52 protein-coding genes (2 of these 52 running past the window's edge) are annotated in these 57468 nt (G+C 62.1%); 21 read left to right on the top strand and 31 right to left on the bottom strand.

The features are described from left to right. The 6 genes from EHW12_RS29535 to EHW12_RS29560 all read right to left on the bottom strand — a co-directional run. Window positions 1–338: the 5' portion of a YciI family protein gene (locus tag EHW12_RS29535; protein ID WP_003945999.1), read on the bottom strand. It extends 70 nt beyond the left edge of the window; only the first 338 of its 408 coding nucleotides appear in the window; its start codon is at window positions 336–338; the stop codon falls past the left edge of the window. A gap of 152 nt (window positions 339–490) precedes the next feature. Continuing rightward, complete coding sequence (locus EHW12_RS29540; RefSeq protein WP_003946002.1) at window positions 491–1105, bottom strand: response regulator transcription factor; 615 nt, start codon at window positions 1103–1105, stop codon at window positions 491–493. After that, complete coding sequence (locus tag EHW12_RS29545) at window positions 1102–2244, bottom strand: histidine kinase (RefSeq protein ID WP_007735262.1); 1143 nt, start codon at window positions 2242–2244, stop codon at window positions 1102–1104. Before EHW12_RS29545 ends, EHW12_RS29540 begins: the two co-directional genes overlap by 4 nt. Window positions 2245–2265: 21 nt before the next feature. Continuing rightward, window positions 2266–3057, bottom strand: coding sequence for an ABC transporter permease (locus EHW12_RS29550; RefSeq protein WP_003946064.1), 792 nt, complete (start codon window positions 3055–3057; stop codon window positions 2266–2268). Continuing rightward, window positions 3054–3992: an ABC transporter ATP-binding protein gene (locus EHW12_RS29555; RefSeq protein ID WP_003945975.1), complete on the bottom strand. Its 939-nt coding sequence runs from the start codon at window positions 3990–3992 to the stop codon at window positions 3054–3056. The genes EHW12_RS29550 and EHW12_RS29555 overlap by 4 nt, the downstream gene beginning before the upstream one ends. After that, window positions 3989–4225 carry a hypothetical protein gene (locus EHW12_RS29560; RefSeq protein WP_230793183.1) on the bottom strand — a complete coding sequence of 79 codons (237 nt, stop codon included), beginning with the start codon at window positions 4223–4225 and terminating at the stop codon, window positions 3989–3991. The genes EHW12_RS29555 and EHW12_RS29560 overlap by 4 nt, the downstream gene beginning before the upstream one ends. A 234-nt stretch (window positions 4226–4459) precedes the next feature. On the opposite strand from EHW12_RS29560, the gene EHW12_RS29565 reads away from it, so the two are divergent. Beyond that, window positions 4460–6541 (top strand): PhoX family phosphatase, encoded by a 2082-nt coding sequence (locus EHW12_RS29565; RefSeq protein WP_042450656.1) that lies wholly within the window; start codon window positions 4460–4462, stop codon window positions 6539–6541. Window positions 6542–6619: 78 nt separating this feature from the next. Here the strand turns inward: EHW12_RS29565 and EHW12_RS29570 are convergent, their stop codons facing one another. The 3 genes from EHW12_RS29570 to EHW12_RS29580 form a co-directional block, all read right to left on the bottom strand. Then, window positions 6620–12259 carry an isopeptide-forming domain-containing fimbrial protein gene (locus EHW12_RS29570; protein ID WP_241199077.1) on the bottom strand — a complete coding sequence of 1880 codons (5640 nt, stop codon included), beginning with the start codon at window positions 12257–12259 and terminating at the stop codon, window positions 6620–6622. Window positions 12260–13238: 979 nt separating this feature from the next. Beyond that, window positions 13239–13985: a glycoside hydrolase family 25 protein gene (locus EHW12_RS29575; RefSeq protein ID WP_003942452.1), complete on the bottom strand. Its 747-nt coding sequence runs from the start codon at window positions 13983–13985 to the stop codon at window positions 13239–13241. Between the two features lie 56 nt (window positions 13986–14041). After that, the gene (locus EHW12_RS29580) at window positions 14042–15379 is read right to left on the bottom strand and encodes a glycogen debranching protein (RefSeq protein ID WP_042449890.1); all 1338 of its coding nucleotides are present in this window, start codon (window positions 15377–15379) and stop codon (window positions 14042–14044) included. Between the two features lie 110 nt (window positions 15380–15489). Here EHW12_RS29580 and EHW12_RS29585 point away from each other — a divergent pair, with 110 nt between their 5' ends. The 3 genes from EHW12_RS29585 to EHW12_RS29595 all read left to right on the top strand — a co-directional run bounded on the left by EHW12_RS29585 (window position 15490) and on the right by EHW12_RS29595 (window position 18653). Beyond that, a complete protein-coding gene (locus EHW12_RS29585; protein WP_058228553.1) occupies window positions 15490–16188 on the top strand; it encodes a haloacid dehalogenase type II in 699 nt (232 codons plus the stop codon). A 72-nt stretch (window positions 16189–16260) separates the two neighbouring features. Beyond that, complete coding sequence (locus EHW12_RS29590) at window positions 16261–17172, top strand: cation transporter (protein ID WP_058228554.1); 912 nt, start codon at window positions 16261–16263, stop codon at window positions 17170–17172. Between the two features lie 119 nt (window positions 17173–17291). Continuing rightward, entirely contained in the window at window positions 17292–18653 is a 1362-nt protein-coding gene (locus EHW12_RS29595; protein ID WP_125052463.1) for an HNH endonuclease signature motif containing protein, read from the top strand. A gap of 49 nt (window positions 18654–18702) precedes the next feature. On the opposite strand, the gene EHW12_RS29600 is transcribed toward EHW12_RS29595, so the two are convergent. After that, entirely contained in the window at window positions 18703–19704 is a 1002-nt protein-coding gene (locus EHW12_RS29600; RefSeq protein ID WP_058227445.1) for a PHP domain-containing protein, read from the bottom strand. A gap of 54 nt (window positions 19705–19758) precedes the next feature. Here EHW12_RS29600 and EHW12_RS29605 point away from each other — a divergent pair, with 54 nt between their 5' ends. Both EHW12_RS29605 and EHW12_RS29610 read left to right on the top strand, forming a co-directional pair. Beyond that, window positions 19759–20175 carry a TIGR03668 family PPOX class F420-dependent oxidoreductase gene (locus EHW12_RS29605; protein ID WP_003942513.1) on the top strand — a complete coding sequence of 139 codons (417 nt, stop codon included), beginning with the start codon at window positions 19759–19761 and terminating at the stop codon, window positions 20173–20175. A 144-nt stretch (window positions 20176–20319) separates the two neighbouring features. Then, window positions 20320–21072 carry a cyclase family protein gene (locus tag EHW12_RS29610; protein ID WP_172403480.1) on the top strand — a complete coding sequence of 251 codons (753 nt, stop codon included), beginning with the start codon at window positions 20320–20322 and terminating at the stop codon, window positions 21070–21072. Here EHW12_RS29610 and EHW12_RS29615 read toward each other — a convergent pair. From EHW12_RS29615 to EHW12_RS29630, 4 genes are all read right to left on the bottom strand, one after another. Next, the gene (locus tag EHW12_RS29615) at window positions 21061–22617 is read right to left on the bottom strand and encodes a GGDEF domain-containing protein (RefSeq protein WP_063315366.1); all 1557 of its coding nucleotides are present in this window, start codon (window positions 22615–22617) and stop codon (window positions 21061–21063) included. The genes EHW12_RS29610 and EHW12_RS29615 overlap by 12 nt on opposite strands. Before the next feature lie 135 nt (window positions 22618–22752). Beyond that, window positions 22753–23643 (bottom strand): metal ABC transporter permease, encoded by an 891-nt coding sequence (locus EHW12_RS29620; RefSeq protein ID WP_042447191.1) that lies wholly within the window; start codon window positions 23641–23643, stop codon window positions 22753–22755. Between the two features lie 3 nt (window positions 23644–23646). Then, entirely contained in the window at window positions 23647–24378 is a 732-nt protein-coding gene (locus EHW12_RS29625; RefSeq protein ID WP_058227443.1) for a metal ABC transporter ATP-binding protein, read from the bottom strand. Continuing rightward, complete coding sequence (locus tag EHW12_RS29630; protein ID WP_047272640.1) at window positions 24375–25301, bottom strand: metal ABC transporter substrate-binding protein; 927 nt, start codon at window positions 25299–25301, stop codon at window positions 24375–24377. Before EHW12_RS29630 ends, EHW12_RS29625 begins: the two co-directional genes overlap by 4 nt. A gap of 77 nt (window positions 25302–25378) precedes the next feature. On the opposite strand from EHW12_RS29630, the gene EHW12_RS29635 reads away from it, so the two are divergent. The 3 genes from EHW12_RS29635 to EHW12_RS29645 all read left to right on the top strand — a co-directional run bounded on the left by EHW12_RS29635 (window position 25379) and on the right by EHW12_RS29645 (window position 28008). Next, entirely contained in the window at window positions 25379–26056 is a 678-nt protein-coding gene (locus tag EHW12_RS29635; protein ID WP_050655899.1) for an SDR family oxidoreductase, read from the top strand. A 138-nt stretch (window positions 26057–26194) separates the two neighbouring features. After that, entirely contained in the window at window positions 26195–27103 is a 909-nt protein-coding gene (locus tag EHW12_RS29640; protein WP_050655900.1) for a TIGR04222 domain-containing membrane protein, read from the top strand. Next, window positions 27100–28008, top strand: coding sequence for a TIGR04222 domain-containing membrane protein (locus EHW12_RS29645; protein ID WP_125052465.1), 909 nt, complete (start codon window positions 27100–27102; stop codon window positions 28006–28008). The genes EHW12_RS29640 and EHW12_RS29645 overlap by 4 nt, the downstream gene beginning before the upstream one ends. On the opposite strand, the gene EHW12_RS29650 is transcribed toward EHW12_RS29645, so the two are convergent. From EHW12_RS29650 to pdhA, 5 genes are read right to left on the bottom strand one after another with little or no spacing between them, the layout of a single operon-like run. After that, window positions 27937–29043 (bottom strand): Glu/Leu/Phe/Val dehydrogenase dimerization domain-containing protein, encoded by a 1107-nt coding sequence (locus tag EHW12_RS29650; protein ID WP_047272644.1) that lies wholly within the window; start codon window positions 29041–29043, stop codon window positions 27937–27939. The genes EHW12_RS29645 and EHW12_RS29650 overlap by 72 nt on opposite strands. A 24-nt stretch (window positions 29044–29067) precedes the next feature. After that, window positions 29068–30462 (bottom strand): dihydrolipoyl dehydrogenase, encoded by a 1395-nt coding sequence (gene lpdA / locus EHW12_RS29655; RefSeq protein WP_235808465.1) that lies wholly within the window; start codon window positions 30460–30462, stop codon window positions 29068–29070. Beyond that, window positions 30462–31685, bottom strand: coding sequence for a dihydrolipoamide acetyltransferase family protein (locus tag EHW12_RS29660; RefSeq protein ID WP_054186857.1), 1224 nt, complete (start codon window positions 31683–31685; stop codon window positions 30462–30464). The genes lpdA and EHW12_RS29660 overlap by 1 nt, the downstream gene beginning before the upstream one ends. Next, window positions 31682–32686: an alpha-ketoacid dehydrogenase subunit beta gene (locus EHW12_RS29665; protein WP_054186856.1), complete on the bottom strand. Its 1005-nt coding sequence runs from the start codon at window positions 32684–32686 to the stop codon at window positions 31682–31684. Before EHW12_RS29665 ends, EHW12_RS29660 begins: the two co-directional genes overlap by 4 nt. A 2-nt stretch (window positions 32687–32688) precedes the next feature. Continuing rightward, window positions 32689–33816, bottom strand: coding sequence for a pyruvate dehydrogenase (acetyl-transferring) E1 component subunit alpha (gene pdhA / locus EHW12_RS29670; protein ID WP_003942481.1), 1128 nt, complete (start codon window positions 33814–33816; stop codon window positions 32689–32691). 154 nt (window positions 33817–33970) lie between these two features. Here pdhA and EHW12_RS29675 point away from each other — a divergent pair, with 154 nt between their 5' ends. Genes EHW12_RS29675 through EHW12_RS29685 form a run of 3 tightly spaced genes read left to right on the top strand, consistent with a single transcriptional unit; the run spans window position 33971 to window position 35635 of the window. Beyond that, window positions 33971–34441: an Lrp/AsnC family transcriptional regulator gene (locus EHW12_RS29675; RefSeq protein WP_064113143.1), complete on the top strand. Its 471-nt coding sequence runs from the start codon at window positions 33971–33973 to the stop codon at window positions 34439–34441. Window positions 34442–34487: 46 nt separating this feature from the next. After that, complete coding sequence (locus EHW12_RS29680; protein WP_007729070.1) at window positions 34488–35312, top strand: DUF692 domain-containing protein; 825 nt, start codon at window positions 34488–34490, stop codon at window positions 35310–35312. Continuing rightward, a complete protein-coding gene (locus tag EHW12_RS29685; protein WP_007729071.1) occupies window positions 35309–35635 on the top strand; it encodes a hypothetical protein in 327 nt (108 codons plus the stop codon). The genes EHW12_RS29680 and EHW12_RS29685 overlap by 4 nt, the downstream gene beginning before the upstream one ends. Here the strand turns inward: EHW12_RS29685 and EHW12_RS29690 are convergent. The 8 genes from EHW12_RS29690 to EHW12_RS29725 all read right to left on the bottom strand — a co-directional run bounded on the left by EHW12_RS29690 (window position 35624) and on the right by EHW12_RS29725 (window position 42916). Next, window positions 35624–36418 carry a family 1 encapsulin nanocompartment shell protein gene (locus tag EHW12_RS29690; RefSeq protein WP_003942478.1) on the bottom strand — a complete coding sequence of 265 codons (795 nt, stop codon included), beginning with the start codon at window positions 36416–36418 and terminating at the stop codon, window positions 35624–35626. The genes EHW12_RS29685 and EHW12_RS29690 overlap by 12 nt on opposite strands. Next, window positions 36415–37473: a Dyp-type peroxidase gene (locus EHW12_RS29695; RefSeq protein ID WP_042447536.1), complete on the bottom strand. Its 1059-nt coding sequence runs from the start codon at window positions 37471–37473 to the stop codon at window positions 36415–36417. Before EHW12_RS29695 ends, EHW12_RS29690 begins: the two co-directional genes overlap by 4 nt. A 68-nt stretch (window positions 37474–37541) precedes the next feature. Continuing rightward, entirely contained in the window at window positions 37542–38498 is a 957-nt protein-coding gene (locus EHW12_RS29700; RefSeq protein WP_125052467.1) for an SMP-30/gluconolactonase/LRE family protein, read from the bottom strand. Between the two features lie 33 nt (window positions 38499–38531). Beyond that, window positions 38532–39488, bottom strand: coding sequence for an alpha/beta hydrolase (locus tag EHW12_RS29705; protein ID WP_125052469.1), 957 nt, complete (start codon window positions 39486–39488; stop codon window positions 38532–38534). A gap of 1 nt (window position 39489) precedes the next feature. Continuing rightward, window positions 39490–39864 carry a nuclear transport factor 2 family protein gene (locus EHW12_RS29710; protein ID WP_003942502.1) on the bottom strand — a complete coding sequence of 125 codons (375 nt, stop codon included), beginning with the start codon at window positions 39862–39864 and terminating at the stop codon, window positions 39490–39492. Between the two features lie 65 nt (window positions 39865–39929). After that, the gene (locus EHW12_RS29715) at window positions 39930–40610 is read right to left on the bottom strand and encodes a hypothetical protein (RefSeq protein WP_042924305.1); all 681 of its coding nucleotides are present in this window, start codon (window positions 40608–40610) and stop codon (window positions 39930–39932) included. 54 nt (window positions 40611–40664) lie between these two features. Further along, a complete protein-coding gene (locus EHW12_RS29720) occupies window positions 40665–42095 on the bottom strand; it encodes an APC family permease (protein ID WP_241199078.1) in 1431 nt (476 codons plus the stop codon). Window positions 42096–42193: 98 nt separating this feature from the next. Next, the gene (locus EHW12_RS29725; protein WP_021332595.1) at window positions 42194–42916 is read right to left on the bottom strand and encodes a FadR/GntR family transcriptional regulator; all 723 of its coding nucleotides are present in this window, start codon (window positions 42914–42916) and stop codon (window positions 42194–42196) included. 186 nt (window positions 42917–43102) lie between these two features. On the opposite strand from EHW12_RS29725, the gene EHW12_RS29730 reads away from it, so the two are divergent. From EHW12_RS29730 to EHW12_RS29750, 5 genes are read left to right on the top strand one after another with little or no spacing between them, the layout of a single operon-like run. Beyond that, complete coding sequence (locus EHW12_RS29730; protein ID WP_230691795.1) at window positions 43103–43909, top strand: gamma-glutamyl-gamma-aminobutyrate hydrolase family protein; 807 nt, start codon at window positions 43103–43105, stop codon at window positions 43907–43909. Continuing rightward, window positions 43893–44666: an SDR family NAD(P)-dependent oxidoreductase gene (locus EHW12_RS29735; RefSeq protein ID WP_021332597.1), complete on the top strand. Its 774-nt coding sequence runs from the start codon at window positions 43893–43895 to the stop codon at window positions 44664–44666. Before EHW12_RS29730 ends, EHW12_RS29735 begins: the two co-directional genes overlap by 17 nt. Further along, window positions 44663–46039: a glutamine synthetase family protein gene (locus EHW12_RS29740; RefSeq protein WP_099696898.1), complete on the top strand. Its 1377-nt coding sequence runs from the start codon at window positions 44663–44665 to the stop codon at window positions 46037–46039. Before EHW12_RS29735 ends, EHW12_RS29740 begins: the two co-directional genes overlap by 4 nt. Before the next feature lie 31 nt (window positions 46040–46070). Continuing rightward, complete coding sequence (locus EHW12_RS29745; RefSeq protein WP_164490606.1) at window positions 46071–47534, top strand: aldehyde dehydrogenase family protein; 1464 nt, start codon at window positions 46071–46073, stop codon at window positions 47532–47534. Window positions 47535–47552: 18 nt separating this feature from the next. Then, window positions 47553–48071, top strand: a complete 519-nt coding sequence (locus tag EHW12_RS29750) for a hypothetical protein (protein WP_125052471.1) — start codon at window positions 47553–47555, stop codon at window positions 48069–48071. A 66-nt stretch (window positions 48072–48137) separates the two neighbouring features. On the opposite strand, the gene EHW12_RS29755 is transcribed toward EHW12_RS29750, so the two are convergent. Both EHW12_RS29755 and leuS read right to left on the bottom strand, forming a co-directional pair. Next, entirely contained in the window at window positions 48138–49643 is a 1506-nt protein-coding gene (locus EHW12_RS29755; RefSeq protein ID WP_042451764.1) for an MFS transporter, read from the bottom strand. A 425-nt stretch (window positions 49644–50068) separates the two neighbouring features. Beyond that, window positions 50069–52915, bottom strand: coding sequence for a leucine--tRNA ligase (leuS, locus tag EHW12_RS29760; protein WP_125052473.1), 2847 nt, complete (start codon window positions 52913–52915; stop codon window positions 50069–50071). A 101-nt stretch (window positions 52916–53016) separates the two neighbouring features. Here leuS and EHW12_RS29765 point away from each other — a divergent pair, with 101 nt between their 5' ends. Further along, window positions 53017–53508 (top strand): SdpI family protein, encoded by a 492-nt coding sequence (locus tag EHW12_RS29765; RefSeq protein ID WP_125052475.1) that lies wholly within the window; start codon window positions 53017–53019, stop codon window positions 53506–53508. A 5-nt stretch (window positions 53509–53513) separates the two neighbouring features. Then, window positions 53514–54473, top strand: a complete 960-nt coding sequence (locus EHW12_RS29770; RefSeq protein ID WP_241199079.1) for a DUF1648 domain-containing protein — start codon at window positions 53514–53516, stop codon at window positions 54471–54473. Here the strand turns inward: EHW12_RS29770 and EHW12_RS29775 are convergent. Next, window positions 54442–55137: a FadR/GntR family transcriptional regulator gene (locus EHW12_RS29775; RefSeq protein ID WP_007729102.1), complete on the bottom strand. Its 696-nt coding sequence runs from the start codon at window positions 55135–55137 to the stop codon at window positions 54442–54444. The two genes, EHW12_RS29770 and EHW12_RS29775, sit on opposite strands and share 32 nt — an antisense overlap. A 162-nt stretch (window positions 55138–55299) precedes the next feature. Here EHW12_RS29775 and EHW12_RS29780 point away from each other — a divergent pair, with 162 nt between their 5' ends. Then, the gene (locus EHW12_RS29780) at window positions 55300–56469 is read left to right on the top strand and encodes an MFS transporter (protein WP_125052477.1); all 1170 of its coding nucleotides are present in this window, start codon (window positions 55300–55302) and stop codon (window positions 56467–56469) included. A 4-nt stretch (window positions 56470–56473) separates the two neighbouring features. After that, a complete protein-coding gene (locus tag EHW12_RS29785) occupies window positions 56474–57454 on the top strand; it encodes a bile acid:sodium symporter family protein (RefSeq protein WP_003942582.1) in 981 nt (326 codons plus the stop codon). Here the strand turns inward: EHW12_RS29785 and EHW12_RS29790 are convergent. Then, window positions 57447–57468, bottom strand: partial view of a hypothetical protein gene (locus EHW12_RS29790; protein ID WP_007729106.1) — the 3' end only. Its footprint extends 197 nt past the window's final position; the window shows 22 of its 219 coding nt (coding positions 198–219); its start codon lies off the right edge, out of view; the stop codon is at window positions 57447–57449. The genes EHW12_RS29785 and EHW12_RS29790 overlap by 8 nt on opposite strands.

Consider the following 57468-nt stretch of genomic DNA (forward strand, 5'->3'; position numbering starts at 1 on the left):
CCTGCGCCGGGCGCGGCCGAGAGCTCGCCGGCCAATTGGACGGCACGGTCGTAGTTGTCGACGTCGATCACCATCCAGCCGGCAATGAGGTCCTTGGTTTCCGCGAACGGACCGTCGGTGACCGGCGGGCGACCCTCACCGTCGTACCGGACAAAGGTGCCCTCAGGAGCGAGAGCCTGACCGTCGACGAACTCGCCCGCCTTCTCGAGCCGATCCGCGAAGTCCTGCATGTACTTCACGTGGGCAGTGATCTCGTCCGGCGTCCACTGGTCCATCGGCACGTCGTTGACTGCAGCCGGAGCGCCGCGGTAGTGCTTGAGCAGCAAGTACTTGGCCATCGTGAATCTCCTCTGTGTCGGTGCCACCCATTCTGGTCGCACTTCACTACAGGGACGAAGCAAGTCGGGGATTCTCGACATCGCGGGGCCTTCGGCCCTGTGCGCCTTTTTGGTAGTGCCCGCAACCAGAAAGGCGCACGGGGCCGAGGGCCCTAAATCCACCCCTGCCGGCGGGCGATCACCGCTGCTTCGTGCCGGTTGGCTGCACCGAGTTTGGTGACAGCTGACGACAGATAGTTCCGGGTGGTTCCTGCCGAGAGGTGTGCCCGGGAAGCGATCTGCTCGATGGATGCTCCGTCGGCCGCGTACTCGAGTACGTCCGCTTCGCGCGGAGTAAGCGGTGAGTCGCCGGCGCCGATCGCCTCGGCAGCCAACGACGGATCGACGTACCGCCCGCCCGCGTGGACGCTGCGGACCACCTCGGCGAGCGTCGCCGCAGGCGTCGTCTTCGGCAGAAATCCTCGGACGCCTGCTGACAGTGCCTTCTTCAGATACCCGGGACGCCCGTGGCTCGTCACGATGATCGAGACGCACCCCGAGACCGTCTGCGCAATCTGTTGCGCCGTCTCGATGCCGTCGATACCTGCCATTTGAAGGTCGAGCACGGCTACGTCAGGTTGATGTTTTGCAGCAGCGACCACGGCATCCTCGCCGGATTCGGCTTCCGCGACGACAACTATGTCGTCCTCGAGCGACAACATCATGGCCAGAGCCGAGCGGATCAGGTTCTCGTCGTCGGCCAGCAGTACCTTGATCGGCTCGGTCACCGAGACTCCTTCGTTCGGGACGGAAAGTGGGCGGTGAGGGTGAAGCGATCTTCGTCCTGCACGGTTTCGACAATTCCTCCGACGGCGCCGACGCGCTCGCGCAATCCGTTCAGGCCGGTTCCGTTGTTCGGCTCTGCGATCCGTGCGCCGTCGTTGGCGATCACGACGCCGTCCGCGAACACTTCGATGCTGCAATTCTCGGCACTGGAGTGCCGGAGAATGTTGGTGACGCCTTCACGGACGACCCAGGCGGCAGCTTCGGCCAGTTCCACCGGCAGCTGATCTGCCGATCCACGTATCGCAGTGGAGATTCCGGCGGCCTCGAGCAGAGACTGCGCACCGGCCAGCTCGGACGCCAAGGCGATGGACCGGTATCCCCGAACCAACTCGCGCGCTTCGTCGAGTGAATCTTGCGCAAGTTCGCGTACTTCGTCCATCTGCGCGGCGGCACGATCGTCGCCGCGTCGTGAAAGAGTAGCTGCAAGTTCACTTTTCACCGCAATTGCAGACAGTGCCCGCCCGACGACGTCATGGAGATCGCGTGAAAATCGCAACCGTTCCTCGGCGACGGACAGAGCGGCAGCGGCTCCGCGTGCCTCGTCCAATTCGGTGACCATCCGCAGCAGCCACACCGACATGTAGACGGTCAGCCCCATGAAGGCGGCGACGATTCCGACGGACACGCCGCTTTCCGGACCCGCAAGCAGTCCCAGTACAACCCCGGCGGCCACCGAGCCCACGATCAGCCAGCGCAACGACGTCAACCCCGCAAGGGGCACGACAAGGATTGCCGCCAGCCAGAAGTACGGGCCGTTCTCGCCATTGCTTCCCAAGGCAATTCCCGCCGAGCAGAACGCCGACAACGTCATCACGGCAAGAGGAATCTGGACGGGCTTGGCCACGACTCCGCCCAGATCAGGCATCCGAGACACGGCGATGACGCACGCAACGGCACTGATTCCGAGGAAGACACCCGACAGGTACCGATCCGCAACTATCTCGGTGACCGCACCGAAGCCACCGAAAACCACTGCGACCATGATGAACGATTGCCGCGTGTAGAGGCGAACCTTGTCGACGTTCGACGCGGTTCGCCACGTCCGTCTCGGATTCCAGCGTCCGAAGTTCTGCGCGATCATGCCCACTACCTTCTCAGAGTTCTACGAACGCGGTTCCCAGCGGAAGTGGACGTTCGCGATCAGAACCGAACCGACGATCCACGCCAGCATGACCAACAGCGGTTGCGCAGCCGAACCGAAGGTGTCGACAAATCCCGCTGCCGCACCGGGCGCATCGCCCAGATCAGCCAGTTCGCCAGTGGTCCGCCCCAGCCATCCGAGATTGAGAAGGTCCACTACTGCGGCCAGCGGAGTGAAATCGAGAATGCGAGCAACGTTGTCCGGCACGACATTCCTGATCGAGGACATACCTGCCGTCGCCAGAATCAGAATCGGCATGCAGGTGATCTGCGCCGCCTCTGCATTTCGCGTGACAGCCGAAGTGATCAACGCCAGCGCCGTGAAGAGCGCGGCGCCGCCGATCACCGCGACCAGCACCAGGACCGGATTGACCGGAGCACTACCGCCCAGAACCATCACGGCGATTCCGATCACCACCGTCAACAGGCCGGTGAGAACCCACGACGGCACTGCCGGGCCCGCGAGGATCTCGGCGTCGCTGCATTCCCCTGTCCGTAGTCGCTTGAGAACCAACTCGTCACGACGCGTCGCGTACACCGACAGGAGGTTGTAGAAGACCACGAACACGAGCAGGAAGAGTGCAAACACCTCGAGGCCTGCCGACACCGACTTGTCGGACAACCCGCCATCGCGCGACAGGTACAGCATCCCCACGGGAAAGATCAACGGGAGGACGATTGCGTTGAAGAGCAACAGTCGATTTCGTCCCAGGAGCGTGAACTCCGAACGAGACAGGGTTGCTATGCGGTTCATGCCGACGCTCCTTCGAGAGTTGCGTGATGATCGAATTGGTCTGCAATGGAGAGGAATACGGTCTCCAGGGATGCCGCGCGGGCATCCAGGCCGGTCAGCAGGATGTTGTTGTGCTGTGCCCACAGCAGCAGTTCCGTCAGCGTCTCCTGCACTGTGCGAGTGGTGATCACCACCAGATCGTTTTCGACGCGTACCTCGGCGCCGGCCAGGGCCGGGAGCGGAAGACCGGGACGGTGCAGTTTGATCTGGGCAGGATGATCCGCGACGACGTCCGCCACGGTTCCGCTGCGCACCACCGATCCTCGGTGCATGATCGCCAACTGGTCGCACAGGGACTCGGCTTCGTCCAGGTAATGCGTCGTCAACATGATGGTGACGCCCGACGCTTTCAAGTCAGCGATCAATTGCCAAGTGTTACGTCGACTTTCGGGATCCAAACCAGTAGTCGGCTCGTCGAGAAACAGGACGAGTGGCCGGCCGATGATCGCGCACGCCAGATCCAGTCGCCGCGCCTCACCTCCCGAGAGGAACTTCACGCGGGTATCACCACGGTCACGCATGTCCACGCGCTCGAGCACCTCGTCCACGGGCAGCGGATTCGAGCAGGTTCCGGCCCACATCGCCAAACTCTCACGAGCAGTCAGGTCTTGGGGCAAGCCACCCTTCTGGAGCATGATGCCAAGCGACGGGCGAATCTGCTTGCGGTTGCGCACCGGATCCATGCCCAGAACGCGCACCGTTCCGGCACTGGCTCGTGAAAGACCCTGAATCACTTCGAGGGTGGATGTCTTGCCGGCACCATTGGTTCCGAGGAGGCCGAACAGCTCGCCTTCCTGAACACTCAGATCCAGATTGCGAACAGCATCGAACGCCTCCTTACCGGAGCCGTAACGCCGCGACATTCCGACTACGTCGATCACGGGATCGCCCTTCATCGCTGCGCCTCCGCTTGGTTCCAGCCGCGCAGTCCGATCGCGAATCGAATACCCGCATAGACAGCGAGAGCGGCAACAAGGATCCAGAACACCGGATTGGAGCCGATGATCGCGAACACCACTCCGACGATCGCGATGTTCACCACGATCACTACAAGTTCGCGGCCCATCGTGGGTGCGGGTCCGATGTCCATCAGGTCCGTCAGGAGGCTTCCCTCATGTGGTTCTCTCATGCATCCAAGCTTCGCGGGAAGTCAGAGCCGAAAACAGTGCACAGCGTCATCACCTGCGGTGACACCGTCACGGATCAGCGATGACAAATGTCATGCGACGTCCCCGCGGGGACGCGTCGTAAACCGCGGGTAAGGGTCACCTCGTTGTTTTGCCGTTCATTTTTACGTTCCTTTACCCTTGCTTCGAGCTTCTACGGTTCCCGAAGTCCGTACATCGAATCTCGGGAGTTCACGGTGGCTATCAAGCCTTTGGCCTTGTTCGTCAAACACGACGGCGTGTCTGCACGCGCGTCGATCACCTGCCAGTACAAGTGCGGAAACGCGTGCTCTCACGAGGTCCCCAACACCTCGGGCGGCGAGTACTTCCGCGACATCGCACGCACAGCGCTGAGTCGTCGCGGCTTGCTCCGGGGCAGCGGCATGGCAGTGCTCGCGGTGGGAGCGGGCAGCGCCCTCGTCGCGTGTTCGGACGAATCCGCAAGTGCGGAACCGGGAACCGGTTCGACGAGCGGCAGCAGCAGCGGATCGACACCAGCGGGGACGAACTTCGGCGCCGTCGCGCCCAACAAGGAAGACAAGGTCACCGTCCCTGACGGATACGATCAAGCCGTCGTGATTCGCTGGGGTGACGCCGTTCTCGCCGGCGCCCCGGCTTTCGACTTCGACAAGCAGACTGCGGCAGCGCAGGAACTGCAGTTCGGATTCAACAACGACTTCGCCGGATTGCTCCCGGTCGACGGGCAGCCCAACACCTACCTACTCGTGGTCAATCACGAATACTCCACCGAGCCGGCGATGTTCCGCGGCTACGATGCGGAGAACCCGACCGAGGAGCAGTTCAAGATCGGCCTCGCCAGCCACGGACTGTCGGTCGTCCAGGTCAAGGGCGAATCCGACAACGGCAAGCTCGTACCGGAGATCGGATCGAACAACCGCCGCATCACCGGAACCACGGAATTTGTCGTGACCGGCCCCGCTGCAGGCAGCGACTTCCTCAAGACGAGTGCCGATCCCACGGGAACCAAAGTGCTCGGCACCCTCAACAATTGCGCCGGCGGCGTCACACCTTGGGGCACAGTGCTTTCCGGCGAAGAGAACTTCAACCAGTACTTCGCGAACGCCGAGGGTGTCACCGATCCCACGGTCGCAGCGCGACTGAAGCGCTACGGTCTTGCCGGCGCCGCTTCCGAGCGCAAGTGGGAACGCTTCGACAAGCGGTTCGATCTGGTCGCAGAACCCAACGAGGTCAACCGATTCGGATACGTCGTCGAGATCGATCCCTGGGATCCGTCGTCGACTCCGATCAAGCACACAGCGCTCGGACGTTTCAAGCACGAAGCCGCCACCATTTACATCACGGCGGACGGCACCGTCGTCGCCTACAGCGGCGACGACGAGCGCTTCGACTACATGTACAAGTTCGTCTCCAGCCGAAAGATGCAGGACGGCAAGAGTCAAGCAGCCATGCGCCACAACATGACTCTGCTCGACGCCGGAACACTGTACGTCGCAAAGCTCAGCGGAAACTCCGCCGGCGAGATCGACGGCAGCGGCAAACTTCCGTCGGACGGCAAGTTCGACGGAACCGGCGAGTGGGTAGCCATCCTGCGCACCGGCGAAGACGGCAAGGGCGAATCGCTGGTCGACGGCATGAGTGCCGAAGAGGTCGCCGTCTTCACCCGCCAAGCCGGTGACAAGGTCGGGGCAACGAAGATGGACCGCCCCGAGGACTTCGAGGCAAACCCGAAGAGCGGCAAGGTTTACGTCGCACTGACCAACAACACCAAGCGCGGAGTCGACGGTGGCGCCGCGGCCGACGAGGCGAACCCGCGCAACAACAACAAGAACGGCCAGGTCCTCGAAATCACCGACGACCACGCCGGCACCACCTTCGGCTGGAATCTTCTTCTCGTCTGCGGAGATCCGGCCACAGCCGATACTTACTTCGGCGGGTTCGACAAGAGCAAGGTCAGCCCCATCTCATGCCCGGACAACCTTGCCTTCGACCCGCACGGCAATCTGTGGATCTCCACCGACGGCAACGCACTCAAGTCCAACGACGGACTGTTCAGCGTTGTTCTCGAAGGCGAAAACCGCGGTGAGACAAAGCAGTTCCTCACCGTTCCCGTCGGCGCCGAAACCTGCGGCCCCATCGTGGACGAGAAGCGCGTCATCGTCTGCGTCCAGCACCCCGGCGAGACCGACGACGCCAGCATCGAAAGCCCCGCATCCCATTGGCCAGACGGTGGTTCTTCCCAGCCTCGCCCGTCGGTAGTTGCAGCCTGGAAGAAGGACGGATCTCGGCTCGGCTCGTAACACACATGAAAACGACGTGGGGCAGATCGCATACTCTGCGATCTGCCCCACGTCGTTTACCTCAGATTCTCAAGAGAATCAGTTGTCACCGTCCTCGCGACGCTTACGCGTCAGGAGAACAACACCCGTTCCCAGCGCCAGCAGCAGAACCAATCCACCTGCTGCGAGCAACCCGGTGTTCACGCCACTCTCACCAGCGCCACCACCCGAGTTGATCGTCCCGCCCTGAGGAGCAGACGGCTTCGGCTGACCCGGCTGACCCGGGTTTGCTGTCGGCGGCTTCGGCTGTCCCGGAACCGTGCTCGGAACCGGCTGACCCGGAACCGTAGGCGGTACAACGATCGGAGGCACAACGACGATCGGGGGAATGATGATCGTCGGTGTAACCGGCACCGTCGTGTTCGGAACCGTCGTGGTCGGCGGAACTGTCGTGACCGGCGGCGTTGTCGTCGGCGGCGTCGTTGTCGTCACGCCACACGGATCCACAATCTCCTCCGCGACAACTTCTTCTGTCGTGGTCTCCTCTGTGGTGGTCTCCTCCGTGGTGGTGGATTCCTCCGTACCGGTCACATCAGCGTCACCGGCAGTGATCGCGCTAGCCGTCGTCGTCGCAACCGTTGTCGTCGGAACCATCCGCGTGGTCGTCGTCGGAGGAACACAGGGCTCCGTCGTGACCGGCGGCGTCGTGGTGGTCGTCGGCGGCACCGTAGTGGTGGTCTCCGGCGGGTCTATCGGGTGTTCGGTGCAGAGAGCGTCGCCCGGGACACAGTCCACTGGCGGGTTCTCGCCACCAACCACCAGGTAGTTGTTCAGGACACCCGGAGTGAATCCGGGACCTGACAACGTTCCGATCTCAGGATTGACCTTGACGGTGTACGTCACTGTCGCGGTCTCGCCCTTGGCCAGCTTTCCGGTGACCGTGAAGACGTTGTCGACGACACCCGAAACAACCAGCGTGGAAGTGGTAGCCGGATCCTTCGTCATTACTGCATCGTCGAGAACGTCGGTGAGATCGTCGTAGAAGCTGACCTCACCATCCGCGGTGCCCACATTCTTGAACGTGAGCGTGTACGTGATCTCCTGGCCGCCAACCACACGGTTCGTGGTGGACGGAACAGAGGACTTCAGTACCTCGATCGCGGGTGTGCCATCCACCGGATGCTCGGTCGTCACCGGCGGAGGAGTGATCTCCGGACCGGTCGGCGGCTTCGCAGTACCGGTGACCTTGTTGTTGATCAGAACCCCGCCGGCAACACCATCGTTGATCTTCACCTGGTAGGTCAGGACAACCGACTTACCGGCTTCCAATGCACCGGTCCAGGTGAGCGTGGTGCCCGACAGGGTCGGAGCAGCACCGTCGACACCGTCGACAGTCGCCTTGAGCGAACCGTCCACCAACGTCGCGTTGTCGAGAACCTTCGACAGATCATCGGTCAACACCACCGGATCAAGAGTCGTGTTACCCGTATTCGCACCCGTCACCGTATACGTGATCGTCTGACCAGCATTGACGCCGGTACCCGACGCAGGATCCGCAGCCTTCGCGACAGTGAACCCCGGAACCTTCACCGGATGCGTCGTGCACAGCTGCGTCGCCGGATCACACACCTCCGGAGGATCAACCGGAGGAGTCGTCCCCGGAACAACGAAGTTGAGCACCGTGTTGTCGGCATTCGCCGCAACGCGATCGGCATCAGCCTTGACCGTGACGGTGTACGTCACCGTCTTGCTCTCACCGGCCGCAAGGGATCCCGTCACCGAGAAACCATCCGTGCCGACCATCGCAGCAGTCAACGGAGCATCAGCACTCAAGCTGCCCGCAACCAGATCAGCATCATCGAGCAGACCACGCAGATCATCGAAGTGCGCCACCTCACCCGCACCGTTACCGGTGTTCGTGAACGTGAGCGTGTACTTGATGTCCTGACCGGCAACAACATTCGAACCCGACACCGGATCAGAAGACTTCACCACAGCAATCTTCGGAGACAGAACCGGATGCTCCGTCGTCACCGGCGGAGGAGTGATCTCCGGACCCGTCGGCGGCTTCGCAGTACCGGTGACCTTGTTGTTGATCAACGTGCCACCGGCAACACCGGCATTGATCTTCACCTGGTAGGTCAGAACAACCGACTTACCAGCTTCCAATGCACCGGTCCAGGTGAGCGTGGTGCCCGACAGGGTCGGAGCAGCACCGTCGACACCGTCAACAGTCGCCTTGAGCGAACCGTCCACCAACGTCGCGTTGTCGAGAACCTTCGACAGATCATCGGTCAACACCACCGGATCAAGAGTCGTGTTACCCGTGTTCGCACCCGTCACGGTGTACGTGATCGTCTGACCAGCAGCAACATTGGTGCCCGACACCGGATCCGCAGCCTTCGCGACCGTGAACCCCGGAACCTTCACCGGATGCGTCGTGCACAGCTGCGTCACCGGATCACACACCTCCGGAGGATCAACCGGAGGAGTCGTCCCCGGAACAACGAAGTTGTTCACGAACACCCCACCGACCACATCGGCATTGACCTTCACCGAATACGTCACCGTCTTCGTTTCGCCGGCCGCCAAGGTCCCCGTCACCGAGAAACCATCACTGCCGACCATCGTCGCAACCAACGGAGCATCAGCAGCCAAACCACTCAATGCACCCTTGTCCACAACCTGACGCAAATCATCGAAGTACGCCACCTCACCCGCACCGTTACCGGTGTTCGAGAACGAAAGCGTGTACTTGATGTCCTGACCGGCAACAACATTCGAACCCGACACCGGATCAGAAGACTTCACCACAGCAATCTTCGGAGACAGAACCGGATGCTCCGTCGTCACCGGCGGAGGAGTGATCTCCGGACCCGTCGGCGGCTTCGCAGTACCGGTGACCTTGTTGTTGATCAACGTGCCACCGGCAACACCGGCATTGACCTTGACCTGGTAGGTCAGAACAACCGACTTACCGGCCTCGAGAACGCCAGTCCACGAGAGCGCCGTCCCCGAGAGCGTCGGAGCAGCGGCAGCAGCACCGTCGACTGTCGCCTTGAGCGAACCGTCCACCAACGTCGCGTTGTCGAGAACCTTCGATAAATCATCAGTCAACACAACAGGATTGAGCGTCGTCTTACCGGTGTTCGTACCGGTCACCGTATACGTGATCGTCTGACCAGCATTGACGCCGGTACCCGACGCAGGATCCGCAGTCTTCGCGACAGTGAAACCGGGAACCGAGTGATTCGTCTCAACCGGCGGCGGAGTGATATCCGGACCGGTCGGCGGCTTCGCAGTACCCGTGACCTTGTTGTTCAAGACCGTACCCGCAGCGACACCGTCGTTGACCTTCACCTCGTAGGTCAGGACAACCGACTTGCCGGCTTCGAGAACGCCAGTCCACGAGAGCGTCGTACCCGACAAAGTCGGAACAGCCACGGAAGCTCCGTCAATGGTCGCCTTCAGCGAACCAGGAACGACAGCAGCATTATTGAGGACCGCACCCAGATCGTCATTGATCTGTACCGGATCAAGCTTCGTCTTGCCGGTGTTGGTGCCGGTGACGGTGTACTTGATCGACTCGCCGGCCTGAACCGTCGAACCGGAGATCGGATCGGCAGTCTTCGCCAGCGTAAAACCTGGAACCGAGTGATTCGTTTCCACCGGAGGAGGAGTGATGTCCGGACCGGTCGGCGGCTTCGCAGTACCGGTGACTTTGTTGTTCAGAACCGTTCCCGCGGCAACGCCGGCATTGACCTTCACCTGGTATGTCAGAACAACAGACTTACCGGCCGGGAGATTCGCGGACCACGACAAAGTGCTGCCCGAAAGAGTCGGAGCAGCAACAGGAGCACCGTCGATGGTCGCCTTCAGCGAGCCCGGAACGACAGCAGCATTGTTGAGAACCGCACTCAGATCATCGGTGATCGTCGCGGGAGTCAGGGCCGTCCTGCCGGTGTTGGCACCGGTGACGGTGTACGTAATGGTGTCGCCGGCCTGAACCGTCGAACCGGAAACCGGATCAGCCGTCTTGGTCAGCGTGAAACCAGGCATGGGATGCGTCGTGCAGAGATTGGTTGCAGGATCACATGTTGTGGGGGGAGTTGTAGTCCCCGGAACCAGATAGTTGTTCAGAACTTTGTTGCCGCCGTCTTTGACAGTGACGGTGTATGTGACTGTCCCCTTGCCGCCGGCCGGCAAGGTGCCGCCGACCTTGATCTTGTCGGCGCCGTTCAATGCGGCGGTGAGTCCGCCGGTTGCAGCACCGACCGCAACTGTTCCGTCATCAATGACGTCGGCGAGGTAGTCCGTGTAGTCGATCGTTGCCGGCGCAGTGCCCGGATTCTCGAAATTCAGAGTGTAGGTGATTGATTGGCCGATATTGACCGTCTCACCGGTAGGTGGTGACGACGACTTCTTCACGAGAACCGGGGTGTTCTTGACCTTGCAATACACGTTGTCACCCGGTGTAAGTGCGGCCTGCGCAACGTCACCGACCCTGAGGGCCTGGGTCACGCCGTTTACCTGGCAATCCCACGATGTCGCATAGTTCGCGGTCTTGGTCGCCGAGGTAGTTGGCTTCTCCCAGAACGTGACAGGGGTGGGCGTGGTATCTGCGAGGAGCGTCCGCCAGCCAGTCGATGCCGTCGTATCAGTCGCACCGGTCGTGGTGCTCTTGATCTCGGTTGCTGCAGCGGCGCCTGCATCAGCGTGGTGTCCGGTGCTCATGCCGATAGTGAAATCGTCACCGGGGGTGACGCGCGTGAGGTCCTTGTCGATCTTGACCTTCGACAGCAGCACACCGAACGCCAGGCCCTGACGCGAGGTCGCCTGAACGGTATTTCCGAAAGTGGCTGCGAAACTTGTCGGAGCAGTCGATGCAACGACCAGCGTTCCGGGCGTGCGCCCCTGGCCATTGACGTTGTTCCACGAATCGCATCGGACGGTATTGGCTGGCATACCCGTCAGCCCACCGTCACAGGCCCGAATTCCGGGGTAGGCAGGATCACTGTCGTCACCGACGGTACGTGCGATCTGCCGTAGAGGCTTGTCCGAATTGAAAGTGAGGAATTCACGGTCGTTCGTAGTATTGATATTCGCGTCTGTCGACTCGGCGTCGGCTGCTACGAGCCCGTAGTTGTTGACGGCGCCATTCGGCCCCGTCATCACGATGTTCTTCAGCGAGACTGTTCCACCGGACTGACCAGCGGTGGCTGAGGTTTGGTAGATCGCCGGCTTGATCGTCGTCGGCACACCCGTGTACGCGGAAGTTCCCAACGCTGCATAGTGCAACGTGGGAAATGCCTTCGTTTCGATCCCCTGGTGTGTCTTTCCCGCTACCGAGTCGGTGAGGAAAGCCTTGAAGTTGATCTTGTAACCGTCGGTGAGCTGGATTTCCATCGACTGCCCTGCCGCAGAAGCAGCCGTTGCCGCATCGAGCGTCGACATATCGATCCAGCAGATGTTCTGCGAGAACGGACCGGTGCCGGGGGCGCTGAATGCGCAGCCTTTTGCAGGCTGTTCATCCGGAAGAACAGCGGCGCGAGCCGGCGCCTGAGCCTGAACGGGGCCGCCGAGCGTCGCGGCCGGCTGCGCTGACGCAACCACTGCCGTCGCGCCGGAGATACCGAGAATCATCGCGATGGCGGTCCATACCACCGTCCACGCTCGCACCCAGGGCGGGAGCCCTGCGGTGAATATGGCCGACCTTGTCGGCGGTATGTCGTTAGGCATTTCTTACTCCCCAGGATGTGCCTGATCGATGTTCGATGGACGGAGATGCGAGAGCGCTGGCGCGAACTCCCGGTTGATCGGTTGGTTCGGGTCGATGCGCCTGTTTTCGGCTGATCGACCTCACACCGGACGCTGTTGCCGGTCCTGTCATTCGAGCTCCTCTTCGGAAACACCTGCGTGTTGGAAGAGCCGCCCTGAACAGGACCTTGGCCCTCGAAATCCGCGCAAATCGAGAGCAACCTTCCAGTTATCAGGAACAAGATAACAGATAACCGGGAGCTTGCCCATCGAAAGTCGGACAAAGCAGACCGATCGACGTTTTTGTTCGTAGATCGGACAAGCTTCGAGGAGCAGTGTTGTCCGAGCGGACAATTCAGCCCTCGGAGTGCGGCACCGCGGCGAACGCGATGACATTCAATGTTTCCGCTGACCAGATCGGGTGACGACCAACCTCAAGGAAGGTACGGAATCTGGACAAATGCCCAATATGGATAAGGCCTGTTGGATGCGCCACAGACCCTCGAACGACGGTCGGAAACCCCGTCCTGAATGGAGTCCGATGACCCGTGCGAGCACGTCGAAATTGATCGAATTGATCCAGACCACACTCAGCGACGGCTGCCGGTAACGAAGCATCCCGAGGCTCCGATAATTGGATTGCGAGGCACCAACTTCGCCCGAAACCGGGCGGCCGCCTTCGATTCAAACCCAACTTCAAGTCCGTTTTGTAGCTTTTCAGGCAGAGCAGTTCTGCTCATTTTCTGCCATAGCTATTTTCTGATCCTGCTCAGCTAGTCGAAAGTTCAGCGACCGTGGCTACCGCCCGGCAGAATTCTCGTAACTGACGAGCAACAACCGGACTAACCAGCCAAGCGTCACAAGAGTGCCAAAAAGGGCCCTTCCGCGTGCCTCGAGGCAAATGCATCGAGGGCGAAAGGGCCCGAACCGGGCACCACGGAGCCAAGGGCCCCGCCGCAAACTAGCTGCTGCCGAACCCCACACTGTTGGCGTAGCGATCGAAATCGCCCTGGGCTCCGCTGTAGACGTTGATATCAGTGTTTCCGGTGATTCCGGGGATGCGTCCGGTGCTGGTGTACTGCCAGAAAGTCCAGTTGGACCAACCGCCGGGTAGCGGCCCCGGTGCGTTCTGCCCGTTGTAATCGGCGATCCACAGCGGGTAGTGGTTGAACTCGGTGGTGTTGGCCATCTGAGTACGCCAGAAGTTGGGATACGTGTAAATGATGGGCTGCCGCCCGGTAAGTGCCTGGACTGTATTCAAGTAGCGATGAGTCCAGTCGATGACCTGCCCGGCGGGCAGTCCCTTCGCGTCCTCGAGATCCAGAACGGGCGGGAGGTCACCAGGTCCGTTGATACCCAGGACGATCGCCGAATAGAAGGCGGCCTGGGCTTCGGGGGACTGGCGAACGTCTGCGTAGTGGTAGGCCCCGCGCGAGACGCCGGCAGCACGCATGACCAGGCAATCCTGGATGAAGTACGGATTGACGTAGTTGAGCGACTCGGTGGCCTTGACCATCGCGAACTCGTGCCCTGACGCCTTGACCTGGAACCAGTCGATTCCGGTTCCGTCCACGTGCTGCCACGAAGAGACGTCCGGGCCGCGGGGAGCGTCGGCAGCGGCGAGGCCAGGTGCCGTGATCGCGATGGCAGCTGCCATCGCGATCGGGGTGAGCTTGCCCAGTGTCCTGACGATCCGTCGCTCGACCATTTCCCGAGACTAAGGTCGACTAGTCCGTTTTGTCCCCTAATTCAGGGAATGTTCACTCAACCGAGCCAATCGAGAACAGCCGCAGCGGTCCACGACTGTTGCATACTGCCCAGCGGCTCACCGGTGAAAGGCTCGTAGTATTCGGCAAAACTGCCATCGCTGGCCTGCCGCAACCCCTCCGAACGCAAGACGTGCGATCTCTCGGCCCACCCCCGACGCGCGAAGGCCCACGAGAACAACCACGTGATCACCGGCCACACCGGGCCACGCCAATACTCCCGAGGACGGAAATCGCCGGAAACCGGAGACGTCGACGGTGGGACAGCAAACCGCATGTCCGGGTGACCACAGAATTTGGGCCCCTCGAAAGTGCGCAACAGAGCGCGCTCGGCATCGCGGCTCAGGCCGCCGCACAGCAACGGCGCAAACATCGCGATGGTTTCGGTATGAACCCATCGCCCGGTGCGAAGATCGAAATCCTTTGCTGCACCTGATCGTTCATCGGTGGTGGCAATCACGCCCTGCCGGAATCGATCTGCCCAACCGCGCAGATCACGGACGTCGGAGTTCGGCCGCGAATGCTCCTCACCGATAGTTGCCAAGACGTCGCATGCCATCGAGAAAACCGCACTGACAAACACGTCCTCGACGGCAAAACTCATGGCAGTGGCGAGTTGAGAATCCTCGTACCGCACGGCCTTCATCTCTTCGAGAAGCCAAAGGTAGCGGTCGTATTCGTTATCCGTGGGCCGCTGAGACAGGTCCGTCACCACAGCGAGATCAGCACGCTGATACGCAGGCACTTGTCCCGCAACAACATTCGCGTACGCCAGATCCCAACGCGGAGAGTTGTCCATCCCAGATTCCCACCCGTGATAGAGCGCGATACGGCCGTTGCCGTCGAGATCGCGGGCCTCCGCCAACCACCGGTGCCACCGAACCAGATCGCTCCAGCGCCGGTCGAGGAACTCTTCCGCGACCGCACGCGTCGTACGTCCGTGCCGACGCGAATGATCGAGAATCCGCTGCACCGCGATCGCGTGAACGGGGGGTTGGGTGATTCCCGATGTAGCGGTACCCAAAGGAGCATGCGCTGCCAACGCATTGACATCCCACCGCGTCGGTCCGGGGAAGTAGCCGTCGACACCGTTCGCGAACACGATGTGCGGAATCATTCCGTTCTTCCACTGAGCCGAGAGCAAGGTATCGAGCTCTACTACCGCCCGTTCGACGCTGAGCGGCGCCAGACCTACCGCCACGAACGCGGCGTCCCAGCTCCACATGTGGGGATACAGCTTCGGGGCAGCGCTGGTCATCGTGCCCAGGTCGTTTCCGCGCAGCAAGTAGGCAGCTCGGGCGGCGAGCTGAGTCGGGGTAAATCCGCGGTCGGCCATAGATGTCTATTTTGCGACGCGTCGAGCCTTTGCGCTCACCGAGCACGAATCCGGCGCTGCAGCCGCAATAATGAAGGAAGTCCGTCGGGTGATCTCGGAGTGGAGGCCTAGTGCGCGAGAAGATCAAAGCACTGCTGTTCGACGTCCAGGGCACAGCGACCGATTTTCACAGCACACTGTGCCGAGAGGCCCGTCGAATCACCGACGCCGACGTGGACTGGCCAAGATTCGTCAATCTCTGGCGCGCTGAGTACTTCGCGAACACCTCCGAGGCCGACGATTCCACAGGCGAATGGGTGACAGTACATTCGGTGTACCGCGAGGCTCTGCGCAAGCTGTTGGCCCGCGAGAGCATCGAACTTTCCGATGCCGAACAGGAAGAACTCACCACCGCCTGGAAATTCCTGGACCCGTGGCCCGACACTGTCGCCGGCCTGACAACCCTGCGCCAGCAGTACACAATCGCTGCCTTGTCCAACGCCGACGTGAATGCCGGAGTCAGCATCTCCCGGCACGGAAATCTGCCATGGCATGCCGTCTTCACTGCCGAAATGGCCGGCGTCTTCAAACCAGATCCGAAGATCTACCACCTGGCTGCTCGATATCTCGGGTACGACCCGGCCGAGATCATGATGGTTGCCAGTCACAAATATGACATCCGGGCGGCCAAAGCTCTCGGATTCCGCACAGCCTTCATAGCTCGACCACTCGAATTCGGAGCCAGGGGCAATCCCGATGTGTCCTTCTCCGACGAGTTCGACATCAACGCCGAGGACTTTCTCGATCTGGCAGCGCAATTGGTCCACTGATCCCGTGCCTGCGCGTCGTTGCTGGTATTCCTACGTGGAGGAATATCGAAACGGACAGGCGGTTTGGAATTCATGGGCACCAAGGAAGACAGCGCTACCCGCGAACGCAAGGCCCTGCGGTACTCGCTCGTGGTCGCAACGGCGTTGGCTGTGCTCGCCGCATTCTGGGGCTGGATCTCGCAGTCCCAGGTGATCCTGCTCGACGGTGTGTACGCCCTCATCGGAATGGTGTTGACGGCGCTCTCACTGCGGGTCTCGCGGATAGCCGACTCGGGCCCCACCGCACGCTTCCCGTTCGGTAAGGAGGCATTGATCCCGGTCGTCATCGCTGTCCAGGGCATGGCATTACTGGCGACGCTCGCCTACGCTGCAGTCGAGGCAGTTCGTGTCATCCTCGCGGGCGGAGCCGACGTCACCGCGGGGTCTCTGGTGGCATACGGCGCTGTCAGCGCGGTGGTGTCGATCATCATCTGGCGCTACGTCCGACAAGTCGACCGCACATCTGATCTGCTCGTCGCCGAAGCCAGGCAATGGGGAGCGTCGACTGCCTTCAGCGCGCTGGTCGCAGTCGGTGCTGTCGTCGCAATGATCCTGGGCCGCACCGATTTCTCCGACGCCGACCGATATGTCGACTCCGTCTTGGTCCTCCTCGGCTGCGCGATGCTGGTCCCGCAACCGTACGCACTTCTGCGAACCGCACTGATCGAACTCCTCGAAGGTGCTCCCGGCGAAAACGTTCAGGCCCGCGTGCACGATGCCATCGCCGTCGTCCGCGACGAATTCGGCTTGGACGAACCGACTCTCACCATGAGCAAGGTGGGTCGCAAGCTGTATGTCGAAGCGACGTTCATGGTCGCGCCACACAGCTGGGACATCGACGGTGAAGACGCAGTACGACGCTCGTTCGCCACCAGCCTCGCCGATCTCCCCTACGAACCGTGGCTGAACATCGAACTGACTACAGATCCGGCGCTGATGCTCTAGCGACGGAATCTGCTCTCGAACAACAGAATCACGACGGCCGGGCCCACCTCACCTTCCCGAAAACGCCCTTGACTCGAAAGTATGTTCGAGTATGATGGAAGGTAGAACGGGGGGTTCTCATGACGATCAACATCACCGAAGATGCTGTCACCGACGTGGTCAACAGCTCCGCCGTGGGTGTGCGCGGACGATTGTGGCGGCTTCACCCCAGCGACGTCCGCGAGATCGCCATCACCGCGTCAGCGGAAATCCTTCGCCTGGAAGCCATTCGAGTGGCCGCCGTCGACACCCTGACGTTGAACGCGGACGAACAAGTACTCTGCTACCGCGGCACCGGACAATGGCTCGCGAACCACACCATGCTGCAGATCTCCACCGGCAGAAGAATCGCAGCCCTGGGAAAAGCGCTACGGTCGTTTCCCGAGATCGAAGACCAATTCGATGCCGGTGACCTCACTTTCGAGCACGCAGCACTGATCGTGGCGTTCTGCGAATCCCCACCCAAGGCAATGCCCGACGCCGCACTACCGTACTGCCGCGACACACTCCTCGCCGCAGCATCCGGAACCGAAGCAACCACCGTCAAACTGCGCTACGCCATCAGCGTCCTCGAGCACATGTTCGAATCCGACGACCCACCACCAAGCGAAGACACCGACCGCAACGAACTGCGCATCTCCCCCACCCTCAACGGAAGAGTCGCCGTCCGAGGCGATTTCGACGGAGTGACCGGCGAAATGCTTCTCTCCGCCCTCTCCAACCTCTCCATGCCCACCCCCGCCGAAGACGGCACACCCGACAAACGACCCGCCGCCACACGCAACGCAGACGCCATGGCAGAACTCATCCGGCGCTACCTCGACAACGCTGCCACCGGCATCGACGGCGGCCAACGCCCACACCTGAACGTGCACATCAACGCCAAAGACCTGGCCTACCACCGTGAATGCGCCACAACGGGTGATGGCTCAACACCTGTCCCCTCCGAGGACGACGATCCCGGCATGCTCGATCTCGACTTTCACGATCTCGACAAACAAGATCTCGATGTCGGCCACATGCCCTGGATGGGACCACTGAGCGTCGGCCGCACCCGCATGATCGCCTGCGACTGCATGCTCTCCAGCGTCCTCCTCGACGAAAACGGTGCCCCACTCGACGTCACCCCACTCAAAAGGCTTGTCACCGCAGCACAACGCACCGCCCTGATCGCCCGCGACAAAGGCTGCGCCTTCCCCGGTTGCGACTGCGTCCCCGCCTGGACCGACGCCCACCACATCAAACACTGGGCCAAAGGAGGACCAACCGTCATGGACAACCTGGTCCTGCTCTGCCGAACCCACCACACCCTGATGCACCGAAAACCCGGATTCACCGGACAATGGGAAATCCGAATGGGCACCGATCACCTGCCCTGGTTCATCCCACCACCGGGCATCGACCCCGACCGGAAACCCCGCCGCTCCACCACACGACTCTGAACCCGGAGGTCACCGAGCAAACGCCTCGGTGACCCATTCCGGCGTGCTCTCAATTGCCTGCCCACTCCAAAAGATCTTCGGCGGTCCAAGTATTGATCACCCGATCCGCTTCGACGCCGCACTTTTCGGCCCGGTCACAGCCGTAGCCCTGCCAAGCCAACTGACCGGGGGCATGGGCGTCGGTATCGATGGAGAAAAGACAATCGAGATCGCGGGCCAACTCGATCAAACGCGAAGGCGGGTCACGACGCTCCGGTCGGGAATTGATCTCAACGGCTGTGCCTGATTCGCGGCAGGCCTCGAACACTTTCTCCGCGTCGAACTGCGACTCGGGCCGGGTTCCGCGAGCACCCTCGACAAGACGCCCGGTGCAGTGTCCGAGAATATCGACACGCGGATTTTGCACTGCAGCAAGCATTCTGCGGGTCATCGCCTCGCGTTCGGACCGCAGCTTGGAGTGGACGCTCGCCACCACGATGTCGAGTTCGTCGAGCAGATCGGGATCCTGGTCGAGTGAACCGTCCTCGAGGATGTCCACCTCGATTCCCGTGAGGATGCGGAAGGGAGCCAGTTCGGCATTCAACCCGGCTATCACGTCGAGTTGAGACCGTAGGCGCTCCGCGGACAGCCCGTTGGCAACTGTGAGGCGAGGCGAATGGTCGGTGAGGGCGCAGTAGTCATGGCCGAGTGCTGCTGCGCGTCGCATCATTTCTTCGATGGGGCTTCCACCATCGGACCAGTCGGAGTGGGTGTGGAGGTCGCCGCGCAGCGCTTGTCGCAATGGGCTGTCGCCGATGGGCTCAGCCTGCCCCCGCAGTTCCTCGAGATACTCGGGGATGCCGTCGTACGACTGAGCGATAATCGTGGCAGTCTTCGGCCCGATGCCGGTGAGGGCCTTCCAACTGTCGGCTTTCCGGCGAGACTCCTTCTGCTCGTCGGACAATCCTGAAAAGACCTCCGCAGCTCGGCGATAGGCCTTGACGCGGTGCGTTTCAGCGCGTGATCGTTCGAGCCAGTAGGCGATCTCCCGAAGCGCTTCATCCGGTTCCATGAGACCACTGTTCCGTCAGCAGCGGCTCGCGGCAACCCTTGATCCCCTTACGCTGTGAATATGGACGACCCGAGAGCACGATTTGAAGCCGCGCGGGTGGCTCACCTGGCAACGGCAGATGCGGCCGGCGTTCCGCACATCGTGCCGCTGGTATTCGTCTTGGTCGGCGGCACCGTCTATTCCTGTGTCGACCACAAACCGAAAACCACGACCGCTCTTCGCAGGCTCCGGAACATCACCGAGACGGGGCGCGCAAGCCTGCTGGTCGATCATTACGACGACGACTGGTCCGCGCTCTGGTGGGTCCGCGTCGACGGACATGCGGAGGTTCTCGACCCGGGCACCAAGGAGTCCGAGAGCGCGATCGATGCTTTGGCCGCAAAGTATCCGCAGTACGTAGATCACCGACCGCACGGACAGGTGATAGCTGTCCGCGATGTGGAGTGGTCGTCGTGGTCCGCAGCAGCCTAAGGTTCTGTCCTAGTGTTCAAGGAGCGAAAGTGATTGCAACACTCTCAATTCGGACAAATTGGCGGGGGATCGATGAAACGACGGCAGTTACTTCAGCGCGCAGCCACAGGTCTGGCGCTGGTAGCGGGACCTCAGGTGATCGACATGGGTAGCAGTTCCGGAAGCAGTCAAGACGCAACAAGCCCGTTGAACGAACAGTTGTCGGTTGTTTCGCTCTCACACGTGAACGACCCGGCGACGACGCCGGTTTTTCCAGGCGACCCCGAGTTCACTCTCGACACAGCGGCCACCATCGCAAACGACGGCTACTACCTCCAGTACGTCAAGGAAGGTGAGCACACGGGCACGCATTGGGGCGCACCCGCACACTTCCAGGAAGGCGGCCTCACAGCCGACCAACTCGATCCGGCGGACCTCTTCCTCCCCGCAGTGAAGATCGACATCCGGGACAAGGCTGCCGCCGATTCGGACTATGCGCTCACGGTCGCGGACCTGCAGGAATGGGAAACGCGCAACGGCAAGATCCCCGATGGAGCGGCCGTAGTTCTCTGGACCGGGTGGGAATCGCGCTGGGGTAGCGAAGAATATGCCAACTCCGATGCCGAGGGCGTCACCCACCAGCCCGGCTTCTCGGTGGACGCGGCGCGGTGGCTGATAGACACCGGCCGTTTGGGCACCCGCGGAGCATTGGGAACCGACACGTTCGGTCCCGACCTCGGAAACGACGAAACCTACCCCGTCTCGACAATCCTGTACGACAAGCATCGAATCAGCCTGGAGAACTTGAACAATCTTGCCGCCCTGCCAACCACCGGGGCTAGCATCCTTGTCGGTGGTGCGATCAACAAGGCCGGATCGGGTTCACCGGCAACGATTTTCGCACTACTACGGCGATAACCATTTGCGACGGTCGCCGTAGACAACGACCGCGCCCTTCCCACTTCTCTTCGCCTCGTACATCGCCGCATCGGCCTGGCGAAGAAGAGTGTGCGCGCTGAGCGGTTCGTCCCCGAACTCGAACTGCGCGGACTCGAAATGCGCGACACCAACGCTCGCACCCACCGACACCGATGTGTCTGCAGTCTGATCGGACCTGAGCGCGTCGACGATCCGGCGAGCCACGACGACGGCGTCGTCGATCGTGCCCTGCAGGAGCACTGTGAACTCGTCGCCACCGAATCGGGCGACAAACGCACCCTCGGGAACCGCTTCGCGCAGACGTGCTGTGAGAGCAACCAGTAACCGGTCGCCGGCCGGGTGCCCGTATCGATCGTTGATCTGTTTGAAGTCGTCCAGATCGACAAGCATCAGCACCCAATCGGAGTTCGTCTGGCGATAGTCGTCGATGGCGCTCGCAAAGTGTTCGTCGAACGCGGCCCGGTTTGCAAGCTCGGTGAGTGGGTCGTGATGTGCTCGGTACCTCAGCTCGTCCTGGGCAGCGGAGATCTGTTGAAGGAGCGCGTCGTTCTCGAGGAGCGTGAGTATTTGGCGCACCAGCGCGAGAACCAACACGCCGACGCCGAGTATCACGACCACGGCATCGAGGTTGCCGACGATCAGCGCCTGAACAGTCACGATCGTCGCGATCACCGCGATCAACAGATACGGCAGCAGCAACTGAGTCCGATCGCTTCGCCACTGCTGCGGCGCGTTGCGGTTCCGAGGCTCGGTTCGCTTCGTCAGCGCCGCCAAGGCGATCAACGGCGGCCCCGCGATGAACCCGGCATCGGCGATGGTCGGCATACTCTCGGCGCCGATCGCCACCAAGTACGCGTACAGGCTGTCCGAAAGGGAGAGCATCACCAACCCGCACCCGAGGAACGTCAGCGGTTCACGGATCTCTGCTACGGCCTTCGGTCCGATGACCATCAGCAAGACCATGGCGATCAGAACGAAGTCGGTGATCGGATACATCACCGCGACAAGAAACCCGAGAGATCCCGTCGGACCGGTATGAACGACGGCGCCCAGGGCCGTTGTCCACGTGAGGATGAACAATCCACCGACAACGACAAGACCGTCGAGCGTCAGCACGAGCCAGAGATGGATCGGACCGATCGCCTCACGCCGGGGCGACTGACGCACCAACGACAGAAGCGCCGGCACGGCGAACACCGGGAACATGAAGAAACCGATGTCCGCGATCGACGGCGACGGAAGTGGAACGTGGAGAACCGAGCGGTAGAACGCCCAGAAGAACATCCCGAGAGTCCAGCCGGCCATACCCAGAGCCATCAGAGTTCGCCAACGACGCTCGACGCCGTGATAGCGCCGCGACGTCCACCAACAGACCGCAGTTGCGGTGGCTCCGCCGACGAGCTGGGCGATATCGTCCACCAGAACCGAAGTTCGTGGGCTGAGCAGCCCGGATCCGGCGAGAGCGATGACCGCGACAACGACGCCGAGAACCAGCCACGTGCGTCGCGCTCGGAACTGCGTCATCGAAGAACCCATCGGTGTTCAAGGCGTCACCACCGATCGTCTTGCAGCCGGCATCGTTGCGGCCGGAATGTTGTGGTGACGAATGCCCGTACGAACCTACCCGATTTGGTAGCGGATTGTTAACTGGACGAACGATCAGGAAGGCTCGTACGCCGCGGCGCTGTATTCCGCTCGAGTCCTACGCTGCTGCGAAGTCCATTTCGCGATCACCCCTTGCGAGGGGCTGAACAGGTACACCAGAGCGAACACGATGCCCTGCGTCATGACGACCATGCCACCGGAAGCCGTGTCGAGGTAGTAGCTGACGTAGATACCGGCAATCGCGCAGACTGCGGAAACGACGGGAGCTATCACCAGCATCCGCGAAAACTTGTCGGTGAGGAGGTAGGCCGTCGCGCCGGGGATGATCAGCATCGCCACCACCAGCACGACGCCGACGGCTTGCAACGCCACAACGGACGTGAGCGCGAGGACGCCGAGTAGCAGCGCACCCAGGCGCTTGGGCGAAAGACCTATCGCGTTCGCATGGATCGGGTCGAAGGCGAACAACGTCAGATCACGACGCTTGATCAACAGAATGCTCAACGCCAACGCGCCGAGTATCGCGACCTGCAGAAGATCAGACGAGCTCACCCCCAGCAGGTTGCCGAAAATGATGTGGTTGAGATCGGTCTGGCTGGGGGTCACCGAGATGAGAACCAAACCGAACGCAAAGAGAGTCGTGAAGACGATACCGATCGCGGCGTCTTCCTTGACGCGGCTGGTGTTACGGATCAGTCCGATCAGGGCTACGGCGATCAACCCGAAGATCAAGGCCCCGATCGCAAATGGAGCGCCGACGACGTAAGCGAGGACAACACCCGGCAGCACGGCGTGCGAGACGGCGTCGCCCATCAACGACCACCCGATGAGCACCAACCAACAACTGAGCACCGCGCAGACAACCGCTGCCACAACCGCAACGGCCAACGCGCGCACCATGAATCCGTACTGGAGAGGATCAAGTAGGAGTTCTACGAGGTTCATCGATCAGGTCCTGTCCATCACGTCGAGACCGAAAGCCAGGGCGAGGTTTTCCGGTTGCAGCACGGTGTCCGGGTCGGAATGCACCAGGACCTTGCGCATGAGCAGTACCGCCTCGTCGCAGAGTTTCGGCACAGCGTGGAGATCGTGGGTCGAGACCAAGATCGACCGGCCGTCGGAAGCCAACTCTCGTAGCAGCATCGAAATCGTTGCCTCGGAACGCTTGTCGACGCCCGCAAACGGCTCGTCCAGCAACAGTATCGACGCGTCCTGAGCGATGCCGCGTGCGACGAACGCGCGCTTCTTCTGACCACCCGAGAGCTGACCGATCTGACGATCCGCAAATTCGGTGAGTTCCACCCGCTCGAGGGCCTCTGCCACCGCCTCGCGATCTGCACGCCGCGGACGTCGCAAGAATCCGAGGTGGCCGTACCTGCCCATCATCACGATGTCACGGACGCTGATCGGGAAGGTCCAGTCGACGTCTTCACTCTGCGGCACGTATCCGACGCGGCCGCTCTTGCGCGCAGTGGCTGCGTCGAGACCGGCGATTCTGACAGAACCGTTGTCCGGCTTGATCATCCCCATGATCACTTTGAACAGAGTCGACTTTCCTGAACCGTTCATGCCGATCAGTCCGCAGACGCTACCCGAGTTCAACGTCAGATCGACGTGGTCCAGTGCGTGGACCTCGCCGTAGTGAACGCTGACGTTTTCGACGCGAATGGCTTCGTTCATGATTTACCGCCGGTCAGACCGCCGAGGATGACGTCGGTGTCGTGGCGAATCATGTCCAGATAGGTGGGCACGGGACCGTCGGCTTCGGACAGCGAATCGACGTACAGCGTTCCGCCGAACTTCGCGCCGGTCGCCCCGACAACCTGCTGCATGGGGGCATCCGAGACCGTCGACTCGCAGAAGACGGCGGGAACGGAATTGGCTCGGACGAAGTCGATCGCGGCGATGATCTGCTGCGGCGTCGCCTGCTGCTCGGCATTGACCGGCCAGATGTACGCCTCGCTGAGTCCCGCGTCCCTGGCCAGATAGGAGAACGCACCCTCGCAACTGACGAGTGCACGCTGACCTGCGGGCAATGCCGCCAGCCCACTAACCAGGCCGTCCTGAACTGCTTGCAGTTCCGCCTTGTACTTCGCGCCGTTCTCCGCAAATGCCGAGGCGTTGTCCGGGTCGAGGTCGCTGAAAGCAGTCACCATGTTGTCGACGTAGATCTGCGTATTCAACGGAGACATCCATGCATGCGGATTGGGCTTGCCCGCATACGCGTCGCCGGCGATCGGAATGCCTTCGACGCCGTCGCTGACCACGACGTGTGGCACGTCCAGTCCGTTGACGAATTTCGCGAACCACGCCTCGAGGTTCATGCCGTTGTCGAGGATCAGATCGGCTTCGCTCGCCCGCCGAATGTCTCCGGGCGTCGGCTCGTAGCCGTGAATTTCGGCCCCCGCCTTGGTGATCGACTCGACGCGAAGATGATCGCCGGCAACGTTCTGGGCGATGTCCGACAGCACGGTGAACGTGGTGAGCACCACCGGGCGGTCGTCGTCGGAGCCAGAACTCACCGCAGAACAGCTGGACAGAAGCAGGGCGGCGAGGGCGGCAATTCCCAGGCGGCGGAAGTTCTTCGCGTCGCGTGTCGTCATGGTCGAACTCTAATATGTGGGTAAACAAATACACAAGTTCGTCTGGCCGAACAATCCTCACTCGATAGGCTCGCACCATGCGTCCTACTGCCTTGATCACCGGTTCCAGTCGCGGCCTCGGAGCTGCCATCGCACGCGAACTGGCGCCGACACACGACCTGCTGCTCGGTGCACGATCCGCGCAGGCCCTCGAGCCGATCTGCGCCGAACTGCCCGGATCGACGCCTCTACCCCTCGACCTCACGGACTACGACGCCGTCGCCGCCGCCGCCTCGTCCATCACGACGCTCGACGTGCTGGTACACAACGCCGGCGTGGCCGACATCGGAACCATCGAGGAATCCTCGGTCGATCAGTGGCGACACACCCTCGAGGCAAACGTCATCGCCGTCGCCGAACTCACGCGTGTCCTCCTTCCTGCCCTCAGGGCAGCCGGTGGCCACGTCGTACTGATCAATTCGGGTGCCGGACTGCGCGCCAACGCCGGCTGGGGCTCGTATGCGGCCAGCAAGTTCGCCCTGCGCGCTTTCGGAGATGCGTTGCGCCTGGAAGAGCCGGCACTGCGGGTCACCTCCATTCACCCCGGACGGATCGACACCGACATGCAGCGCGACATCGTCGCCGGTGAGGGCGACGAGTACGACCCGGAGCGCTTCCTGAAAGCCTCCACTGTGGCGCGTGCCGTACTCACTGCCGTCGAAACACCGTCCGACGCACACCCCACGGAGATCGTGCTTCGACCTACCGGCCGGTAAATCCCCAGTTCGGCGGTAACGGAATGGTGACGATGGCCATCCGGATATCGCTTTTCCGGGCACTGGCCCGATACTGACATCAGTTGTCGGACAAAGAGACTGGACTTGTCTCAGGAGTTCATCGAGAGGTGGTGTGCGATGCATGATCATACGGATACATGGGGGATCCCCAGCCAGACTTTCCTTCAGTGGTACCTGGTGGCGGCTGCCGTCGCGATCGGACTCTCGCTGTACAGCCGAATGACTGCGCGCCGGTCACCGGTGGTCGTCGACGCTGTCCGTCGGCCGCTCACTCCTCCCGAGATCGGTGCCTTGACCAGTGACTACCAAGCGGTGCTGGCGTCGATGGCTATTCTGCGCAGCGCCGAGCTGATCAGCACCGAAGGCAAGACCAAGCTGGCACTCACTGCGGAGGACAAGAATCGTCTCGACTGGTTCACCCGTACGGTGCACAAGCGGCTCGGCAACGGAAAGGTCCCGCTGCGGCAGGTGCGTCTGATGGGACGGCTGAACGTCGCACTCGCACAACTACGTACGACGTTGATCGACGAGGGATATTTGCAACGCCAGCAGGACGGTCTGACCGCTGCCCTTCGGACCGTTCCGATCGTGGCGGTCATTGCTATCGGCGTAGTCCGTCTCGTCGCCGGAATCGCCGGCGGTAAGCCGGTCGGGTTCCTGCTCCTCACCATCATCGTTCTCGCTCTGATGATTCCACTTCTTCGCATCAAGCGTCGTCGGACAGCTTTGGGAGACAGCGAGCTTCGACGCCTCAAGCACGAAAACTCGTACCTCTCACCGAAACTGCGGCCCGCGTACACGAGCTACGGTCCCTCGCTCGCCGGGCTGTCGGCGGCGCTCTTCGGTGCGGGCGCTCTGGTTCTGATCGATCCGGCGCTGGCGGGAGCGGTAGCTGCGGGCGCCGCGTACAGCCCGGGTGGCGGAAGTTCGAGCTACTACAGTTGTGGCTCCTCATCCGGATCATCCGGCTCGGACGGCGGTGGCGGCAGTGGGAGCAGTTGCGGCGGCGGGGGGTGTGGGGGATGAGCACGCATGCAGCCGACACCTGGGGGATCCCCAGCGAGGATTTCCTCTACGGCTACATAGCCGTTTCGGCCACGCTCATGGTTCTCACTCTGGGGTGGCGTCTGATGATCCGGGCACGCCGGCACGGGTACTCAACCGAGCACGGGTATTCCGCCGAGCAACTGACGCCTCCGGAAGTCGGAATGCTCACCGGCGAGTCACGCGCCATCGCAGCATCATTGGCAATCCTGCGTAGCGCTGACCTGATCACCACCGACGGCGCTGTCCTGCGCCCGTTGGGCCCTGGCGACGAGACCCTGGACTGGTACACCCTCACCGTGTACCAGCGCCTGGCGCAGAAGGCTCTACCCCATCGTCGGCGCCAACTCGCCGAGCGTATGACGGTGGAAACAGCTCGCCTACGAAACTCTTTGGCGGACCGGGGATACCTGACCTCCGACAGCGCCAGGCGTTCAATCTTTCTCTCCACAGTTCCGCTGAAGATCCTGGTGGCCGTGGGTATCGTCCGCATTACTTTCGGACTGCACAACGACAAGCCCGTCGAGTTTCTGATTCTCGCCGTACTCGTCACCGGGTTCAGCATCCCGCTGCTCGGGCTCAACTTCGATCGAACCACCTCTGGCAAGGCGGCACGTTCGGAACTGACCACGGCACACGCCTACCTGTCCCCGCGCAACAAGCCTGCCTTCTCCGCCTACGGACCACGTTTGGCGGGAATGTCCGCCGCTCTCTTCGCCGGTTCGGCGATGCTGATGATCAATCCCGCCTTGGCCTCCGCCGCCGGAATCGGTGCCGACGGCAGCGGAAGTAGCGGGGGTTCGGACGGTGGCGGTTCAGGCGGGGGAGGCAGCAGCTGCAGCGGGGGCGGCGGATGTGGCGGCGGCGGCGGTGGATGCGGGGGATAGCCGCGCCCGGGCGAGCATAAGCGCTGCGGCCTCGGTAGTGATGCCACGTTCCTCGCTCAACGAGTACACCTCGTCCAAGGTTCGACCGATGCCTCGGGTTCGTTCGACGACGTCGTCTTCGTTCCACCCCAGGACTTCTCGCCCCACGAGGTGAAAGGCTCCGCCTGCGTTCGCGACGAAATCAGGGGCACAGAGAACCCCGCGGTCTCGCAGAACCTCACCGGCAGCGGCATCGGTCAAGATGTTGTTTGCTGCGCCCGCCACGGCCAGAGTCGGAATCGACGCAGCCGCAGCGAAATCGATGATGCCTCCCATCGCGCAGGGGGCAAAGAGGTCACACGGTGTTCGGAGGACCTCGCCGGCAGGAACGACCGTGTGCCCCGCGAGAGAAGCCGCCTCGAGGCGCTGCGGGTCCGTATCGGCAACCAGCAGACGTGCGCCAGCCTGCGCTGCGAGACGGACGACGTCGCCGCCGACGGCGCCGAGCCCCTGTACCAGTACCGTTCGGCCGTCGAGTGTTCCGAGTCCTCGGCGACGCGCCGTGGCCTTCATCGCTTCGAACACACCCAGAGCGGTGGCGTGCGCGCTGGAACCGGCGCCACCGTTGTCAACCGAACGCCCGAAGACGTATCTGGTGGTGCGACTGAGCTGATCCATGTCGGAAGAGTTGGTGTTGACGTCGGGACCGGTCCAGTAGTTTCCTTCGAGCTTGTCGATGTTCTCGGCGTGGATGCCGAGGATACGAGACCAGGTTGCGGCGTCGATCTGATTGCGCGGTGCTGGCAGTGCGATCACCGACTTCCCGCCACCCATCGGCAGGTCGGAGACAGCCATCTTCAAAGTCATTGCACCGGCGAGCTTCCCGGCGTCCGCGAGAGCGTGGCCGATCGAGGGATAGTGAGCGGCCCGCGTGCCACCCGACGCCGGTCCCAGACGGGTGGAGTCGATTCGAATCACGAAAGTCGTGCCGGTCTCCCGATCATGGCGAGTGACGGTCAGTTCACCGTCCCAGCGCAGTTCGTCGTCGATACTCATTGAATCTCCTTTTCTGTCTTCGGGTCAGTTGTGGGCGTGCAGTGGTGTTCCCGCGAGTGCGAGCATGGCCTCGCCCAACGCTTCGTTCTGACTGGGGTGCGCGTGGATGAAACGCCCCACTTCATCGGGAAGTGCTTCCCAGGCAACGGCCAACTGCGCCTCACCGATCAGTTCGCCGACGCGGTCTCCCACCAGGTGAACTCCGACAACAGGGCCTTTCGTTCCGCTTCGAATCACTTTGATTCCACCGGTAGTTCGCAGGATCTGACTCTTGCCGTTACCTGCCAGGTCGTAGATGACGGTGGAGACGTCGGCGTACTGCGTGCGCGCCACCTCTTCGCCGAGCCCGACCGATGCAACTTCGGGATGTGAGTACGTCACGCGAGGAATCAGGTGTTCGGCGACCGGTATCGGATCCTTGCCGGCAATCTGTTCAGCCACAAAGATTCCTTGTTGGAAACCTCGGTGCGCCAACGCAAGACCGGGCACGATGTCGCCGACCGCGTACACACCGTCCACGGACGTACGGAGGCGTTCGTCGGTGACGACAAATCCCTTGTCGAGGCTGATTCCGTTTTCTGCGAAACCGTTACCGTCCGTGCGAGGTCCGCGGCCGACGGCGACCAACAGTAGGTCGGTGTCGAGTATCGTTCCGTCGCTTAGTTCGATGCGGACGGAACCGGCTGCTTCTTTCGCGGAATCGACCTTTGTGTCTGTCTTACAGACGATTCCACGTTTCCGGTATGCCCGCTCCAGCTGCTTCGACGACCACGGATCCTCGGCGGCGATCAGTCGGGGGAGTGCCTCGACGATCGTTACTTCGGCGCCGAACGAGCGCCAGAGGCTTGCGAACTCGACGCCGATGACACCGCCACCGAGTACCGTTGCGCTGGTGGGCACCCGGTCGAGTTCGAGTGCCTGGTCGCTGGTGACGATCCGTCGGCCGAGTTCGATGCCGGGGAGTTCCCGCGGATACGAGCCGGTGGCCAGAACGAGTGATGTTCCGGTGTAGCGGGTTCCGTCGACGTCGATGCTTCGCCCACCGACGTACGTCCCGTATCCGTTGACGATGGTGATCTTGTGTTGCGCCAACAAGCCTTGCAGACCGCTGTACAGCCGCTCGACTGTCCCGTTCTTGTAGTCGTGCACCTGCGCGACGTCGATGCCGGCAAAAGATGCCCGGACACCGAATTGCTCGCTGGTGCGTGCCGAGTCGGCCACCTCGGCGGAATGCAGCAGCGCCTTGGTCGGGATGCATCCGCGGTGCAGGCACGTTCCGCCGACCTTGTCCGCTTCGATCAGCGTGACCGACAATCCGAGTTGGGCGGCGCGGATGGCGCAGGCATAGCCGCCCGATCCTCCACCGAGGATCACGACGTCGCTGTGGGGTTCTGCAGTTGTCATCGGAGCCTTGGTCATCAGAGCCTTCCCAGGACGCGGATCGGGTTCTCGATGTAGTCACCGAACAGCCTCAGGAATCCGCCGGCCTCGCCCCCGTCACAGACGCGGTGGTCGAAGCTCAACGAGATCTGAGTGACCTTACGAACGGTCAACTCGCCGTTCACGACCCACGGCTTGTCGATGATGCGTCCGATCCCCAGAATTGCCGCCTCGGGGTGATTGATAATCGGAGTCGATCCGTCGACCCCGAATACCCCGTAGTTGTTGAGCGTGAACGTGCCGCCGGTCAGGCGGGCGGGTTCGAGCTTGCCGTCGCGGGCAAGGTCGGTGGTCACCCGAAGTGCCTGTGCGAGTTCGGCAGTGCTCAGCGAATCGGCATTACGAATGACCGGTACCATCAATCCTTTCGGTGTCTGCGCGGCGATGCCCAAGTGGGTGCGGGCGTGTCGGACGATCTCACCTCGAGCCGTGTCGACCGACGAGTTCAGTTCGGGGTACTGCGCCAATGCGGCGGTGGTCAGCCGAGCCAGGAGCGCCATCAGGCTGATCTTGTCGGAATCGGGCAGTGACTTGTTGATCTCGGCTCGCGCCGCCAACAGTTCGGTGGCGTCGACGTCGACCCAGGTTGTCGCGTCAGGGATCTCGCGACGGCTGGTGGACAGCTTGTCGGCAACTACCTTGCGTAGCCCCTTGATCGGAATTCTTTGGTCGGTCACGTGTGACGTTTCCGTTTCCGGGCCGAAGTTTGCCCCGGCCTCGACGTCGGCGCGCGTGATGACTCCGCCAGCGCCCGATCCGGAAATCGTGGCTAGGTCGATACTGTTGTCAGAGGCCAGTTTACGAACAATCGGCGAGATCACACGTACCGACGGAGCAGCTCTGCGGCGGCGCAGAGGAGCATCCTCGCTGGTGCCGTAGCCGATCAGGACGTTGCCCGAACCGGCGCGTTCCTCTTCGCGGTAGCGCTCGTGGTTGGCCGAAACGACCGCGTCGACACTCTCGCCACCACTCACAGTGATCAACGGAGTGCCCACCTTCAGGGTGTCTCCGCCCTTGCCGTGTAGTTCGATCACGGTCCCGGCGAACGGGATGGGCACATCCACAGCAGCTTTCGCAGTTTCCACCTCGACGACGATCTGATCGATGGTGACCACGTCGCCGACCTTGACGTGCCACTCCGCGATGTCGGCCTCCGCCAGACCTTCACCCAGATCGGGGAGCATGAAAACCTGATTGCTCATGCCGTCACCGCCCAACGGGTGTCGGGAGTGTCGTTCCACTGCAGACGGTCGACGGCGTCCAGGACACGGTCGACGCTGGGCAGGTGGTGACGCTCGAGCTTGGGAGCGGGGTAGGGGATGTCGAAGCCGCTGACCCGGAGCACCGGGGCATGGAGATGGTGGAAACACCGTTCCTGCACGCGGGCAGCAATTTCTGCACCCACACCGGCAAAACCCTGCGCTTCCTGGATGACGATGCAGCGTCCGGTCTTTCGCACCGATGCGGTGACCGTCTCGTCGTCGAACGGCACTATCGAGCGGATGTCGATCACCTCGATGTCCCGGCCCTCGGCTGCAGCGGCCTCGGCGGACCTCAGTGCAACATCCACGGACGGACCGTAGGCGATGAGCGTCGCGTCACGACCGGGGCGACGGACGACGGCGCGACCGATCGGCTCACGTGCGGTCAGTTCGACATCTGCTCGCGCGAAGTACAGCTTCTTGGGCTCGAGGAAGATCACGGGGTCGGGGTCCTCGATTGCCGAACGTAGCAGCGAGTACGCATCTTCCACCGTGGACGGCGCCACAACCTTCAGTCCGGGTGTGTGCGCGTAGTAGCCCTCACTGGAATCACAGTGATGCTCCACCCCGCCGATACCGCCGGCAAAAGGAACACGAATGACTATCGGAATCGACAGCGCGCCCTTGGTGCGGTTGCGGATCTTCGCCACATGGGAGGCGATCTGCTCGAACGCCGGATAGGCAAACGCGTCGAACTGCATTTCCACGACCGGACGAAAACCGGCCATGGCCATGCCGATTGCGAATCCGATGATGCCGGACTCGGCGAGGGGAGTGTCGAAGCATCGGTCGTCGCCGAAGTCGCGGGTGAGGCCGTCGGTGACGCGGAAAACGCCGCCCAGGGTGCCGACGTCCTCACCGAAGACGACAACGTTGTCGTCCGCAGCCAGAGAGTCGCGTAGCGCGGTGTTGAGGGCCTGAGCCATCGTGAGCATGGGCATGGTCAGTGTCCCCCTGTGTCAGCGGCTTCGGCAGCAAGTTCGGTTTCGAGTTGGGCTTGTTGCTCACGCAATTGCGGTGTCTGCTCGGCGAAGACGTACCGGAACAGATCGAGCGGATCGTGCGGGCGGTCGACATTCATGCCGGCGCGCAGTGTGGCGGCCGCAGTTTCTGCCTCTGCAGTCAGCGATTCCACGAACGCGTCGTCGATCAGATCGTGTGCGCGCAGATACTTTTCGAGACGCGGCAACGGATCTCGCCCGAGCCAGGCTTCCACCTCGGCGCTGTCGCGGTAGCGGGTGGCGTCGTCGGCATTGGTGTGTGCGTCGATGCGATAAGTGTGTGCCTCGACGATCACCGGTCCGTTTCCGCTGCGGACGAAGCGTGCCGCCTCGTCCATGACGGCCAGCATCGCAACGGGATCGTTGCCGTCGACCTGCTCGCTGCCGATCCCGTAGCCGACGCCCTTGTGCGCCAACGTCGGTGCTGCGCTTTGGCGCGACAGTGGCACGCTGATCGCAAATCCGTTGTTCTGCACCAGAAAGATCACCGGCGCCTTGAAGACGGCGGCGAAGTTCAGCGCCTCGTGGAAATCGCCCTCACTGGTGGCGCCGTCACCACAGAGCGCCAAGGCGACGGTGTTCAAGCCCCGTCGAGACTCCCCGTAGGCCACCCCCGCTGCATGCAGCAATTGCGTTGCCAGCGGGGTGCACTGCGGCGCACTGCGCAGTGCGACCGGGTCGTATCCGCAGTGCCAGTCGCCGGCGAGCATGCTCAGAATCTGCACCGGATCGACACCCCGGGCGGCCAACGCCATCGAATCCCGGTAGGTGGGGAAGAGCCAGTCACTCGGCTCCAGACTCATCGCTGCCGCGATCTGACATGCCTCCTGCCCTCGCGAGGACGGATACACGGCCAGGCGCCCCTGTTTGGTCAGCGCCGTAGCCTGCTGGTCGAAACGCCTGCCCAGGAACATCTTTCGATACATCGCGATCAGGCGATCGTCGCTCGGTTTTGCGTAGCGGGCCTCGCTGCGCGTCAGTTCTCCGGCAGGGTCGAGGTACTGCACCGCAGAATCGGCCGGCAGGAACTTCTGATACCGCAGTTCCCCCAAGGGCTCGACAAGTGTCACTTCTACCTCCAGAAGACGTTGTGTCCATCAGTATTCGCACTTCGGCGACGTAATGGCAGCAAGCGTCGAGGATTCAAGACAAACGGCCTATCATGAGGATTCGGGCAGCAATATGTCCATCAACCGACTCGACTACCGAACCAGGAATGGACAGATGGCCACCGAACCGCACGCTCTCGATGCGATCGACCGCCGCATCATCGCCGAACTGACCGCAGACAGTCGCATCTCCATGCGTGCACTGGCTGAAAAGGCGCACATATCCCGCGCTCACGCCTACGTCCGCATCGAAAGGCTCGAGGACGCCGGAATCATCACCGGATTCACGACGCGGATCGCCCATGAGAAGGCCGGACTCGGCTCCTCGGCGTACGTGGCGCTCTCGATCAGGCAGCACTCGTGGCGAGGTCTGGCTGCGTCGTTGAAGGCACTGCCGTTTGTCGAGCACTTCTCCCTCCTCGGCGGCGACTTCGACGTTCTGGTGCTGGTTCGAGCCCCGGACAACCAGGAACTACGCCACACCGTTCTCGAAGAACTCCAGGGACTCGACGGGGTTCTCTCGACCAAAACGTGGCTGATCTTCGAAGAAGGCAACGGTCCGGGACCCAACTGGTTGCCCGGCTGATCCGTCTATAGTCGCCGTTAGCAGTTGCACACGGGAGGTTACTCGAATGACCCTGCACGGCCTGGGAATCGGTTGGCGCCCCGAGGTCTCCGGAATCATCGCGCAACTCGACGGCCTGGCATTCTGCGAAGTCATTGCCGAATCCGTCGGAAACGAGATACCGCCGCACCTCGGCTCGCTGGGAGTTCCGGTGATCCCGCACGGAATCTCGCTCTCACTTGGCGGGGCCGAGGCGGTAGATCAGGCACGGATCGATCACCTTGCGCGTGCATCCCAGCTACTGGGCGCTCCCTTGGCGAGCGAGCACATCGCATTCGTGCGTGCAGGCGGCATCGAGGCCGGCCACCTGCTCCCACTTCCGCGCACCTACGAAGCCGTCGACGCCCTGGTACGCAACATCACCCGGACTCAGGACGGTCTACCGGTGCCGTTCGCCGTCGAAAACGTTGCCGCCCTGTTCGACTGGCCGGACGACGAGTTGACTGAAGGGGAGTTTCTCGCGGAGATCGTCGAGCGCACCGGAGCCCTGCTGGTTCTCGACATCGCGAACGTCTATGCCAATGCCCTCAACCGAGGGCGTGATCCCTGGGCCGAGCTGAGCCGGCTACCACTCGAGCGAATCGCATACTGCCACATCGCCGGTGGCAGCATCAGCGACGGCAAATACCACGACACGCACACCGATCCGGTACCCGAAGCCGTGCTGGAACTCCTTGCGCAGTTCACCGCCGCCGGTCACCATCCCGCCATCATGCTCGAGCGCGACGGAAACTATCCGCCGGCACTGGAATTGCTCGACGAGCTCGATGCCATCGCCGACGCAGCTGGTCTGGATCGCATCACCGCGGGCACCGATTGGTCACGCACATGAGCACGCTCGGTGAGCGTCAAGAGGCGCTGATTCGCGCACTGGTGGCGGGTGGCGAACTGCCCGAAGGCTTCGACAAAGACGAAGCCGCCGTTGTCTCGGCGGCGCTGCTCCGAAAGCGCGCCGGAGAAGTGGCGCACCACCTTCCGGTCGTGCGCCACACTCTCGGCGATCGTTATCTTCAGTTGTTCACAGCGTGGGCGGACGGACGGCCGAAGTCGTCTTCGCATGCGGATGCCCAGGCCTTTGTCGCCCATCTCCAGGACATCGGCGAACTGCCTCGCCCACCCTGGTATCAGAGGTTTCGAAAGGTCTCACGCAAGTGAGACAACAGCTTCGCTGGTGTACATGAGGAACGTCATCGATTCCTGGAAGTACAGCTCGACGGAGTTCGCATCGTGCGAGAGATAGCCGATGGACAGGTCCTGGCCTAGATGCAGTTCGTAGTCACCGCCACGCGTCGACAGCAGGAAAGCGCCGTCGATGGCCGGGGCCCAGATGATCTCGCCGTCGAGGACGCGTCGCAGGTGCTCGCGGATGGGGTAGCCGTGATCGGAGGTCTCGTTGATCGCGGTGAACGCATCTGCATTCAGGAGCAGTGAGTACGGTCCGTTGACACCGGCCAAGCGCAGCGACGTGATCGCCTGGCTGATGGCTTCCGGGTAGTCCTTGGCGTCGATGGGGAGCTTCAGTTCCGGGTTGGAACCGCTGGCCCGCACGCCGGTGATGCTGGCTGCGGGGTATCCCTCGAAGATGGCGCGGTCCTCGGCGAACGCGATCTGCTTGGCCGCGTCCTTGACGGGCTGCCAGTCGGAGTCCTTGGCGCCGCGTTCGACGTCGTCGATGGCCTGACGGCTGACGGTGAAAGGGACCCGCAGTTCGATGATCGGCTGGGACTGACGAGCATGTGCGATGACGCCGTCGGCCAAGGGATTGATCGGCACCTGATGCCCGAGTGGGATGGCCGCGAGATCGTCACCCGACGGTCCCTCCACATCCACGACACGACGACCGGCGACGTGACGCTTGAAGGTACGGCTCGCCTCTTCTTCGATCTCGGCCCAGGCTGCTGCCGAAATGGGTGCTAGGTCGCGGTGCAGGTTTGTCATTGCTGGGCACTCCTTTTGAGGCTGCCGATTCCGAGAGAACCGTCAGAGATGGGCGCTGTGAACGTCGCTTCGGGAACGAGCCTGGTCGGCAAGTCCGGGGGATCGTCGAGAAAGTCCGCCGTCGGAACGAAGAAATTGATTCCGGTGACGGCGGTGGAGAAATCGAGAATGCGGTCGTAATTGCCGACGGGATTCCCGATGAACATGTTGGTGAGCATCTGCTCGGTGACCGTCGGCGACGCCGAGTAACCGATGAAATAGGTACCCATCTCAGCGGAGCCGACGTGGCCGAACGGCATGTTGTCCCGCAGAATCTGGATCTGCTCACCGGATTCGTCCTCGATGACGGTGAGTGCGGTGTGGGAGTTGGCCGGCTTGGTGTCGTCGTCCATCTCGAGATCTTCGAGCTTGGAGCGTCCGATGACGTTCTCCTGCTCCTCGACGGGCAGGGAGTTCCACTCCGACATGTCGTGGAGGTACTTCTGGACGATGACGTAACTGCTGCCTGCGAAATCCGGATCCTCGTCACCGACGGTGACCGCGACGTAAGCGGCCTGCCCGGACGGGTTCTCGGTACCGTCGACAAAACCCATGAGGTCGCGTTGCTCGAAATACTTGAACCCGTGGACCTCGTCGATCACCGACGCGGCCCCGGCCAACCTGTTGGTCACGACCGTGGCGAACTCGAAGCACAGGTCCATCTGACGGGCCCGGATGTGAAACAACAGATCGCCCGGCGTGCGCGGGGCGTGGTGTTTGTCACCGGTCAACTCGACGAACGGATGCAATTCCGCCGGCCGTGGACCGTCGAAAAGTCGATCCCACGCATCCGAACCGATGCCGACGACGGCAGCCAAGCCACCGGCGGGAACCCGGAATCCGATCGAGCGCTGCAGCCCGGAAATATCCGCCAGAACGTCGTGAACTGCCTGCTCACCACCCTCGTCGATGGTGAAAACCAGGAAGATCGCAGCTTCCGTGAGCGGGGTCAGCAACGGCTGCGGTATCGCGGGAAGGGCCACTTCGGCCTCGTCGATCTCACTCGTTTCCGCCATGCAGACCAGTATGGACGATTCCGGCAGTCCCGGCATCAGTAGTGGGTAAGTCGCGTCAGGGTGTCGCGTCAGGGGGTTGCGGCCTGGGCGCCCGCGTCGAAGCCGGCCGGAATCTCGAAGATCTTTCCGTCGAACCCGGCGCGGTAGAGATGCCCGGCCGCGAAACCGGAATTGCCACGCCCGTAGGTCAACACACTCGACGCTTGCAGTCCGCTGGTGAGCGAGCAGTACTGGCCGGGTCCGTCGATCCGCCACACCTCACCACTGATGTCCGTGGGAACAATTGCGCGATCTCGCGAGTCCAAGGTCAAACCATCTGGGGCAGAAAAGGTTTCGAAACCACCGAGATCGACCAACGACTCCGAATATCCCGGATTGTCCACGGAGATGCGGCTGACACCCGGGTTTGCGAACGTGCGCGAAACGTAGAGCCAGCGATTATCGGCGCTCAGGGCAGCGCCGTTTGCACTCGGGAAGGTTGCCCACGCCGGGTCGACGGAACCATTCGGGCTGACCTTTCCGATCAGCGAACCGAAATCGTTGGTGGCGTAGATCGTCCCGTCGTGCGCGACGGCAAGGCCGTTTGCAGCGCTCAGACCACCGGCTATCGGCGTCACGGCGCCCGAGTTCACGTCCACCCGCGCGACCGACGCAGCACGCGTCAGATCGCCGATCAGCACGCCGGCGTTTGCTCCGGTACCCACCAGCAGTGAACCGTCCGTGCTCCACGCGAGTGCGCCCGCACCGCCGGGAACCGTCGCGATCGGAACTCCGGCCTGACCAGGCCCGTCGACGCGGAAGATCCGCCCACTCACCAGGTCGGTCGTATACAGGCGCCCTTGCCCGTCCACCGTGACACCCTCGAGGGCCGCACCCGGAATCTGGGCGCTGAGTATGGCGGGTGACGATCCAGGGCAAGGCGGAGCGGCGGCGGCACCGGACACGCCCAGAGCCAGAAGCGAACCGGCAACAAGAGCACCGGTGATACCTACCCGAATACCGCGATCGAAGATCCTGGTGCGCATCTGCGCAACGCTAGACCTTCGGCCCGATTTCGCCTAGAGCGACCGAAGGAAAGAGATCAAAAGTTCATTGACCTCGGCAGCGTGTTCTTGTTGTACGAAGTGCCCCGCACCGCCGAGGAGATGTACACCCCGCAGGTCGGGGACAGTGTCCTTCATTCGGTCCAGTGCCTTGGGACCGCTCATCGCGATGACCGGGTCTTCCGCGCCCGCAACGAAGAGCGTCGGGACCTCGACGTGCGCGCCGTCCAGATCCGCGCTGCGTTCCCAATTGGCGTCATACGCTCGGTACCAGGTCAAGCCACCGGTGAAACCTGTTGCAGTAAAGGCCTTTACATAGACATCCAAATCATCCTCGGTGAGCCACGACCACGGCAACGCCGGCGCCTCGGGAAGTACGTCGAGATAGCCGTTTCCTTCGGAGGGGTTCTTCCACACATCGAGGTACCGGTAAGCCCCGGACAAGGCGTGGAAGAGCCGCTGAAGGAATTCACGTGGACGGGCGTCGAGTTCGCGCTCCGCAACACCCGGTTCCTGAAAATAGTGAATGTGCAGAAAGTGCTTGCGCGCCAAGGCGGCGTAAATGGCCGAGGGCTTGGCCGAGAATCTGTCCGGCGCATAGGGAACCGCCAAGGAGACCAGTCCCGCAACGCGATCGGGGTGACGAAGCGCTGTCGTCCACGCAACCGGAGCGCCGAAATCGTGTCCGACGAACACCGCTTTGTCGATTCCGAGAGCGTCGAGTAGGTCGATCAGCCGGTTCGCGACGGCGTCGTTGGTGTAGTCCTCGATCGCGTCGGGGCGGGTAGTGCCGCCGTAACCGGGCATGTCGAGTGCAATCGACCGAAAACCCGCTTCCGCCAACGCTGCCGACTGATGGCGATAGCTGTATCCGAGGCCGGGAAAGCCGTGGCACATGACCACAGCTGTCCCGGAACCGGAATCGTCGATCTGCCAACAGAATCCGTCGACGTCGATCGTCTTGACCGTCATGTCAGGCGGTGATCATGTCTTCCTGGTTCCAGAATGCACGCATCGACAGGATCTTTCCGTCGTCGTCGAAGGTCATGACGTCGATGGGTGCGATGGTCAGAGTCTGCTCGCCGAGCTTGGTGATCAGCGAGAAGTGGAATGCCGCTTCGTTTCCGGCAATGCGGAGGGTCTGAAGGTGAGCTTCCTGGTCGAAGTTCTCGATCACGGAGTAGAACTCGAGAATGGACTCGCGGGTGGTGCGCACGTCGGTACCAACCGGGTCTTCAACCGTTGCACCCTCTGCGTACAGGGCCACAACCTGGGCAGCAGTGCCCGTCGCAACGGTCTCGATGTAGGCGTCGACGGTCTTGCGGATTACCTCTGCGGACGGTGCCATGGTCTACCCCTCGTAGTTAGAACAGGTTCTAATTCTGAGGATAACCTACGACTCTGTTCCACGGGTCAGCTTTCGAGCACCTTGCGCAGGCGAGCCTTCTTCCGGTTCTCCCGCACGATCCAGACGACATCGGTGTCGTCCGACGCCCCCAGGGAGACGAATGCCGGCAGGGCATTCTCCGGATCCGCCGCAACCGCGACACTCCAGCAGTATCCGAGCGCCTGCCGGAGAGTCCGTGTGTCGGCGTCACGACGGGAATCAGCCGGTTGCGAGACGATCCACTCGGTAGCGTCTCGGCACACCTGAACGGCCAGCGCAGCGTTGGTCTTGTCCTTCAGCAACCGTGGCTCGCAGATCCCCGCAGCCGCTGCGCGCAGCGTCAATGGATGAGCGGAGCGTGACCACTGCTCGATGATCGCCCGCAATAATTGCGGATCCGTGTCGCCTATCGCCTGAACGGCCATCGCGGCAGCTTCACGTGCACGCCACGACGCACTGGTGGTTGCCTCCGTGAGACTGTTCAGAACAGCCTTGTCGCGTGAACGAACAAGGATGAATCCGAGCCCGACGATCCCACAGCAGCGGATGTATTCGTCCTCGGACTCCGCCGCCAGCAGGATGTCGTCGTCATCGGCGCCGCGCGCGAACTCGAGCATGAGCCCAAGGTTCGCGCGCGGGCCGGGCAATCCTGACCGCTCCGTCAGGTAACTCCACAGTTCGTCACCGTCCAGATCCGCGAACGTCATGGGAGTCCTGCTTTCTCGAGTGCGGGTGCACCCATCATTTCACCGAAAGCCCTCTCACGACGGAAGTTCGAAGCTCACTTGCTTCCGTCGTCGCGCATAGAGGAATCCACCGACAAACGCGAGCACCAGCACCCCGGTCATCACCACGGCCAGAATGTTGCCGCCCAGTAGGAGCGGAAGGTTTCCGGCAATGGCGATCGCGAATCCGATCAGCCCGACAAGGCCCAAGCTCGGGGCAAGTTTGGTGTGCCAGAATCGCTGATCGACCTTCGTACGATGAAAGAAGACGAGCACCGCAAGGCACGTGAGCAACATGAGAGCCACAATCCCCACCGTTGCAACGCCGGCGAACCACGCGAAGATCTGTGTCACCGGATCCAGACCGATGACGATGCAAGCTCCGAGAAGTACCAGAGCACAGCAGGATTGCACCACTGACGCGATGTGCGGCGAACCATGCACGCGGTGCGTCCGCCCACCTGCGCCCGGCAGAACGCCGGTGTTCGACAGAACGAAGATGTATCTGGCCAAGACATTGTGGAGAGACAGAACTGCGGCAAAGAGACTGGACACCAACAGAATTTGAATCAGGTGGGCCGTCACCGTTCCGGCAAAGTCGGTGGCAGTGGTGATCAGCATGCCGTCGGGGTCAGTACCCGCAATGTCCACTGCACCCTTGTCGCCCCAGGCTGTCACAACCGCCCAACTGGAGAGAGCGTAGAAGCCGCCGATGAGGATCAAGGAGGCGTATGTCGCTCGCGGGATAGTCCGCGCGGGATCCTTCGCTTCGTCACGGAAGATCGCCGTCGACTCGAACCCGATGTAACCGGCAAGCGCGAATACCAATGCGACGCCGGGGGATCCGGAGAATATTTCCGACGGAGAGAACATTGCTGTCGACGGGCCTTCCGGACCACCGTCGGCGACGATGAAAGCGTCGAGTACGACTACGATCCCGACCTCTGCGATCAACAGGATGCCGAGCACCTTGCCCGACAATTCGATATGACGAAATCCGAGGACGGCTACCAGAGCCAACGAGGCGAGCGAGAAGATCCACCACGGCACCTCCGGACCACCGTAGGAGGTGATCAACGAACTCATTGCCGGGCCGAGGTAGCCGTATACGGCCAATTGCACTGTGCTGTAACTGACGAGGGCCAACATCGCACTGCCGACGCCGGCACCACGGCCGAGACCATGTCCGATGTAGAGATAGAACGCTCCGGTTCCCGGGATGTAACGCGACATCGCGGTGAACCCGACGGCGAAGAGCAGAAGTACACCGGTTGTCACGGCGAAGGTCATGGGGAAGCCCGCACCGTTGCCACCGGAAATACCCAGCGGCACAAGACCACTGATCACAGTCAGGGGAGCAGCTGCGGCAACGACCATGAGGACTATCGAGCCGGTACCCAGCGAGCCTCGAAGAGTTCGGTCATCGCCGGATGCATCACGTGAAGCATTGACGGAAGTATGGGTCATACGGGCGATGTTAGAACCATTGAAGTCGATTCGGGACCCAATTCACAAAACTTTTACTTGCGAAAAACGGGACGAACCGTCCGTTCGTCGCGCTCCCGTCAGCCTTCTTCCTGCAGCGCCAAGCGTTTGAGCTCGTCTTTTGCGTGCAGAATGTGACGTTCCATTGCCTCCGCCGCGCGAGCGCTGTCGCCCCGCTTGATCGCCTCGAAGATTTCCTTGTGCTCCACCCTCGAAGCCTCGACCTGGTCTTCGAACACGAGATGATCGACGGGGACAAACATTTCGCCGCGAGCCTCGACCACAGCGGCCTCCAACCTGCTGTTTCCCGCCGCTCTGGCGATACCGCCGTGGAACCTGGCGTCACAAGCCCGGAACGATCCCCGACTTCCGGAAACCCCCAATTGCTCAATGGATTCGAGCAACTCGAGAAGATGACGATCGGTTCGCCGGACCGCCGCGAGGCTTGCCGTGCGCATTTCCAACCCGATACGGAGGTCGACGATCTCGTCGATGTCTGCTTCTCGCGCTTTCAACTGGCCAACCCAGTCTTCATAAGGCCTGGTCAACTCCGAAACGAACGATCCACCCGTGGCTCCTCGCCGCACCTCGATGTATCCCATCGCCTGAAGGATTCGGACCGCTTCTCGCACACTGACTCGACCGACTTCGAGTTGCTGAGACAGTTCACGCTCGGATGGCAGGCGATCACCGGGGCTGAGCGCGCCGCTGTGAATGAGCAGTCGCAAGCGTCGAGCGATATCCTCCCCCAACGTCGGTGCACTGACCATGAATTCGATGGCCGGCAGCTTGTCGATCTGCACGTCTCGTACCCCCTACTCGGTGCCTGGACCGACACTTACGCTTCGTCTTGACCTACGAAATCGAACGCTCCCATTCGCAACTGTCCTTGAATAGATACAGCAGCGCGCGGCACTTCGAACCCGTTACCCCAACTTTACAAGCCAAACTCTAGCGAAAAGCCATTCAATGGTTCTATGCTCGCTCCTATGACCCAATTCACGATGACGGCGGAGGCACTCCCCGCCATGCCCCTGATCGGAGTCACCGGCCGCGTCGACCGCGGCGGGCCGTCACTACCCAACGTCGTCGGCGACGCGTTGATGGAAATGTTCTTCACCGATTTTCCCTCGAAAATCCGCGCTGCCGGTGGTCAACCGATCCTGCTGAGCATCCACAGTGATCCGCGCCGAATCGTCGAGCATCTCGATGCCCTCGTCCTCAGCGGTGGTTCCGACGTGGACCCCAGGCGATACGGCCGCACCCCCGGACCAAACTCCTCGATGATCGACCCCGCTCGGGACGAATTCGAGTTCGCCCTGGTCGATGCAGCCTGGGAAATCGGACTGCCGATCCTGGGTGTATGTCGAGGACACCAGGTCGTCAACGTCGCCCGCGGGGGCACTCTGATTGCCGACCTTCCGACCGACGCCGGTGAGGCACACAGCTTCTTCGGTTATCCGCGTTCGTACCGACCGCAACAGGTCGCTCTGGAATCCGGTTCCGTCCCACACAGTCTGTTCGGCAACAGCATTCACGTGAACAGCCTTCACCACCAAGCCGTGGACACCCCGGGGAGCGGGCTTCGGATCGTCGGACGCGCGCTCGACGGCGTCGCCGAAGCCATCCAGGCCGCCGATCGCCCCGTGGTGGGCGTGCAGTGGCACCCCGAATTCTTCGTCGAAATCGACCCGCTCTTCTCGTGGCTCGTCGACGCTGCAACCTCCCGTCGGACCAATTCTTCTCACCAGATCGATCATCACAGAATGGAAGACAACAATGTCACGTACGCATGAGAACAAGGTTGCCCTGATCACCGGTGCAGGCTCCGGAATCGGCCGCGGCATCGCGCTGCGCCTCGCCTCCGACGGTGCCCGCGTCGCGGTCGTGGACCTTCACATCGAAAGTGCAAAGGAGACCGTCGCACTTATCGAATCGCAGTACGGCACACCCGCGCTCGCCCTTGAGGCCGATGTGCGCGACCGCGCCGCCGTGAGCGCCGCTTTCGAAGCCACCGTCGCCGAATGGGGACGCTTCGACTACCTCGTCAACAACGCCGGCCTGATCACGATGAGTTCTCTCGAGAACCTCACCGACGAAGAGTGGGACCTCGTCCTCGACGTCAATCTCAAGGGCATGTTCATCGTCACGCAGATCGCCACCCCGTACTTCCGCGACGGCAACAGCGGCGCTGTGGTGAACTTGTCGACGGTGGAAGCGGACGTGGTCGTGTCCTCCCAGGGCTTCGCACAGGTCCACTACAACGCGTCGAAGGGTGGAGTGAAGATGCTGACGAAGGCTCTGGCCGTCGAACTCTCGCGGTACAACGTACGAGTCAACGCGATCGCCCCCGGGCCGGTCCCCACCGCCTTCCTGCCTGGCATCGACGTCTCCTCCGGCGAAGTTCTCGACTTCATGAAGTCCAGGCTCCTGGTGCCGCGCGTCGGCCGCCCCGAGGACATGGGTGCTGCAGTCTCCTTCCTGCTCTCCGACGACGCCTCCTACATCAGTGGAGTCCAGCTGCCCGTCGACGGCGGATGGCTTGCCCGATGAAAGGCCGGCTCACCACGGCCGAGCTCGCCGAGTCCGACATCGACACCGTCCTCATCGCCGGTATCGACCTCTACGGACGGTTGATCGGCAAACGAGTCCCGACGCGAATTTTCCTCGCGAACATCGACGAGGGTCTGCATGTGTGCACCTGTGTGTATGCCTGGGATGCCAGCCAACGCATGGACAAACTCGTTGTCGACTACGCCGGCGGACACACCGGCTGGCATGACTTCCGCCTGCAACCTGACCTGGGAACACTGCGACGCGCGTCGTGGCTCGAGTCCACTGCCATCGTCATCGCTGACTCGGTCGACGAACATACCGGCGAGATGGTCCCGATCGCACCGCGCACGATCCTGCGCAAACAGATCGACAAGCTCGAAGCTGACGGCCACACCGTCTACGCGGCAACGGAACTCGAGTTCCACCTCTACCGAGGTACCCCCGACGCATTGCGGCGCAGCGGCTATCGGGATCTCGAACCCACCACCCTGGTGCCCTCGGATTACACCATCACCGCCGGCAACGCGATGGAACCTTTCTTCCGCAAGGTACGAACCGCGTTGGAGGAGAGCGCGATTCCCGTGGAGGTCTCTCAGGTCGAATACGGCCTGGGCCAGTGGGAGATCAACCTCGAATACGGAACCGCCCTCGAGATGGCCGACCGCCATGTGCTATTCAAGCAGGTCGTCCACGACGTCGCTGCGGCAGAAGGGCTCACTGCTACCTTCATGGCACGTCCGAGCACCGACGGCATGGGCTCGTCGTGTCATATTCACGCGTCCATGCGGAGCGACGACACCTTCCCATTCCACGACGAAAGCGCAGAAAACACCGCGAGCGCCGAACTGCTGCACGCCGTCGGCGGAGTTCTCGAGCACTGCCCGGAACTCATGCTGTTCTACACGCCGACCATCAACTCGATGCGCCGCACCAGAGCCAGCCACGATTTCTCGGGGAACGGCTTGACCTGGGGTTTCGACAACAGGACTACCACCTGCCGACTCATCACCGGTGCACCGTCCGCCAACCGTCTCGAAATGAGACTGCCAGGGGCGGACGCAAATCCGTATCTCGCACTCGCCGCCGTTCTGGCGTCGATGAACGACGGTCTGACACGAAAGCTCGATCCCGGCGCACCGGTACGACGCGACGGGTACAGCGACACAGACACACTCGAGAAGGTGAAGCAACAACCGCTGCCCGGCACACTGGACGAAGCGGCGCGTGCGCTCGAGGCCAGTGAGTTCGCACTCGCGGCGTTCGGCGCCGACGTCGTATCGCACTATGCGGCGGTCGCCAAGGACGAATGGGATTCCTTCATGTCCGCGGTCACCGACTGGGAACGCGAACGCTACCTCGACAACATCTGACCTACAAACGATTTCGCCACGAAGGACAGTCATGACCACTTCATGCTCACTCGTGCCCCAGAACAACACGATCGACGGAAACGCCGAAACACCGGCTATCGAACTCGGCGAATTTCTCACCGATCCCGACACCGGAGAGAAACTGCAAGCCCAACTCTCGTCCTCCACCGAACAGGTGGAGAGGGCGATCACCGCCGCGACAGAACTTCACCGATCGGGTGTCTGGACCCGTCGACCGGTCGCCGACCGGGTGCGCCTACTCGAGAGAACGGCTGAACTTGTCGAAGAACGGACTGCGGCGATCGCCCGTGAGGACTCCAAGAACAACGGCCTTCCGCTTTCGATCAGCACACTTTTCGCCGGCGGACTTCCCGATCTGTTCCGCAGTGCTGCAACGCATCTGAAGAACTCCTCCGGGTTCGAGCAGTTGCCGTCAGGTGCACATTTACATCGGCTGGCGTGGGGCCCGACCGCTGTGATCGCACCGTGGAACGCACCGAGCTTCATCACCGCCAAGAAGACCGCATTCGCTTTGGCCGCAGGTGCTCCGGTCATCGCCAAGCCCTCCAACTGGGCACCGTCGGGTCCCAACGTGCTTGCCGAGGCGATCTCACGTGCCATCGCCGAAGTCGACGCGCCGAAAGCTCTGTTTCAACTCGTTCACGGAGGCGGGGACGTCGGGCATCTACTGGCCTCCGATCGACGAATCCGAGCACTGGCGTTCACCGGCGGCCGAGCGGCCGGTAGTTCCATCGCCACTGCAGCTTCTACCGATTTCAAGGCTCTTCAACTCGAGCTCGGCAGCAACAACCCCGTAATCATCCGCGCCGACGCCGACATCGATCTGACTGCCACCGCACTCGTCGACGGGTTCACCAAACTTAACGGGCAATGGTGTGAGAGTCCGGGAAGCGTCTTCGTGCCGCCGCACCTTCACGACCGGCTTGTCGACGCAATACTCGACCGCACGGCCGAAATCGCACTCGGCCGAACCGATGACGCCAACACCACGATGGGTCCGCAGGCGAACGAGCCTCAACTCCAACGGATGCGGGATACCGTCGAGTTCCTCCGTGGCGTGGGCGGCACGGCCGTCTCGAGCACCCCCGTGCCTGACGATTCCGGATGGTTCTTCCCACCGACAGTGGTGCACGGAATCTCGTCGGAGCAGACCAAATCGGAGACCTTCGGGCCGATCCTGACGGTGCACCGAGCATCAACCGACGAGGAAGCTCTGCTCGAGGCCAACGCTCTCGATACCGGCCTGGCCGGATACGTGTTCGGCGCCGACGTCGACGCCGCTCGTGAACTTGCGACCCGAATCGATTGCGGTGAGAACAAGATCAACAGCACCAGCCTCCTGGACCTAGACGACCACTCGACCCAGAGTTTCTGGGGCGGAAGCGGTATCGGCGCACACGGCGACGCAGAGCTTCTCGACTTCTTCCGGGGATCGAGAATCATCGGGGTCGATGCGCCCGGACTTCCTCTCTAGGCGGAGGAGGTCGAGGAAATGGGTGAAGCGGCTCGGGTGGGCACCGATACGAGTCGGGTGGGCACCATGGTGGTCGAATGCCACGATACCGCGGCGGTTCTCGCACGTATTTCGTCGCAGGGGTGGAAGCTCGGCGTCGAGGTCGTCAGCCTGTCTACATGGGTATCCGTGACATCGCCGGGAGTCACCGGAATGTCGATCGCGTACCGTTGCCCGGCAACGATCTCCGACGCCATGTTGATCAAGCGTCTCAACAAGATCATCGGGATAGTTCGCATCAAGACGGACCACGGCCCGTTCGTTCCGGTGACACCACAGGTCGGCCTACACGTCACCGCGACTTTCCAACGCGTCGATCCCGTGGCGCTGGTGGCGTACCGGCACGGCGCAACTGTGTGCAGTCAAGCGAACAATGTTCTGTCGGTACAACTCACCACCACCCGATCGATCGCGGACACATTCGTATCTGATCTGGCACAGGTCGCAGAGCGTCCGCTGCGGGGTGAGATCTCGCTGCAGGAGATTCATCTTGCATGACGTCGAAGTGCACCACGGCGATGTGCGGCTACGGAAGTTGGCCAGTAGCCGCACATCATCGTGTGATCAGTGAGCAGGGAGGAGGGACGTCTCCTGCTGCACACCGTCTTCTGCGCCGATCTGGACGATGTTTCGCGGCAGGAACACGGCTGCGATCGCGCCGAGAACTGCTGCAGCAGCACCGATCAGGAACGCGATACGCATGCCCTCGTCGGTGTAGAAGACAGCGCCCTCCATCGCCATCGCGATGTGCGAGTTCAAGACCGTGAAGGCGATGACGGGAAGCACTGCGGGGAAGATGCTCTGGAAGACCGCAACCATGCTCGCCGTGGTTGCCTGCAACTGCGGCGGCACTGCCTCGATGAGCAGGTTCGGGATGGAGGCGTAGCCCATACCCATACCGACACCGAAGATTCCGGCAAAGATGATGAGCAGAGGCTTGTTGTCGTGAATGGTTGCCGTCAACGTGAATCCGACTGCCATGAGGATCATTCCGATGATCATCAGCAGACGGGGCCGGATGTTGCGCCCCACGAGGAAGCCCACGATCAAACCACCGACCACCACCATGCCGCCAAGCGGCGCCTGGAAGATCGCGAATCCCTCTGCCGTCACGCCGAATCCGTATCCCAGGCCGAGAACTGCGGGGGTCATCACCATCATCGGCAGCAAAATCGTGAAGACTCCCGACGCGCCGTAGCAGAAACCGGCACCGACGGCGGTGAGCATCACCGAACGCTTGCCGAAGTAGCGCAGGTCGATCAAGGGCTCGCGGATGGCTCGGGCAGAGGCAACCCAAGCCACCAACAGTGCGACGCCGCCGATCAGGTAGGCCAGTGTCGAACCGTTCTTCCAGCCCCAGGTCGGGCCGAAGCTGACGCCGATCAGAATTCCGGCGATGCCCGATCCGAGCAGTACCGCGCCGATCAGGTCCAGCGAAGAGCGAAGTCGGACAGTCGATTCCGCCGTCGAAGCGAAGATCATGCCGCCGAGGAGAACCAGCCCGACGACAAAGAACCAGAAGATGCTCCGGAACCCGTGGTTGTCGATCAACCAACCGGAGACGAACGGCGCCGGAATCGCGATCAGACCCATACCGGAAGTCGCGATACTGACTGCCAGCGCAACAGTTTTCGGCGGGAAGACATCTCGAATGAGGGAGTAGCTCAGGAAGAGGCAGGGAACGAGAAGACCCGTCAATGACCGGCCCAGAATCAGGACGGCATAGCTCGGCGCAACCGCCGAAATGAAGGATCCGACCGCTGCGCCGGCGACCGCCAAGAGCAGGACTTTTCGCTTGCCGTACATGTCGGCGAGCTTTCCGAGCAGAGGAGACGCGACCGCCCCCAGCAGCAAGAACGACGTGAGCAGCCAAGCTCCCTGCGTCGTCTGATAATGCGTCGAGATGGCCGGCAGCGCAGTGGAAATCATCATGTAGCTCACCGCGAGCATCTCGAGAAGTAGAACGATCGACGCCAGAGAGAACACCAGTCGCGGAGTCCAACGCTCCGGTATCGATGTCGGTTCGGGCGCACTAGGAGACGAACCGGAGCTGTGGACGTGAGACGCCATGGCTGGAAGATCCTTTCGGGACACCTACAAATTCGATTGACCCCCTGTCGAGTACCGCCGACGGGGGCCTTGCGGGGAAGTGCAGTGGAACGACAGCTACCGCTCTCGGCAACGTGTTACGTGCATCACAGCCCTCACATCGAACACGCGCTACCAAATGTTCCGTGGAGCGGGACATTCAGGACAACGACTGATTGGCGTCACAAACTCGAACCTGGCCTTGGATTATGAGCAACGGCAACGATTTTCGGTTCGGACTTGAACGTGGAGCCATTCCCATCTTCGAAATACCGACCACCCCGTACTTGACGATCCCGCCTTTGAGGTTCCCCCCTCGGTGTCAACGTCGGGAATCATCCCCAGAAACGACTGTGCGCCGTTTCGGTAGCGGTAACTACCAAAACGGCGCACAGGGGCCGAAGGCCCTACAGAACTATGTTCACCATCTTGCCCGGCACAACGATCACCTTGCGGGGTGCGTTGCCCTTGAGCAGAGCGACGATCTTCTCGTCGGCCAGCGCAATCTCTTCGACAGCCTTGCGATCGGCATCCGCCGGGACGCTGATGCGGCTACGAACCTTGCCGTTGACCTGGATCGGGTACTCGACGGTATCCTCGACGAGCCACTTCTCCTCGACTGCCGGGAAGGGTCCGTGCGCAAGGGATTCCGTGTGACCCAGACGCGACCACAGCTCTTCCGCGAGGTGCGGCGCCAGGGGAGCGAGCATCAGCACCAGCGGCTCGACAGCAGCACGAGGCGCACCGCCCGGGAACGCCTTGGTGAGGTGGTTGTTGTACTCGATCAGCTTCGCGGCGGCCGTGTTGTCGCGCAGCGCCGTGTAATCCTCGATGACACCGGAAATCGCCTTGTTGAGCGCACGCAGAGTCTCTTCACCAGGAGCTTCGTCGGTGACACGGGGCTTGCCGGTCTCCTCGTCGATGACGACGCGCCACACTCGCTGCAGGAATCGCGCAGCACCGACGACGTCCTTGGTTGCCCACGGACGCGAGGTGTCCAGCGGACCCATCGACATCTCGTACACACGCAGAGTGTCTGCACCGAACTCGGCGCAGATCTCGTCCGGCGCAACGGCATTCTTCAGGCTCTTACCCATCTTGCCGTACTCGCGGTTGACCTCGGCGCCTTCGTAGAAGAACTTGCCGTCACGCTCGACGACCTCCTCTGCCGGCACGTAGACGCCGCGGGCGTCGGTGTACGCGAATGCCTGGATGTAGCCCTGGTTGTACAGGCGGCGGTACGGCTCGCTCGAGGACACGTAGCCCAGGTCGAACAGAACCTTGTGCCAGAAGCGCGAGTACAGCAGGTGCAGCACTGCGTGCTCGACGCCGCCGACGTACAGGTCGACTCCACCGGGATCGTTGGGGCCGTGCAGTTCCGGACGCGGGCCCGTCCAGTACGCCTCGTTCTGCGGGTCGCAGAAGGCGTCCTGGTTGGTGGGGTCGATGTAGCGCAGCTGGTACCACGAGCTACCTGCCCACTGCGGCATGACGTTGGTGTCGCGGTGGTAGGTCTGCAGACCGTCACCGAGATCGAGCTCGACGTTGACCCAGTCGGTCGCCTTGTTCAGCGGGGGAGAGGGCTCGGAGTTGGCGTCGTCCGGATCGAAGGACACGGGTGCGTAGTCCTCGACCTCCGGAAGCACCACGGGCAGAGCCGAATCCGGCAGAGCGTGTGCGTTGCCGTCCGCGTCGTAGACGATCGGGAAAGGCTCGCCCCAGTAACGCTGACGCGCGAAAAGCCAGTCGCGCAGCTTGTACTGGATGGTGCCCTTGCCCTGGCCGCTCTCCTCGAGGCGACTGATGACGGTCGCCTTGGCCTCGGCAACGTCCAGCCCGTCGAGGTAGTCGGAGTTCACCAGCGGGCCGTCACCGGAGTACGCAGCCTCCGAAACATTGCCACCGGCAATAACTTCGAGAATATCCAGACCGAACGCGTTCGCGAACTCCCAGTCACGGTGATCGTGTCCCGGAACTGCCATGATCGCACCGGTGCCGTAACCCGTCAGAACGTAGTCGGCGATGAAGATCGGAACCTTGTGTCCGTTGACCGGATTGACGGCGTAGGAACCGAGGAAGACGCCCGTCTTCTCCTTGTTTTCCTGGCGCTCCAGGTCGGTCTTGACGGCAATCGACTTACGGTATGCAGCAACAGCTTCCGCCGGAGTCGTGGCACCGCCAGTCCAGCGCGCGTCGACACCTTCGGGCCACTCGTCCGCGACGAGCTTGTCCACCAAGTCATGCTCAGGAGCCAGCGTCACATAGGTGGCGCCGAACAGCGTGTCCGGACGGGTAGTGAACACATCGACGCCGTACTCGCCTGCAGCAAAGGTAACTTCGGCACCGTACGAGCGTCCGATCCAGTTGCGTTGCATGGCCTTGACCTTGTCCGGCCAATCCAGGTACTCGAGGTCGTCGACCAGGCGATCGGAGTACGCGGTGATGCGCATCATCCACTGCTGGAGATGCTTACGGAAGACTGGGAAGTTTCCGCGGTCACTACGACCGTCGGCGGTGACTTCCTCGTTGGCCAGGACGGTACCCAAACCGGGGCACCAGTTGACCATCGAATCCGACTGGTAGACAAGGCGGTACGAGTCCAGAACCTTGGCCTTCGCGGCCACGTCCAACGAAGCCCACTCGCGTCCGTCTTCCAGAGCGCGCTCACCGGAATCGAACTCGGCTTCCAACTCGGAGATACGACGCGCCTTGCCGGCTTCCTTGTCGTACCAGGCGCCATGGATCTGCAGGAAGATCCACTGCGTCCAGTGGTAGAAGTCGACATCCGTCGTCGCGAGACTACGACGCTCGTCGTGGCCCAGACCCAGGCGTCGCAGCTGGCGCTTCATGTTGGCGATGTTGGACTCGGTGGTGGTCCGTGGGTGGGTACCCGTCTGCACGGCGTACTGCTCGGCGGGGAGACCGAAGGCGTCGTAACCGAGGGTGTGCAGGACATTGCGGCCCTGCATGCGATGGAAGCGCGCGAAGACGTCCGTAGCGATGTATCCGAGCGGGTGACCGACGTGCAGACCCGAACCCGAGGGGTACGGGAACATGTCCTGCACGAAGAGCTTGTCGGCGGGAACACCGTCGGGCGAGGAGAGCGGACCGACCGGATTAGGCGCGTTGAACGTGCCTTCCTCACTCCAGCGGTCCTGCCAGTGCTGCTCGATCTGGCCGGCGAGCTCCGCGGTGTAGCGGTGCTGCGGAGTTGCGTCGGCTGGTGAATCGGGGGACTGCGGAGACTCGGTCACTGTGGTCGCTATCTACTTGGCTGACGGAAATACCGATAACCAGGGTAGAGCCTGTGCGACCCGGGCATACCATCAACTCCACTCGCGCCTATCCTGTATGGGTGATCGTTGTCGCTGTGGTGCTATTCGTGCTCGCTGTCGCCGTCGGTGGAGTTGGTGTCGCCGGTCTGATCGGCAAACTCCCGCGCAACCGCTGGGCCGGTGTCCGCACCGAGGATTCCCTGCGGAGCGAGGAGTCGTTCGCCCTCGCCAACAAGGTGGCCGGTCCGACCATGCTCGCGGCCGCTGGAATGTTGGTCATCGGCGGAGTCGCAGCACTGACCATCGGCGGAGTCTTCGGCGTCGCGGTCGCGATCATCGCCGTCGTCGTCGCCGTCCTCACTGCCGGTTTCGGTGGCGGCATCGGCGCCCGCGCTGCCGCCGCACTCCCGCAGCAGAGCGGATGCGGTAACGACTGCAACTGCGGCGGACACTCCGAGCCTGTCGCCGAGCCGGTGGCGGAGACCTCCGAGGCCAAGGCGAACGCTGCCGCTTGCGGCACCGCTTCCTGCGGTGCCTGCGCGCTCAAGGATGCTTGCCAGCCGGCTCATTGATTCACGTGAAACATCGCGTGGTCGACCCGGCCGGGGTCGTATTCGGGCTAGTCGTTCCGTTGCTGTGTGCGGTCTTCGGCTTCGTCCTGACAAAAATTTGGGAGCCCCGCCTCCCGGAACAGATCGCGACTCACTGGACCACCACCTCGCCGGACGGATTCTCCACCCCGTCGGCCAACGCCTGGACCATTGCACTTCTGACGCTGCTCTTCGGTGGCGGCCTGAGTGCGATTGCTGCTCTTGCTCCCGCGATGCTGATGATGCGCCGATTCATGTTGGTTGTCGGGCTGAGCGTGGTCGGGCTCATCACGACAGTGAACTTCGCTTTGCTCTACACCCAACTCGATGTCACCGATCCATCCACGACGTCACTCCCGCTGTGGTCTATCGGTGTCGGCTTTGCAGTCGGCGGGGTGCTGGGGTGGATCGGCGCCTCGTTCCTGCGTGACTACCGCGTCCGCACTCTTGCCACGATCGAACCCTCGGCCGGGTTGCCGCGAAGCCGCTGCGCTCTCCCCATCTCCGACGACGTCGGATTCAGCACCAAGGGGTCGGTGATCCTCACTGCGATCACTCTGGCGCCCGGAGTCATCATGGCGTTGGCGATGCGGTCACTCTGGCCGTTGTTCATCTTCGGGGCACTCGGACTGCTCGTCGTCAGCCTGGTTCGCTTCCGGGTGATCGTCGACGAACGGGAGATCCGGGTGATCAACATGGGGATGGCTGCGATGACCTACGACATAGACGAAGTTGTCGGAGCTGACATCGCGGAGATCAAACCGTTCGCGGACTTCGGCGGCTGGGGACTCAAGACCAAGGGTCGTCGCAACTACGGCGTCGTCACCCGCACCGGACCAGCGGTGGTCATAACGTTCGCTTGTGGCGACCGACTCACGATCACGACACCCGAAGCCGAAGACATCGCCGGGTCACTCAATCGATTGGCCGACGCCCGGACTCGCTAACCGCCGAGCCTGAACCGATCGCTTCCTGAGTCTTCTCGAGATACCCACACGCCGCAGCCCTGGCTTTGGTGACATCGCGTTCGGCGATGGCTTCGGCAACTCCCTGATGATGCGAAGACGTCAGCGACGGCGGATGCACCCCTTCGGTCACCTCGTAGGTGGCTCGAACTGTTTCGAGGATTCCGGCAAACAGATCTTTCAGCACGGGATTGTGGGCGGCATCGACAACGGCAATGTGAAACGCGAGATCGACGTCGACGAAGTTCTCCGCTGGGACATCACGCTTGGCGGCCAGTTCACGAAGTATCCGAACGTCGTCGTCGCTGCGACGCTCACACGCCAACCGGACCGCTTCCATCTCGAGCGCACGACGCACTTCGAAGACGTATTTCATCTCGTCGACGGACGCGTGTTTGCCGAGCAGTCCGCCGATGTCGGTCCGAGCGCGCACGAAGGTCCCTGATCCGCGACGGATCTCGAGAACTCCCGTCGAGGTCAATGTCTTGATCGCTTCGCGCACGGTGTTCCGGCCGACGCCGAGAACACTCATCAGCTCCGGCTCGGTCGGAACACGATTGCCCACTGTCCAGACGCCGTCGGAGATCTGCGTGCGCATCCAGTCGAGGGATTGCTCGTACGCGGACTCTTTGCGAACAACGGTCATCAGCTCATCCTCACAGCATTAGCGGCGATCATTCCACTCACCTACGATACGTAGGACGACCCATGTATTTTCGCACTCTGTCTTCAGGAGGGGCTTCCCACGTCCGCCACAGCTGTCGCCACCGAAGAACGCACACGCCGCACCAATCGACACTTCTACGGCGTGGGCTACGTCCTCACCGTGATCCTCTTGGGCGCGAACATGCCCACCTCCGTCTACGGGCTGTACCGGACCGAGTTCGGATTCACGCCCACCATCCAGACGCTGATCTACGGCGTCTACGTCGCCGGCCTCGTTCCGGCATTGCTGTTCTTCGGACCGCTGTCCGACGCCCTCGGCCGACGCACCGTGCTCCTTACTGCACTCGCTCTGAGCGTCGTCGGCACGCTCGTTCTGGCATTTGCCGACGCGACGGTGTGGTTGTTCGTCGGCCGGATTGCCCAGGGAATCGCGGTGGGCGCGGCCAGTGCGGCGGGCAGCGCCGCATTGGTGGAGCAGGAACCGAAGTTCGATCACCGACGAGCAGCGCTCGTATCGACGGTGACGGGCGCGTTGGGCGGTGCGCTCGGACCACTCGTGTCCGGTGCAATCGCCCAGTACCTTCCACAACCGCTGCGGTTGCCGTATCTGATCTTCCTCGTCGCGTTCATCCCGGCACTGATCGTGTTGCTGCTACTTCCGCGGATCGGGGACGTCACACGCCCGAAGCGGTTCTTCCAAATGCCACATGTTCCCGCCACTGTTCGCGAGACTTTCTGGCTCAGCTCGCTCGCCGTCGCGCTGTCGTGGGGCGCGGTCGGGCTCTTCCAGTCGGTGGTCCCGTCGTGGATGACCAGCCTGCTGAACATCGACAACCTTCTGCTCGGCGGCGGGGCAGCTGCACTGGTGATGATCTGCTCGGTGGTCGCGCAACTCGGCGGAAGCCGCATGGACCCGCGCACGTCCGTCACCGTCGGTCTGGGAATCCTCGCTCTGGGAATGATCGGCCTCCTCGTGGTCGACCTCGTCCCGAGCCTGGCACTGCTGGGCGCCATCACCGTCGTGGTCGGCGCCGGGCACGGTCTGGCGTTTGCCGGCGGCATGAAGCGCGTCAACGCCGCCGCCCGGACCCACGCCCGCGAGAGCCACGGCGGAGTTCTGGCCGCGTTCTTCACCGTCAGCTACGCGGGACTGGCGATCCCGTCGATCATCGCGGGTATCGCCATCACCCTCCAGGGAATGCAGACGGCCATCATCGAGCTGTCGATCATCGGGACGCTGCTGTGCCTGGCGGTGATGGGCTTCAACCTTCGTGGGGCTCGAGAGCCCGCTGAAGCTCGCCGTTATCCTTAGCCAGGTGAAGTTTCTCAGTAGGTTCTACATCGACGGGTTCATCCTCGGCATCATCATCGCCGGCGTGCTCGGAAGTGTGTTCCCGGTATCGGGTACCGCGGAGAGCATTCTGAACTGGGCCACCAAGATCGCCATCGGCTTCTTGTTCCTGCTCTACGGCGCACGGCTCTCGCCGCAGGAAGCCTGGAAGGGCGTCAAGCACTGGCGACTGCACACCGTCGTCCTCGCCGCGACGTTCGTGCTGTTCCCACTGATCGGCCTAGCACTGCGATTCCTGTCACCGACGCTGATCAGCGACGAGCTCTACACCGGCATCCTCTACATGTGCCTGGTTCCGTCGACGGTTCAGTCTTCGATCGCGTTCACCTCGATCGCCAAGGGGAACGTCGCGGGCGCGATCGTCAGTGCGTCGTTCTCCAACCTGATCGGCGTCTTCGTCACACCGCTGCTGGTGGTTCTGCTGATGAACACCACCGGCCAGGCGACGGTCGACTTCTCGTCGATCCTCGACATCGTCGTGCAGTTGCTGATCCCGTTCATCGTCGGTCAGCTGATCCGCCCGCTGGTGATCGGATGGCTGCAGAAGTACGCCGAACCCACCAAGTACGTCGATCGCGGATCGATCCTCCTCGTTGTCTTCGCCGCCTTCAGCGAAAGCATGAAAGAGGGGATCTGGAGCACCATCACGATCTGGCAGATCGTGATCCTCACAATCGTGTGCTGCCTGATTCTCGCGCTGGTTCTCGGCGTGACCACTCTCGCGGGGCGCAAGCTCGGGTTCGATCTTCCCGATCAGATCGTCATCATCTTCTGCGGGTCGAAGAAGTCCTTGGCAACGGGCCTACCGATGGCGGCTGTACTGTTCGCGGGCCAGCCCGTCGGCCTGATCGTGTTGCCGCTGATGATCTTCCATCAGATCCAACTGATCGTCTGTGCTGCGATGGCGCAACGCTTCGCGAATCGGGATCCGGTCAGCGTCAGCTAGCGAGCAACTCGCCT

This window comes from Rhodococcus sp. NJ-530, from assembly GCF_003860625.1.
Taxonomy (GTDB): Bacteria; Actinomycetota; Actinomycetes; order Mycobacteriales; family Mycobacteriaceae; genus Rhodococcus_F; species Rhodococcus_F qingshengii.

Bases quoted from the DNA above. Each gene is read 5' to 3' on its own strand.
- EHW12_RS29615 (WP_063315366.1), bottom strand. From the start codon at position 22,617: ATGACGCAGTTCCGAGCGCGACGCACGTGGCTGGTTCTCGGCGTCGTT.
- EHW12_RS29705 (WP_125052469.1), bottom strand. From the start codon at position 39,488: ATGACGGTCAAGACGATCGACGTCGACGGATTCTGTTGGCAGATCGAC.
- EHW12_RS29595 (WP_125052463.1), top strand. From the start codon at position 17,292: ATGACGATCAACATCACCGAAGATGCTGTCACCGACGTGGTCAACAGC.
- EHW12_RS29680 (WP_007729070.1), top strand. From the start codon at position 34,488: ATGACCCTGCACGGCCTGGGAATCGGTTGGCGCCCCGAGGTCTCCGGA.
- EHW12_RS29745 (WP_164490606.1), top strand. From the start codon at position 46,071: ATGACCACTTCATGCTCACTCGTGCCCCAGAACAACACGATCGACGGA.
- EHW12_RS29570 (WP_241199077.1), bottom strand. From the start codon at position 12,259: ATGCCTAACGACATACCGCCGACAAGGTCGGCCATATTCACCGCAGGG.
- EHW12_RS29720 (WP_241199078.1), bottom strand. From the start codon at position 42,095: ATGACCCATACTTCCGTCAATGCTTCACGTGATGCATCCGGCGATGAC.
- EHW12_RS29635 (WP_050655899.1), top strand. From the start codon at position 25,379: ATGCGTCCTACTGCCTTGATCACCGGTTCCAGTCGCGGCCTCGGAGCT.
- EHW12_RS29740 (WP_099696898.1), top strand. From the start codon at position 44,663: ATGAAAGGCCGGCTCACCACGGCCGAGCTCGCCGAGTCCGACATCGAC.
- EHW12_RS29690 (WP_003942478.1), bottom strand. From the start codon at position 36,418: ATGACAAACCTGCACCGCGACCTAGCACCCATTTCGGCAGCAGCCTGG.
- EHW12_RS29555 (WP_003945975.1), bottom strand. From the start codon at position 3,992: ATGAAGGGCGATCCCGTGATCGACGTAGTCGGAATGTCGCGGCGTTAC.
- EHW12_RS29600 (WP_058227445.1), bottom strand. From the start codon at position 19,704: ATGGAACCGGATGAAGCGCTTCGGGAGATCGCCTACTGGCTCGAACGA.
- EHW12_RS29560 (WP_230793183.1), bottom strand. From the start codon at position 4,225: ATGAGAGAACCACATGAGGGAAGCCTCCTGACGGACCTGATGGACATC.
- EHW12_RS29730 (WP_230691795.1), top strand. From the start codon at position 43,103: ATGACCCAATTCACGATGACGGCGGAGGCACTCCCCGCCATGCCCCTG.
- EHW12_RS29575 (WP_003942452.1), bottom strand. From the start codon at position 13,985: ATGGTCGAGCGACGGATCGTCAGGACACTGGGCAAGCTCACCCCGATC.
- EHW12_RS29645 (WP_125052465.1), top strand. From the start codon at position 27,100: ATGAGCACGCATGCAGCCGACACCTGGGGGATCCCCAGCGAGGATTTC.
- EHW12_RS29775 (WP_007729102.1), bottom strand. From the start codon at position 55,137: ATGACCGTTGTTCGCAAAGAGTCCGCGTACGAGCAATCCCTCGACTGG.
- EHW12_RS29750 (WP_125052471.1), top strand. From the start codon at position 47,553: ATGGGTGAAGCGGCTCGGGTGGGCACCGATACGAGTCGGGTGGGCACC.
- EHW12_RS29620 (WP_042447191.1), bottom strand. From the start codon at position 23,643: ATGAACCTCGTAGAACTCCTACTTGATCCTCTCCAGTACGGATTCATG.
- lpdA (WP_235808465.1), bottom strand. From the start codon at position 30,462: ATGACCAAGGCTCCGATGACAACTGCAGAACCCCACAGCGACGTCGTG.
- EHW12_RS29660 (WP_054186857.1), bottom strand. From the start codon at position 31,685: ATGAGCAATCAGGTTTTCATGCTCCCCGATCTGGGTGAAGGTCTGGCG.
- EHW12_RS29545 (WP_007735262.1), bottom strand. From the start codon at position 2,244: ATGATCGCGCAGAACTTCGGACGCTGGAATCCGAGACGGACGTGGCGA.
- EHW12_RS29630 (WP_047272640.1), bottom strand. From the start codon at position 25,301: ATGACGACACGCGACGCGAAGAACTTCCGCCGCCTGGGAATTGCCGCC.
- EHW12_RS29695 (WP_042447536.1), bottom strand. From the start codon at position 37,473: ATGGCGGAAACGAGTGAGATCGACGAGGCCGAAGTGGCCCTTCCCGCG.
- EHW12_RS29710 (WP_003942502.1), bottom strand. From the start codon at position 39,864: ATGGCACCGTCCGCAGAGGTAATCCGCAAGACCGTCGACGCCTACATC.
- EHW12_RS29580 (WP_042449890.1), bottom strand. From the start codon at position 15,379: ATGGCCGACCGCGGATTTACCCCGACTCAGCTCGCCGCCCGAGCTGCC.
- EHW12_RS29590 (WP_058228554.1), top strand. From the start codon at position 16,261: ATGGGCACCAAGGAAGACAGCGCTACCCGCGAACGCAAGGCCCTGCGG.
- EHW12_RS29610 (WP_172403480.1), top strand. From the start codon at position 20,320: ATGGGTAGCAGTTCCGGAAGCAGTCAAGACGCAACAAGCCCGTTGAAC.
- EHW12_RS29640 (WP_050655900.1), top strand. From the start codon at position 26,195: ATGCATGATCATACGGATACATGGGGGATCCCCAGCCAGACTTTCCTT.
- EHW12_RS29735 (WP_021332597.1), top strand. From the start codon at position 43,893: ATGTCACGTACGCATGAGAACAAGGTTGCCCTGATCACCGGTGCAGGC.
- EHW12_RS29715 (WP_042924305.1), bottom strand. From the start codon at position 40,610: ATGACGTTCGCGGATCTGGACGGTGACGAACTGTGGAGTTACCTGACG.
- EHW12_RS29685 (WP_007729071.1), top strand. From the start codon at position 35,309: ATGAGCACGCTCGGTGAGCGTCAAGAGGCGCTGATTCGCGCACTGGTG.
- EHW12_RS29665 (WP_054186856.1), bottom strand. From the start codon at position 32,686: ATGCCCATGCTCACGATGGCTCAGGCCCTCAACACCGCGCTACGCGAC.
- EHW12_RS29650 (WP_047272644.1), bottom strand. From the start codon at position 29,043: ATGAGTATCGACGACGAACTGCGCTGGGACGGTGAACTGACCGTCACT.
- EHW12_RS29550 (WP_003946064.1), bottom strand. From the start codon at position 3,057: ATGAACCGCATAGCAACCCTGTCTCGTTCGGAGTTCACGCTCCTGGGA.
- EHW12_RS29675 (WP_064113143.1), top strand. From the start codon at position 33,971: ATGGCCACCGAACCGCACGCTCTCGATGCGATCGACCGCCGCATCATC.
- EHW12_RS29625 (WP_058227443.1), bottom strand. From the start codon at position 24,378: ATGAACGAAGCCATTCGCGTCGAAAACGTCAGCGTTCACTACGGCGAG.
- EHW12_RS29700 (WP_125052467.1), bottom strand. From the start codon at position 38,498: ATGCGCACCAGGATCTTCGATCGCGGTATTCGGGTAGGTATCACCGGT.
- EHW12_RS29755 (WP_042451764.1), bottom strand. From the start codon at position 49,643: ATGGCGTCTCACGTCCACAGCTCCGGTTCGTCTCCTAGTGCGCCCGAA.